Raw genomic sequence first — 52,399 nt, 5'->3', positions numbered from 1 at the left:
AAGAAAACGAGGGGGGGCGCGGCGGGAGCCTGGGGAGGATTCTCGCCATCGAGGAGAGGAACATCGAGCGGCTGCTTGGAACGGAGGAATAAAATAAATCACCAGGCAGGCCGAGCCGGGGCGGCCCGCCCACCGGGAAGGAAGGCGACAGCCCCTTGGGAGGAGGCGCGCCCCCGCGGCGATTATCCGTCACCGACGGCATCGCGCCGGGGCGGCCCCCGCCGGGAACGGAGGGGATAACACCCACAAATTCCATAACAGGGAAATGGCAATGCGGGAACCGTGCAACAATGTGATCCGGGGGTTCAGGAGCGGCGCCGTCGTTTTTGCTGCCGTCCTCCTGCTCTTCGCCTGTGGGGAGCAGCCGCAACTGTTGCCGCTTCACCAGGACGCTACCATTCTGGCCTTCGGGGACAGTCTCACGTACGGCACCGGTGCCGCTCCCGAGGAGAGCTACCCCGCGGTTCTGGGTCGGCTCATCGGCCGACGCGTCGTCAATGCCGGCGCCCCCGGCGAATTGAGTCACGAAGGCTTGAAGCGCCTGCCCAACCTCCTCGAACAGCATCAACCCGTCCTGCTACTGCTTTGCCACGGTGGCAACGACCTGCTGCGAAAACAGGATGGTGATCGGCTCGCCGACAACCTGCGTGAGATGATTGAAATCGCCCGGGCCAGGGGTATTGAAGTCGTACTCCTGGGCGTCCCCGGGCCGAAGCTGTTCCTGATGAAGAGTGAACCGCTGTACAGCGACATCGCCACGACCATGCAGGTGCCGTTGGAGCCGGATATCATCCCTGCTGTGGAATCGGATGAGGAGCTGAAATCCGATCGTATCCACCCGAATGCCGCGGGCTACCGTCTTGTGGCCGAAGCGGTGGCCGAGCTGTTGCATGAAGCGGGGGCAATTACGAGATAACCACGGTCGCCACGGAGTTTCATCAGCTGCGGGCTCTCGCTGCCCACTCTCATCAACCCTGTAGTAATCTTCAGGCGGGTTTGCGAACGACCTGGTCCCGAAGGTAGACGGGAAGCGCCTTTTCGGCCGGGAGGCCTTCGCCCCGCTCGATCATCGGTATCGCCAGCGCCGCAATGTCTCGTGCCCTGGGAAGCCGCTCGCCATCGTGGAGAATATCCCTGCCCGGATGCCGGGCAAGGACCTTAGGGTAGGTGTTCCAGCCGGAGCCGGCTCCGAACCAGTCGCTCCCGGTCGGAAGCGGCACCGCCTCGGGCCTGAACACACCCTCTTCGCCCGCAGGTTCCAGGAGGCCGGAAGGGCCCTCCGTGAAGGCACCCCAGTAGACCTCCCCCATACGGGCGTCGATGGCGGCCAGCACCCGGCCGTGTCCCTGTTCACGGAATGCCCCCTGCGCCAATGCTTGCAGGGTGGAAACCGGCACCACCGGCAGATCGGCACCAAAAGCAAGTCCCTGAATTACACCGACAGCGATTCGCACACCGGTAAAGGCGCCCGGCCCCCGGCCAAAGGCCAGGGCATCCAGCTCCCGGAGCCTCAGGCCCGCCTCGGAGAGGAGTTCGTCGACCATCCCCAGGATCAGGTCGGCATGGCCACGCGGCTGGACGGAGTAGCGCTCAAGCGTTTCACCATCGCTGTAGAGGGCTGCCGAGCAGGCCTCAGTAGCAGTTTCCAAAGCAATCAATTTCATAAACGGTCAACCCGGGCTGCGACGCGCAGTACATTCAGAAACCGTAGGAGATACCAATTCCCACCACCGGATAGCGATCGAACTCATCAAGGTCACTTTCCAGTTCCCTCTCCTCCGCTCGCAAGTCTTCATCGCCCGCGACATTACTCGTAAGCGAGACATCCGGGCTGCCCTGCATGACGACACCCAGGTCGGCCGTAAAGCTCCACCCGGATCGCCCCGCACGACTGTAGCCCACACCGACGAAGGCGCCGCCTCCCATCTCGGCGGTCCCATTGACATAGCCGCCGTCCAATGGATATTCATTGTTGCCGACGGTAACGGTACCGGTTGATTGCGATTTCAGGTCAAGCTCATTATTGCCGAACAGGTAGCCCACACTCATCCGGAAGCCGTTCTCGAACGGATGCCAATCCAGCAGGAGGTTGGCACTGCGGAGACTTAAATCGGCATCATAGGTGATATCACCCTCGGTACGGGTATCGCTATGGCTGAACGTATTGACGCCCGCGCGTGCAGTCAGCTGCGGGGTGAGGAATTTGGTCACCTCGAAGCCGTAACCGAGGCTACTCAGCCTGGTACCTGCGCCCCAGCCGTTCACGGTTTCCGCCATGGTGGGAGCGGCTACCAGCAACCCGGCCCCCGCGACGACTGAAATCAGCTTGCGCATGAAATTCTCCTGTAATCTTTTGTCGGGGTGCGGCCGCGGGTGTATCAAGCGGGACTCGGCTGATGTTGAATGCTGAAAAAGCGCTCCACCACTTCCAGTTTCCTGGTTCGGGTCATGGGCGGCAGTGCATCGAGAAACACACGGCCATAACTGCGGCTGCCCAGTCTGGGGTCGCAAAGTACCAGAACGCCGTAATCGGTAGCGTCGCGAATCAGGCGTCCCACCCCCTGCTTGAGGCTAATCACCGCTTGCGGCAGCTGATGGTCACGAAACGGATTACCGCCCTGATCGCGCATGATGTCGATCCGCGCCTGCAGCACCGGATCACCCGGCGAGGAGAAGGGAAGTTTATCAATGATCACGCAGGAGAGTGCCTCCCCACGCACATCCACCCCCTCCCAGAAGCTTCCGGTGCCCAGCAGCACCGCATTACCGAGTTCCCGAAAGCGCTCCAGCAATTTGCCTCGTGGCGCATCGCCCTGGATCAAAATCGGGTAATCAAAACGCCCTTCGAGCAGCTCCGCTGCCTCGCGCAGTGCGCGGTGGCTGGTGAACAGCATGAACGTCCGTCCCCCGGCCGCTTCGATGACCGGCAGTGCGTTCTCCACCACCGCCGCCGTGTACTCTGCAGCCGGTGGCTCCGGGATGCCCGGCGGCACGTAAAGAACCGCCTGCCGGGCAAAGTCATAGGGGCTCTCCCAGCGGCGGGTCACGGCATTACCAATCCCGAGCCGCTGGGTAAAATGGCTGAAATCCTCTCGCACCGCCAGCGTGGCGGAGGTCATGATCCAGGCCTGGGGGAACCGTTCGAGCTGTTCGCGGAAGACCTGATCCACCTCCATCGGCGTCAGGTTGACCCCAAACGAGCGCTTATGGGTCTCATACCAGTGGATGTAGCCTTCGACCGGCGTATCAGAAACCAACTGATCGAAACGTTCCGAGAGCTCCGTCACGCGACGGGCGCACGCCTCCAGTCCCTTGCCTCGCTCTGACAGCTGCTCCAGGGCATCGCTCAGCTCCCCCAGGTGGGCTGCAGTACGTTTCGCGACCGGCATCACCTGCTCCAGCACTTCACCCCAGGGGCCACGCCGTAACGGCTCTCCGAATGCCAGGCGCAGGTCGCGAACAGACTTTTCGAGTGGCTCGGCACTTTCGCGGACACTCCGACTGTCCCCCGCCTCACGCAACTCCTCGGTAATGCTGTCACGGGCCAGCTCCAGCAACTGGTTGCCGGTAATGCTGGTACCGAAAAAGTGGGAAGCCGTCTCCGGAAGTTGATGCGCCTCGTCCAGGATGAAGGCACTGGCCCCGGGCAACAATTCACCGAACCCGCTCTCCTTGAGCGCCATATCGGCGAACAGCAGGTGGTGATTGACTACCAGGATATCCGCCTCCTGCGCCGCCCGACGCGCCTTCATCAGGAAGCAGTCATTGAAGTGATCGCACTCCCCACCGAGGCAGTTGTCGGCGGTCGAGGTGACCATCGGCCAAACCGGGGAATCCTCGGGCAGTGCCGTCAATTCGGCAACATCACCGGCGGCAGTAATGGCTGCCCAGCGCTTGACGGTCTGGACCTCCGCAGCGATTCGCCGGCTGGCAAATCGCCCCTCCTCGATGGCCGAGTCCAGGCGGGGAAGGCAGAGGTAATTGGCCCTACCCTTGAGCAGTGCGACCTCGATGGGCAACGCCAGGGCATCCCGGACCAGCGGCAGGTCCTTGGTGAAGAGCTGGTCTTGGAGATTGCGGGTTCCCGTGGAGATGATCACCTTTTCGCCGGACAGCAGGGCCGGCACAAGATAGGCAAAGGTCTTACCGGTGCCGGTTCCGGCCTCTGCGACCAGTACCTCTCGGCCTGCGATAGCCTCGGCAACGGCGTCGGCCATCTCCTGCTGCTGCAGGCGCGGCGCAAAACCGGACAGTAGCCGGGCCAAGGGCCCGTCCGGCCCCAGGATGTCACTGGGTGTCTGCAATGTAGGTTCTAGGTTTCAGGTTTTACGGGTGCCGAACTCCCTGCCCGTTTAACGGGGCCCCATCCGGGCCTGATCCAGTGTATCGTACAATCAGTGGGGTTTGGGACAAGCGTGTATTTTGCATGGACTTGGAAGCGGAAGACAAGCAACAGGCCGGGCGGGTTCGAGCCCTGGCGGATTCCTGCCGGGCCACTTGGCCGGACGGAGCCGTACGTATCATCGAAACCCACATTTCCCGTGTTCTGCTCGCCGGGCGCTACGCCTACAAATTCAAGCGTCCGCTGAACCTCGGGTTTGTCGACTACTCGACCCTCGAACGGCGGCAGTATTTCTGCGACGAAGAGCTGCGCCTTAATCGGCGAACGGCTCCCGACCTCTATCTGGAGAGGGTGAGCGTCGCCGAGACGACGGAGGGACTCGCCTTTGGGGCTACGCCGGCTGTGGAGTTCGCCGTAAAGATGCTGCGTTTCTCCGAAGATGAACTCATGAGCCGCATGCATACCCACGGGCGACTGCAACCGGAGCATATCGATGCCCTGGCACGCTCAATCGCCGCTTTCCATCTCAGCCTGACCGGCACCACCGCCTACGGCGATGCGGAATCGGTGTTGGCCCCGATGGAGGAGAACTTTTGGCAGATCCGCCAGTTTTCGGCCGAGCCGCCGACCGAACTCAACAAACTTGAGCAATGGACGGACGCACATTACCGGCAACACAGGGCACTATTGGGCGAACGCCACCAGGGCGGCTTTATCCGCGAATGCCATGGCGATCTGCACCTCAACAATATCGTCTTCCATAACGGCCGACCCCAGGCATTTGACGGTATCGAATTCAACCCGCAACTTCGCTTCATCGACACTGTTAGCGAAATCGCCTTTCTGACCATGGACCTTTTCGACCGGAATGCCGGGTCGCTGGCCTGGCGTTTTCTCAACCGCTACCTGGAGTGGACCGGTGATTTTGTCGGCCTGAGGCTGCTGCGCTTTTATCAGGTCTACCGGGCCATCGTACGGGCGAAGGTCGCAGCCATCCGCCTCTCCCAGATTGCCCACGACCGGCAAAGCCGTTCGGAACTGGATTCCTATCTGGCCCTGGCTTGCCGCTTCACCGAAAAGTCCCGGCCATTCCTGCTGCTGACTTGCGGCCTCTCCGGCTCTGGTAAAACGACCTTGAGCCAACCGCTCATCGAACGGCTCGGGGCGGTCCGCGTACGCTCCGATGTCGAACGCAAACGCCTGTTCGATTTGGCCCCGGACGCCAATTCCGCATCCACCCTCGATAGCGGCATCTATACTCCCGAAGCGACCCGACGTACCTACGACCGATTGGAGTCGATCGCCGATCAACTCCTGACCGGCGGTACACCTGCGCTGGTGGATGCCACCTTTTTAAAGCGGGAGGAACGGGACCGGTTCGCTCTGCTGGCGCAGCGTCACGCTGTTCCGTTCCTGATCCTGCAGTGCCAGGCCCCGGAGTCGGTGCTGCGCGAGCGAGTCGCAAGGCGCCATGCCGAAGACTCCGACGCATCGGAAGCGGATCTCACGGTGCTCGTACAGCAACTGGCCCACGCACGGAAACCGGCCCCCGAGGAACCCGTGATCACCATCGATACCTCTCAACCACTGGTCACGAGCCGAATCATCGAGCAGGTTAAAAGCGGGCTGGGCATGACAGATCGACAGGCAGACACCTAACGAGACCCACGCTTTTTCACACCGGCGGTTGGCTTGGCGGCACAGGGATCATTTGGCCAGGGGTGCTTCGGGTAGCGGCCTTTCAGCTCCTTTTTGACCTCGGGATAGGTACGTTGCCAGAAGCCGGACAGATCCCGGGTGACCTGAATCGGCCGGCCCGCCGGCGAAAGCAGATGAAGGGTCAGAGGCACCCGGCCCCAGGCTACCGAGGGCGTTCGGGCGAGTCCAAACAGCTCCTGCAGTTTGATCGCCAGCACCGCGTCGCTACCGCGGTAATCGACAGGCCGCCGGTGGCCACTCGGTACATCTATTCGCTCCGGTGCGCCCTCCTCCAGCCTTCGCAGCGCACTCCAATCCAGCGTCGTCCGTAGTGCGGCCGACAAATCGACTTTCCGCAATCCGGCACGGCTGGAGTGTCCGATCAGAAAGGGCCCGAGCCACTCCTCCAGGCTATCCATCAGTATGGAATCCGACAGGTCGGGCCAGGCGCCGCCCCGGTCGACGCAGCGAAGGAACTCTACCCGGGCCTGGAAACGCCGCAAGGAGTGCGACCAGGGCAGGACCTCGATACCCATCTGCCGGATCCCGGCAATCAGGGCCTGCAATACGCGTTCAGGGTCCGGCTCATCCAGGCATGAACTCTTCAGTTCGATGGCCCCGAACCGGGTTACCCGCCGGGCCACGACACGCTCCTCCTGTACTTCCCACTGCACGGCCTCCTCCCCATCAATCCGGTCCCCGAGGCACTCCTCAATGATGCTTCCGGTTACGGGTGCCGCCAGACGGATGCGGCCTTCGCGTCCCTTTCCGTCTATAGAGGCCACCGCCAGATAATCGGCCTCGGCAAGAGGATCCGAGACATCCAGCCATCCACCCCGACCGCCGGACAGGACAAAACGGGCTTCACGGCCGCTACGCCGCTGCGCCAGCCGCTCGGGATAGGCGAGCAGCAGCAAGCGGCCCACCTCCCGAGTATCACCATCGACGGTTTTCCCGGCACCCAATGTTCGTCGCCACTGCCCCGCTATCCGGTCCACCACCCGGCACGCCCCAGGGTCGGCATCCCGAAGCCGGGCAGCGGCACCACCATCATGACGATACGCCACGAGGGCCTCCAGCCGCGCAGTGAGGTCACTGGATCCTCGCCCTGCGGCCCCCCGCAAAAGGTCCCGTTCCGATAGCAGGGCGGCCAGATCACAGGCGAGGGCCGCCCGACCCTCCACTTTGGCGATGAGCATCATGCGCGACAGACGGGGATGCACCGGCAGTCCCACCATTTCGCGGCCCAGGGGCGTTATCCGCCCTTCCCGGTCGAGGGCACCCAGTTCGCCGAGCAGATCGCGGGCCTGTTGGAGCGCAGCCGCTGGCGGGCTGTCGACCCAGGGCAGGTCCGTCGTTTGCCGCACACCCCACGCGGCCAGTTCCAGGGCAAGCGGAGCCAAATCGGCCACGACGATCTCGGGCGGGTGAAAAGCCGGCATCCCCTGCAGGGTCCGCTCACTGTAAAGGCGGTAGCAGGTTCCCGGCCCCAGGCGCCCGGCCCGGCCGGCGCGTTGGGTCGCCGAGGCGGCGGAGATGCGAACCGTCTCCAGCCGCGTCAGCCCACTACGCGGATCGAACCGCGATGTCCGCGCCCAGCCGCTATCAATGACGGTGGTAACCCCTTCGATGGTCAGGCTGGTTTCCGCTATATTGGTTGCGATCACCACCTTGCGTCGGCCCTCCGGGCTTGGCCGGATGGCCCGCTCCTGTATCTCCGGAGGGAGATCGCCAAACAGTGGATGGATCTCCACCTCCGGCTCCCCTCCAAGCCCCTCGGCGCAGCGGCGGATCTCTCCCGCTCCCGGCAGGAACACCAGTACATCCCCGCTCTGCTGCTCAGTGAGGACCCGACGGATGGCATTGGCCGCGGTCACCCACAGCGGACCTTCCGGATCCCGGGCCGTATGGTGAAGGTCCACCGGATAGCTGTGGCCACGACTGACCAGACGTACGGCATCCAGGGTTTCGGCGAGCGCGACACCGTCGAGCGTGGCGGACATCACCAGAATCCTCAGCTCCTCTCTCACGCCGCTCTGGATATCCCGACAGAGTGCCAGGCCCAGATCGCCCTGCAGCTGGCGCTCGTGGAATTCATCAAAGATCACCAAACCCACGCCCTTCAGTTCCGGGTCCGACTGCAGCCGGCGGGTAAGGATCCCCTCGGTGACCACCTCGATTCGGGTTTGAGCGGATACCCGACTGTCCAGGCGCACCCGGTATCCGACCCGACGCCCTAGCGGCTCTCCAAGGAGTTCCGAGATACGGCTCGCAGCCGCCCGCGCTGCCAGTCGCCGCGGCTCCAGCATGACAATGGTCTGCCCCGCCAACCAGGGAGTGTCCAGCAGGGAGGGAGGAATGCGGGTGGTCTTGCCGGCCCCGGGCGGGGCCTCCAATACGACGCGGCGGTGGAGTGCCAGGGCGGCATCCAGGTCTGAAAGAACCGCATCGACGGGATATTGGCTCACGGCAAAGCTATACTCTTACGTAAATTCGAATGATAAAGGAGTTCTCCATGACCGAGGCATGGGTTTTGGTCGCCAATGGCAGCGAGGCACGACTGTTTCGTCATGAAGGCAAACACCTCACCCTGATCGAAGAGTTTGCTCACCCTGACAGCCGCCGCAAGGACCGGGAAATCACCTCCGATCACTCCAGCCACAGGGAAACCCGTACCGATGGCACCGCCAGCCAAAAAGCCTACGGCAGTTTCCCGGAACCGACCGATCCGCATGACTTCGAAGTCGATCGCTTTGCGCGGGAGCTGGCCCATACGCTGGATACCCACCGTGCAAAAAATGCATTCAGTGAACTCATTGTGGTGGCTCCGCCCCGTTTTCATGGCCGATTCAATCAGCACATGACGAACGAGTTGACCCGTTGCGTCAAAGGAAATCTCGAGAAGGACTACACCAAGGTGCCGGAACAGGAGCTATTTGACCGACTGGCATCTCAGCTGGGCTAGAAGCCTGTCAATTTGTGACAGGTCTCACGCCGGTTTTGCAAACACCGACTGCATGCCGATACGCCCTGAGCGCTAGAGTGCGCTATCTTGCGATAGAACGGGCCGGGAAAACCCTTTATGCTGCTTATGCTGCGCCTTTTGGCCATTGCCCTAATCTTCTATTCGGCAGCCAAAGGGAAGCTGCCAACGACCGATATCCTGGGTATCACTCCGGAAACGCTGGCTGCTGTCGTTATTGCCCTGCTCCTGGCTCCCACTGTACGGCGGATGATGGAGTAGCCGAATAAGGCTCTCCCGGTCGGGCAGCGGTATGCTTGTCGCGCTCTATTTCACCGCCTTGTCGATGCCCTCGGTCATGACCTTCGCCAAAAAATGGATCTGTTCGGGGGTAATGACATAGGGCGGCATCATATAGCTGACGTTCCCCAGCGGCCGCAACAGTGCCCCTCGACTCAAGGCGTGTTGATAGACCCGCAGTCCGCGGCGCTCCTTCCAGTCAAACGGCTCCCTGGTAGCCTTGTCTTTCACCATCTCCACCGCGAGTATCATTCCCGTCTGCCGCATATCGGCGACATTGGGGTGGTCGTTGAGATGTTCGGTAGCCTGCCGCATCACTTCGGCCAGTTCGAGGTTGCGGGCGAGCACGTCATCCTCCTCGAAAATATCCAGCGTGGCCAGTGCGGTCCGGCAGGCCAGTGGATTCCCGGTATAGGAGTGCGAGTGCAGGAAGGCCGTAAGGTTTTCATACTCGTCGTAGAAGGCCCGGTAGACCGTCTCGTTGGTCAGCACCACTGCCATGGGCAGATAACCGGCGGTCAGCCCCTTGGAGGTAGTCATGAAATCGGGGCTGATATCGGCCTGCTCGCAGGCAAACATGGTTCCGGTGCGGCCGAAGCCGACTGCGATTTCATCGGCGATCAGGTGCACACCATGCCGATCACAGGCCTCGCGCAACAGGCGCAGGTATTCCGGGTCATACATTCGCATGGTGCCGGCACACTGCACCAGCGGCTCTACGATGACGGCCGCTGATTCGTGAGCGTGGCGCTCCAGCGCTCGCTCCATATGCACGAACATGCGCCGCGCTACGTCCGCACAGCTTTCCCCCGGTTCGCGGTCGTAGCAGTCAGGAGCGGGGACGGTAATGGCCTCCATGAGCAGAGGCTCGTAGGTTTTTTTATAGAGTGCCACATCCCCGATGGCGAGGGTGGCGAGGGTCTCGCCGTGGTAGCTATTGGAGAGGGTGATGAATTTGGTCTTGTTGGTCCTGCCGCTGTTGCGCCAGTAATGAAAGCTCATCTTCAGCGCCACTTCCACGGCGGCCGAGCCGTTGTCGGTGTAGAAACAGTGGTTCAGACCGGGCGGCGCGATCTTCACCAGCCGCTCAGAGAGCTCTACCACCGGCTCGTGGGAGAAGCCGGCGAGAATCACGTGTTCCAGCGTATCGAGCTGCTCCTTGACTGCCGCGTTGATGCGCGGATTGGCGTGTCCGAACAGGTTCACCCACCAGGAGCTGATGGCATCGATATAGCGATTGCCGTCGAAGTCCTCAAGCCAGACGCCCTCTCCCCGCCGGATCGGCACCAGGGGCAGGCTTTCGTGATCCTTCATCTGGGTGCAGGGATGCCAGACGACGGAGAGGTCTCGATCGATAATGTCGGAATTTTTCAAAAGGTAAGACCTCACTGATTCACCGCAAAGACGCCAAGAGCGCAAAGACTAAAAAATCGGTTTTCTTCGCGTGCTTGGCGTCTTTGCGGTGAGCTTTTCATTTCACAGGAACGGCTGTGCCGCTCAGCGGACGAGGTAATCGACGGCGATGCCGGAAAAGATGCACATGCCGAAATAGTGATTATTCAGAAATGCCTGAAAACTCAGCTTCGGGTCCCGGTCGCGGATCAGATATTGTTCATAAACTCCGAATCCGGTAGCCGCAATCAGGCCCGTGTAAAAAACCAGTCCCAATCCGAAGTGAATCCCCGCCACGGCGAGCAGCCCCAGGGTCATCACCTGCATCAGGCCGATACCCAACCGGTCGAAACGTCCCATCAGGATTGCTGCCGATTTCACGCCGATTTTCAGGTCGTCCTCACGATCGGTGATGGCATACATGGTGTCGTAGGCAAGTGCCCAGAAGATGTTGGCGGCAAAAAGGAGCCACGCTTCAGCCGGTACCGTGCCGGTTTGCGCACCGAAGGCCATGGGAATGGCCCAACCGAAGGCGGCACCCAAATAGGCCTGGGGGAGATGGGTGTAGCGTTTCATGAACGGGTAACTGGCAGCCAGAAAGACCCCCACCACGGACAGCAGTATGGTCAGCCGATTCAACAACAGCACCAGTCCGAAAGCGACCAGGCTCAGCACAGCGAATACCGTCACCGCCTCTCCGGCATCAATCGCACCCCGCGCCAGCGGCCGCTGCCGGGTCCGGCGCACATGACCATCGATTTTTCGGTCGGCAAAATCGTTAATGGCGCAGCCTGCCGAACGCATCAGTATGGTACCCGCTACGAACACCACAAAAACGAGCCAATCCGGCTCTCCATTCGAAGCAAGCCACAGCGCCCACAGCATCGGCCACAACACCAGATAAATCCCGATGGGCCGGTCCAGCCGGGTCAGGTAAACGTACTCTTTCAAGCGCGCCCCAATCGCGTGCAATGCGTGCTCCCACTCTTTTCCGTCAGGATGCAAAGTGTACCGGTTTTTGCGTATGCCCCCAAACCGGCCCTGTGTTACTTTTAAGATACGCCGTTGGCTTTTAAGTTGGACTCCAATTCGACGTTGGGCGTCGGCCGAAAACCGAAAAGGCGACAACCATTCACCAACAACCAATCGCCATGGCCAACCAACGCTCTTCACCAGCCGCAGCGGAAGCCCCCCAACTTACGTGGCATGCAATGGCCACCGGAGAGGTGATTGGCCGGCTGGAAAGCCAATACGAGGGTCTCGAATCCGATGAGGTCCATGCCAGACTGGAGCAGTATGGTGCCAACCGTCTGCCCCCGCCCCAGCGTCTTGGCGCATTCAAGCGCTTCCTATTGCATTTCCACAACATTCTGATTTACGTCCTTTTGGCCGCCGCCGGGATCACCGCCGGCCTCGGCCACTTTGCCGATACAGCGGTAATTATCGGGGTGGTAGTCATCAACGCACTGATCGGTTTCGTGCAGGAGGGGAAAGCCGAAAAAGCACTGGATGCCATACGCGGTCTGCTTTCCCAGCAGGCGACGGTGCTGCGTGCGGGTCGGCGGCAAGTCATTGCTGCCGAAGAACTGGTCCCGGGTGATGTCGTTTTCCTGCAATCGGGGGACAAGGTGCCCGCCGACCTCCGCCTTTTCCGAACCCGTAACCTACGCATCGAAGAGGCGGCGCTCACCGGCGAATCCCTGCCGGTGGAAAAGGGCACCGATCCCGTGGCCAGGGAGGCCCCGATCGGCGACCGCACAGGAATAGCCTTCTCCTCCACGCTGGTCACCTTCGGCCAAGGCAGCGGCCTGGTGGTGGCGACCGGCAGCAATACAGAGATTGGGCGCATCAACGCCATGCTATCCAGCGTTCGGGCCCTCACCACTCCGCTGCTGCGACAAATCGACCAATTTGGCCGCACGCTCACTCTCTGGATTGCCGGGCTTGCGCTTTTGACGTTTGGCTTTGGCTATCTGGCGCGCGATTACAGCGCCGAAGAGATGTTCCTTGCAGCCGTGAGTCTGGCAGTGGCAGCGATTCCCGAAGGTCTGCCCGCGATCATCACCATCACTCTGGCGATCGGCGTACAGCGGATGGCTTCGTGCCACGCGATTATCCGGCGCCTTCCCGCCGTGGAAACCCTGGGCTCGGTTTCCGTCATCTGCAGCGACAAGACCGGGACCCTGACCCGAAACGAAATGACGGCCCAAAGCGTCGCCACCGCCGAGGCAAATTACGACATCACAGGCATTGGCTATGACCCACACGGCGGTTTTCTGCAGGATGGCGCAAAGCTGGATTCGCCCGAAAAGCCGTTGATTCTGCAAACCTGCAGTGACAAAGGCGGAAACGAATGCCAGCCGCTGCTACTGGAAGTGTGTCGCGCCGCGCTGCTGTGCAACGACGGCGATATCCGGCAGCACGACGGCCACTGGACGATAGAGGGTGATCCCACCGAAGGTGCTCTACTGGCACTCGCCCTCAAGGCGGGTTACGACCGGACTCTGATAAGGGAAGAGTATCCACGCACCGACGTCATCCCCTTCGAGTCGGAACACCGCTTCATGGCCACCCTCCACCACGACCATGCGGGCCACGGTTTTGTGATCGTCAAGGGCGCTCCGGAGCGCCTTATGGAGATGTGTGCCTATGAGCGGTTTGCCGGTGACGACAGACCGCTCGATCCGAAACGCTGGCACGCCCGAATCGAAGAGCTTGCGTCCCGGGGACAGCGGCTGTTGGCCATCGCCTTTCGGACCGCACCCTCCGAGCAATACAGCCTCGAGTTCCATGACGTAGAGGGCGGGCTTACCTTGCTTGGCATCGTCGGGCTGATCGATCCGCCCCGACAGGAAGCCATCGATGCGGTTGCCGCCTGCCAGTCCGCCGGCATCCGCGTCAAGATGATTACCGGCGACCACGCCCTCACGGCCGGGGCCATCGGCACCGAAATGGGGATTGGCGACGGTGAGCGGGTGATGACCGGACGGGATCTGGACGAATTGGATGAAGCCACTCTGCGCTCTGCCGTACTGGAAACCGATGTATTCGCGCGGGCAAGCCCTGAAAACAAATTACGTCTGGTGGAGGCGTTTCAGGCCGAGGGGATCGTTGTTGCGATGACCGGCGATGGCGTGAATGACGCCCCGGCTCTGAAGCGCGCCGATGTGGGAGTGGCGATGGGAATCAACGGCACCGAAGTCGCCAAGGAGGCAGCGGAGATGGTGCTTACTGATGATAACTTCGCCTCCATCGGCCGAGCGGTCGAAGAGGGCCGTACGGTCTACGACAACATAAAAAAATCGGTAATGTTCATACTGCCGACCAACGGCGGCCAGGCTCTGATGATCCTTGGCGCGATCCTGCTGGGTGCGGTCCTCCCCATCACACCGCTGCAGATCCTGTGGGTCAACATGATTACCGCAGTCACCCTGGCACTCTCACTCTCCTTCGAACCACCGGAAAGTGACGTGATGCGGCGCCCGCCACGAGATTCCGGAGAACGGCTACTGACACCGTTTCTGCTATGGCGCATTGCCTTCGTTTCGCTGATCCTGGTCTCCGGCACCTTCGGACTGTTTCTCTGGGAGACGGAGATCAACGGCACCGCTGTTATCGAGGCGCGCACCATTGCCGTCAATACCCTCGTTATGTTCGAGGTATTTTATCTTTTCAGTACCCGTTATATGTTCAATTCGGTACTGAATGTCCGGGGGCTCTTCGGCAGCCGCTATGTACTGATCGCGGTGGCACTGGTCATCGGTTTTCAACTGCTCTTTACCTACGCGCCGTTCATGCAGACGCTGTTTCATACGGCACCTGTCGGCACCGACGCATGGACTCGGATTGTCGCAATCACGTTCACGGTCCTGCTGCTGGTCGAGTGGGAAAAACTCATCATCCGCCGCTGGCGGTTGTCAGCCACGCGGCGGACGTAGTGCCAGCCAGACGATACCAACCACGATCGCCAGAATGATCAATTCAATAAAAACCACGTAAAACCTCTCCAATGCAGGGCTGGAGTATAACCCGTCTCTGCAAAACATCTCGAAGAGTTGCCAGTGAACGCCGATGGGGGGAAACAGCTGTTTCGCAGGAGGCGGAAACCACCACCGGATATCAAAAACCCTCCTAAACAATTTTTGTATTTGCCGCTCATCGACTACATTTAGCCCGTAGCCGAGTCCATCGAGGTGCAGGTAAAAATCCTGATGGGCACGCACACAAAATCCATCCTGATATTGCTATTATCGAATAGGTCAACAAGGAGGTCGTGCCAATGGCAAATCCGTGGCTACATCGTAAAACATCCTCTAATCCGATGCTCTCGGAGGAGGCTTTGCGAAAACAACTTGCCTACTGCAAGGCGCGCCTGACCGATATTGACAATGCCCCGCACCACTCGCGGCATCGCCAGGACCGCGACCGTGTCATCAAACGAATTTCCAGGTTCGAAGCGATACTGGAACGTATCCGCCAGTCTCGATCGCACACGCGTGTCTATCGTTCCTGAGCCTTCCCTGGACTCTGGTGCCAGGGCAACCGCATACTTTGAAGCGAGCGGTGTAAGTCCTTGATGGCAGTGCCGGCACTCTCGGGTAATGGCAATGGTTCACGCACTTTCGCGAAATATCGTAACGCGAAGCCAAAGGCGGTCCCGGGAATCGGTGACCGGGTTGCTGCGGCCGATGAGTTCACGACCATCGACACTCCGCATCTGAAAATCGGTGAAGCTATCGCTCGGTGGTTCGGCAGAAAGAGCGGCACCCCGCTCTTTCAATAGCCGTTGCAAATCATTGCCCACGCTCTCTTCCTCCACCAGTCCTAGTGCATCCGCCGCCGCTGAGGAAATACCCAGTATTCGCCACGCCGGATCCGTAAGGACCACCATTCCCTCCAGAAAGTCCAGGCTCCCCCGACTTTCCGCTTTCACCAGCGACAGGCTCGATCGCAGACGGGCCAGCAGTTCTTTTTTATCGAAGGGTTTGGTGATGAAGTCGGTGGCACCGGATTCGATGCCCTTGATGCGTTCCTCGGGCATGGACAGCGCAGTGACCATAATCACGGGCAGCGTGGCAAATTCCGGGTCAGAGCGTACTGCCCGGCAAACTTCATATCCGCTCATGCCGGGCATGCGCACGTCGAGGATCATCGCCGCCGGGATTTCAGCGCGGAGCTTGTCCATCGCCTCGCGGCCGCTGAACGCCTCGACCACTCGATAACCGGCATCCTTGAGGATCAGCCGTAGCAGCTTGACATTTTGTGGCGCATCATCCACGACCAGTATTTTTTCACCAACAGCCTCACTCATCGCTCTCCCCGTCCCCAGGATTCTGCTTATGGATAAGTAAAGACCACAAAGCACCCAAGGTGCCGGCTTTGACTGGCCGACCAGCGCCGTCATATACCGGTACTTCGGAGGGCACCAACCTGGAGAACTACACTGGTTAATTAGACCCTTCACCAACCTGTAGGAAGTGTTTCTTTGACAGGCAGGGCCGACACCTTGCGTTACCGGCACACCCTGCTCACTTTTGTGGGCGTGCTTACGGCGTTTCTGCTCATGGGGGACGCTTTGCTGGTCGCGCAGCAACGGAAGGAGTTCCTCAATGCCGCTCGCATCTATGCCGTTCACGAGCTGAGGCTGTTGGGGACGTGGACCGCTACCGCCGATGATGTCTCGACCATACGCCCCGCGCTGCACGATTGGGCACGTCAAAATCCAGCGATTGTGAGCTTCAGTATTCGCGATGAAGAAACCGAGCTACTGGCCTACAGCCGCAAACGACCGGCCCGTTACACCTTTGAGGTGGAACACACAATGACCGTCTCCGCCGGCCAAACCCTGCAAATGACCATGAATCGGGACTTCACCCGTATCGAGGAGATTATCGATAAGGTCCGCCTTCAACTTATCGCCGGGTCGACGATCTTTATTGCGGTGCTGGGCACCTTTCTCTGGAGCACGGTCCGCCGAATGGCTCTGCTCCCCATGCGGCAGTATGAGGATGAGCTTCACATGCACCGCTATCGGCTCGAGCGACTGGTCCAGGAGAGGACCGCTGAGCTCACCGCCACCAATCGCAACCTGCAGAACGAGGTAGAAGAGAGGAGGCAGGCGGAAAACCGGTTGCGTCTATCGACTGAACGGCTGAAGGTGCTTCGAGAGGTGGACCAGGCGATTCTTGCCGCCCAATCGCTGCCCGAAATCGCCGAAGGTGCCCTTTCCCACATCGGCGATTTATTGCCATGCAATCGCATCATTATTACCCTCTTCGACCTGAAAAAAGCGGAAGCCGAAATCCTGGCCCTACGCACGGATGAACTTACGCGGCTGCGCATCGGAGATCGTCTGCCCATTGATGTAAAAAGGATCCCCGACTCCATCCGGAATGGTGAGCCGTTCGTAGTGGCGGAGTTGAAGAGCCTGGAACAGCTTTCGGTCATGGAGCAAGTCCTTGCGGATGAGGGGGCCCGGGCTTATGCCATCGTCCCTATCACCTATCGCGAAGAACTGCTTGGCGCACTGCACCTTGCGGCTCCTGATGCGGGAGTCTGCAACGGCGAATCGCTGGATGTTGCCGTCGAAGCCGCCAATGTACTGGCACTGGCCATAGAGCAGGTTCGGCTCAATGAGCAGGTCCAGCGGCACGCGGAGGAGATGGAGTATCGCGTTCAGGAACGTACCAGGGAACTGCGGGAAGCCCAAAACGAGATCGAGGCCTTCACCTATTCCGTCTCCCATGACCTGCGAGGTCACCTCTGGACCGTGCAGGGATTCGCCGACCTTCTCGTTGAGAAATATGGTGATCGCCTCAATGAGGAGGGTACCGACTACCTCCATAGCATCCGCGATGCAGCGCGTATCATGACCGTGCTGATCCAGGACCTACTGACTTACAGCCATATCAATCGCATCGAAATGCAGCTGATACCGGTCAGCCTCGACCGTGCGGTAACCGATACGTTATCGGCGTTGAAACGGCGGCTCCGGAACAAAGGGGCAAAAGTTACCGTGGACACTCCTTTGGGTGAGGCCAGGGGACACTATCCGACTCTGGTTCAGGTACTCTCCAATCTCCTGGATAACGCCATTACCTACGTCGAGAAAGGCATTTCTCCGCGGGTACGAATCTTCAGCGAACGGCGGGGCGACCGGGTTCGGCTCTGGATAGAGGACAATGGTGTGGGAATCCCTGCCGAGCAGCGTGAGCGGATCTTCCAAGTCTTCAAGCGGCTACACCCGGAAGAGGCCTATCCCGGCACCGGCCTCGGGCTGGCTATCGTGCAGCGCGGCGTATTCCGCATGGGCGGTACGGTTGGCGTCGAAGAGCGCGAAGGGGGTGGCAGCCGATTCTGGATCGAACTACCGGCATAAGGCCCCGCTTCCGCAGAGACCGGTGCAATTTTCACTCTTTCTTGCTGACCAGGTTCTCGCGCATCATATTCATGAACAGCTCGCCTTGCTCCCGGGCATCATCCAGGGCCACGTGAGTATGGGCCTGCGGCGAAAACCAGCGTTTGGGGAGATAATTCTTTCCGGCATGGCGAAAATCTTTTTTGCGCATCCCCATCGCATAGGAGCGCATATCAATGCCGTGTTCGGAAAAGGTGCGTTTACCGGTAAAGTGAATCAGGTACCAGTAGATCCACATGAAATCCCACGTTGCCGGCCAAGCGACGAAGATCGGCGTACCCGGCAATCCCTCCACCCAGTCAGCAAACTCTTCCATCACCTCTTTCGGCGGGCGCGGCTCCCGCCGCGCCTCGGCCCATGCCTCGGGGAAGCCTTTCCACCACTCTTCGGTCGGCGGATACGGTACAGCACCCGGCAGTGTCTTCAGGTTGGCGCTGTACTCGCCCGCATCCTTACCCGCCTCGTCGTAGGCCACCGCACCAATGCTGAGCATGGAATGCGGACCCGGGATCGGTCCATCCGCCTCGATATCCACACTGACGTAAATCTCGGGTCTCTTAGCCATGCCTTCACTGCTTCCGTAAAAGGCCGCACAGTTAAACAGCCGATTGAAACCGAATCAAGCCGGCTACCGGTAAGTACAGGATATAGGGCACTTCGATTAATCCAACCCGGTTCTGGTCGCGGCAGGGTAAACGCATACTCACATTTTTGATGTCGGCGAGCGATATAAGTCCTTGATAGCAGGTACGCTGTGAATACATCCGTGTACGCTCGACGGCAGCATCCCTGCTGCCGACGACCTGCTATCAAGGACTTACACCGCTCGCTTCAAAGTATGCGGTTGCCCTGCTGGTCGCGGCTGTTTTGTCGCCGGCAAGGTGCAGCGAGTGATATGTGGTTATTTCACATGAGCGAGCTGCAACCCAGTCCAGCGGTCAAAACGGCCCCAAGCCCGAGGAGTCGGGGCCAAAGTCGCCGATCCCGGCGTTACGCCGCTTGACAAGGGAGCCATCCTTGCCTGCGCAGCACGCTTCAGGCACCCTCGCCTCCCCGACAGTGGACTACCCTTTGCTTTTAATTGCAGGATTTCCACCCTTTGCCGGGAAATTGGATCATGGCGTATAAAAGCCAGATTGTCGCCGGAGTGCTGCTGGTCGTTCTGACGATACCAGCCGTCGTGGCACAGACCGTCGAAAGTCAATCGGGTCCGATTCGGGTCGAAACGCTTGCCGAGGGCCTTGAACATCCCTGGGGTCTCGCCTTTCTGCCGGACCAGCGCATGCTGGTCACAGAACGGCCTGGACGGCTACGCATCGTGTCGCCCGCAGGAGACATCTCGGAGCCGGTTACCGGTATCCCGGAGGTGTTCGCACGGGGACAGGGGGGACTACTGGACGTTGCGCTGGATCCGGAATTCACATCCAATAAACTGGTCTACCTCAGTTTCGCTGAACCCGGGGAAGGGGGCGCTTCCACAGCCGTAGCACGCGGGCAGCTCGAGGATGTTGCGTTGAAAAACGTTGAGGTCGTCTTTCGCCAGCAACCGAAGGTCGAGGGCGGCAATCACTTCGGTTCGCGCCTCGCCTTTTCGACCGACGACAAGCTGTTCATCACCATGGGCGAGCGGTTTAAATTTGATCCGGCCCAGGATCTCTCCAACCACCTCGGAACCATTGCCCGCATCCACCCCGATGGTTCGGTGCCGGAAGACAATCCCTTCGTGGATCGGCAAGGAGCAGAGCCCGAGATTTGGTCCTACGGCCATCGCAACATCCAGGCCGCGGCCATCCATCCCGAAACCGGTCAACTCTGGGAGATCGAGCATGGACCGAAGGGCGGCGATGAGCTCAATATTGCCGAGGCCGGTCGCAACTACGGCTGGCCCCTGGTCAGTTGGGGCCGTCACTACGATGACCGCGATATCCCCAACCCGCCGACGCAGCCGAAACTGGCGCAGTCCATCTATCAATGGACGCCGGTGATCGCTCCCTCGGGCATGACATTCTACACCGGCGATCAGTTTCCCGAATGGCGGGGCAATATCCTCGTCGGCGGCCTGGTGGCCCAGGCTATCGTTCGTCTCAGTCAGGACGGTGAGGAGATCACCGAGGAGGAACGCATCAAACTGGGCGCCCGCATCCGGGATGTAGTTCAGGGAGCGGAGGGGGCCGTGTATGCCCTGACCAATCAGACCAACGGGAAAATCCTGCGACTCACACCGGAGGACTATCGTGACCGATAGGCATCAGCACCAAGGATCAACTCTGCGTCTCTGCGGTGAAGGCTTTTAATCGGTTCGGCACTCAGGCAGCACCCGGCGCCAACTTATCTCCGAGTCGGCCCGGCACACTCATAGCGGTTCGCTGAGTTCGACGTTCTGCGCGGCATCACCCTGCAACTCGACACGGTCGCCCATCGCGGGGTTCATGTAGATGGTACCCGCATCGTCGACCAGCATGACATAGCGGATACCCATCTGTTTTGCAATGCGGTGCCACTCCTTCGGCCCGGCGACGATCAGGGCAGTGGCAGCGGCGTCGGCTTCTGCCCCGTTATCGTGAATCACTGTTACCGAGGTGACATCCTCAACCGGCATGCCGGTACGCGGGTCGAGAATGTGCTGATAATTCACCCCTTGATACTCCCGATAGCGTTCATAGTTCCCTGAGGTGAAGACACTCTCGTCACCACCGATCTCGATGGCCGCCATCACGCCACCCCCTTGCGGGTGACGAACCCCGACCCGCCATGGCTTTTCGCCTTTGCTGCCGATGGCACGCAAATCACCGCCGGCGTTCACGATGGCGTTTTCGATGCCCCTATCGCGCAGGTGCCGAATGGCAAGGTCGACGGCGTAGCCCTTGGCGAAGGCACCGAAATCGAGCTGCACGGCGGGATTGTCGGAAGTGAGCACATGGCCGCTCAGGTGAACATCCTCCATGGACGGCGCCTGCTCCACCCATTCGGCGATTGCCTCATCAGCCGGCGGCGGACCACTTGGTGGCTTATCACTCTGAAAACCCCAAAGGGAGAGCAGGCCGCCGATCGCCGGGTTGAACAGACCCTCGCTACGCGACTCGAGCACTTTGGACTGTTCGATAATGGGCACCAGAGAGGGGATCACCTCCGTCGATTCACCACGGGCAATGGCCCGGTTAATGTCCACCAGCGGCCCCGGTTTCCAGGCATGCCAATCGTGGTGCATGCGCTGAAAGGCTTCATTGAGCTCGGTGATCGCAGCCTCGCCCTCTTCAGGCTGTACCTCCCAAAGGGTGACATTCACCAGGGTGCCGAAGACGTAGAGCTCATACTCCAGGGTCTCGGTTTCGGTACGCGAGCACGCGGTCAGGAGCACGGCTACCAGCAGGAAAAAGGCAGCCATTCTCAGGGGCGGCCGATTCAAATTCTGCACAGGGATTCTCTCGGAGTGAACAGTGGTGGCAAGTTAACGTCAAGACGGAGGAAAGTCGAGAGCGGACAGCCGCGATGGCCCTTTTTCACGGCTCACGCCGAGGCTCGGCGAACCACGCGGCGATCCGGGATAGTAAAGGAGAAAGTGGCACCTTCTCCTTGCCTTCCAGTGGCCCAAATTCTTCCACCGTGCCGCAGTACCACCCGCGATACCGTGGCCAGTCCAATGCCGGTACCCTCGTATTGCTGTGCGCCCTCCAGGCGCCGGAAAGGCTTGAAGAGTTCGTCCGCCTCGGACATATCGAACCCGCTGCCATTATCCCGCACAAAGAAGAATGTCTGCCCATTCTCTACTGAACGACCCACTTCGATCCGTGCAGGTTCCCGTTTCGCGGTGAATTTCCATGCATTATGGAGAAGATTCTGCATGAGCAGACGCAGGAGCGCCGGATCGCCGGTGACCCGAAGCCCCGGTTCGATATGAAGCTCGACCCTGCGCTTCGGATCCGCCGAAAGCAGCTCGTCCAGCAACTCCTCGGCCAGAGCACTCAGATCCACCGACTCCCGCCTGATCTCCCGGCGCGCTACTCGGGAGAGAGTGAGCATGCCATCGATCATCTGCGACATGCGTTCACTGGCGCAGCGGATACGCTCCAGATAACCTCGACCGTCCTCATCCAGCCGCTCCCGATAATCCTCCATGAGCATCTGACTGAATCCATTGAGGGCGCGAAGCGGCGCGCGCAAATCATGGGAAATGGAATAGCTGAACGACTCCAGCTCCTGATTGACTGCGCTCAACTCCGCGGTCCGCTCTGTGACGAGCCGCTCAAGGTTGTCGCGGTACTGACGAAGCTCCTCCTCCATCTCCTTGCGTTCGGCGATATTCTGGATCACGAATACGGTACCGGCTTGACCGTCTTCCCCCTTCAGCGAAGCCGCCGAAGCCACCACTGGCACCCACTCACCGTCCCCGGCCTTTAAAGAACACTCCCGATAGGCATAAGTGGAAGTCGCCTCGAAAACGGACCGGCACTCTGCCGATCCGTTGAGCAACTCATCGATGGATCGTCCAATGAGCCCATCTTCCTCGAAACCGAAGCTGTCTCGTATGGCCCGGTTGGTGAGCCGGATGCGCCGTTGCGCATCGGTGACCAGCAGGGTTTCATGGAGGCTGTGGATAATGGCGCCAAGATAGTCTTTCGATACGGTCGTCGCCCTGAGACTCGCCTGCATGGCGGCAAGGGCCCTGGCGAGGTCACCGACTTCGTCCCCGCGATCCACATCGATCGTGGCCGGCTGCGCCTGCCCGATGCGTTTCGCCGTAGCGGCCAGTCTGAGAATGGGATCCGTCAGGCGCCTGCCCAGTTGCACCGCCACCAGTACACCGCCGACCAGCAGTGCCGAAGTAATAAGGGCGATGGCAATCAATTCTTCCCGCAAGGTCTCCAGACGTAACGCAGTAAGCTGGTCCCTCATCTCCGACAGGCGAGCGGTCATCATTTTCTTGGAAAAGCCGATCCAGAGCCCGCCGAGGAGCTCCCTCCCCCCGGCATTCTGCCCCACAGCGGTTGTTACCACGGGTACGGCTACATCGATGGTTCCGTTGCGGTGGCGAACGATCGGCTCGCGATCCTCAAGGACCCCGAGGGCGAACGACTCGGGCAGAGGCTCGCCAAACGATGGCGCATTCTGTCGTAACCCATCCAGGACGGCCCGTCCCCGCTCATCGAACAGAACCAGGTACTCGACGCTGTAATGTTGACGGGCGTCCTGCAGCACCTCGTGCATGCGTTCAATGCTCTGGCGTGAATAGGGGCTGGCCACGTTTCCGGCGACCAGGTGCGCAAACTCCAGGCCGTGGTTACGTAACTGGGACTCCCCCAATTCGCTGAGTGTCTGCATTCCAGCCCGGGACAGATTCTCCAAGGCCTGCCGGAAGTGCCACATCAACCCGCTGGAGAGGACCAGTACGACGACGATAATGAGGCACGAAGTGGAAACGGCATACCGGGTACGCAGGCCTGGTCTCACCGTGTCTCCCCCCGCACTGACAACGGCTTTCCACTAGCCAAACACACTCCCCCTTCCTTGCGTCACATTTATTGGTTTGTTATCCCGTTCTTGCCAACATGGCGCGGCAAAACTCAAGCGTACCCTTAAGTCTAGACCGCACTGCGGCTTCTGCTAACCGGCGCCATCAGTCTGCACTTCCGAACGCTCCTCCCGCATCAACTGGACCAACTCCTCTGGCAAGAGTCCAATCACACGCCATCCCGCATCCGGCTCGGGCTCCCTGGTCTCGGTGAACACCCGTAACCGACCGGCCGGATCAATCGCAAACAGGGCTATGGCCCGTCCCCGGTAGAACTTTCGATACTCCGTCATCGAAAAATTTTCCGTCAAGGGCGTGGTGTGAATTTCACCACCCTGAGCCAACAGACTACTCAGCATCGGGAGCGTCACCTTTTCACGGAACAGCGTCGGGCAGGCGTAACGGGAGGCAGGCTCGCGCTTGTCCTTATCCTCGCCCTCCTCCGGCATGCGCAGGGCATACACGCGATTGGCTCCGAACTCACTCTTGAAGCGCAGACACGTCAATGCATTGAAGTCCGGACGGTGGCTCATGACCATCAGACGCCCGACCCCCACCAGATCAAGATGCCGGTCGGCATGTGCCGATATCGGATTACCGAAATAAGTCGGCAGACCTTCCATGCGAGCCTTGCCAATATCCTCCCAGTTGGCATCGGCCAGGATGACCGGAAACCCGTTCTCTTGCAGGGAGCTGCCCATGGCGCGGGCGACCCGGTGCGCCCCCACGATGAGGACCCCTTTGGGCTCCGGTTCTGAAACACCCAACAGATTGGCCACGGGACGGGCGGTAAGCCCCTGCAGCACTACGGTACCGATGATCACCATAAAAGCGAGCGGGGCCAGGAGTTCGGCACCGGGATAGCCGTCACTCTCCAGACGGAGCGCGAACGCAGCAGAAACGGCTGCCGCAACGATCCCTCTGGGAGCCACCCAGGCCAATACGGCCCTCTCCCGCCAGTTCAGCTTCGATCGCCAAGTGGACACCGCCACGGCCACCGGACGGGCAACGAAGAGCACAGCGGCAAGAAGCGCAAGGGCGGGATAGACAAAGTCCAGCAGCGGAGTCAGATCGAGACGGGCAGCCAAAAGGATGAAGAGCACCGATATCAGTACGACACTGAGACTCTCCTTGAAGTCGAGAATCTCCTCGGCAGGCACATCCCGCATGTTGGCGATGAAGGCTCCCATTACCGTTACCGCCAGCAGCCCGGTCTCTGCCTGCAACGAATTGGCCCCGGTAAAGACGGCCAGAACGAAAGCCAGCGTACCGACGTTGATCAAATAACCGGGAAACAGGTGGCGCCGCAGGACAAATCCCAGCAGTGCGGCACCCAGAAGCCCGGCCCCCAGACCAGCCCCTGCGCTGAGGGCGAAGGTGGTCAGGGGATCGGCGCTACGCCCCGAAATGATGTACTTGAAGACCAGAATCGCAAGGATTGCCCCGAACGGATCGATGATGATTCCTTCCCAGCGCAGCACCCGGGAAATATTGGCGTTGGGACGCATGGTTCTCAACAGCGGAATGATTACCGTCGGCCCGGTAACGGTCACAACAGCGCCGAAGAGAAGCGAAAGTGGCCAGTCGAAACCCATAAATGTGTAGGCAGCTGCCGACATGATGAGCCAATTGAACAACGCACCGACGCTGACCAGATTACGCACCACCGAGCCGAGGCCACCGGTAACCTCGTGAAGCTTGAGACGGAGCGCGCCCTCGAAAAGGATGATTGCCACCGAAAGAGAGGCCAGGGGGAACAGCAGGTCGCCGAGCAGGGCATCGGGGTCGACAATTCCGGTGACCGGCCCGAGTAGAATCCCTGCCAAAAGGAGAAGGAGAATGGCGGGCAGTTTCAGGTGCCACGCCGCCCATTGGCAAAGCACCCCCGTCACAACGACCCCGACCAGGATTACAGCGGATTCTTCAGCCATGCCGTGCCATCTCCCGATCGCTCGTAACTAACAAAAGGTACGCCGTGGAACGATGTCCCCCTACATCAACGCGACACTCTTGATTCGCGCATATACTCGCCTGCCTTCGCTCAGTCCAAGCACATCGGCAGAACGGCGGGTAATTCGTGCGATAATCGGCGGCGCCTGTTCATCATCAGGCTGCAGCAGGCGAACCAGCACCTGACCGGGAGCGGCATCTCCAACGGAACCCACCCGCGCGCTCCAGACATTGAGAATACTGCTGGCCCGATCCGGCACCAGGCCGATACTGATATCCCTGGCTGGCAGACGCACCCGCACCCGGCGCCCCATGGCAGCATTTATCTGTTTAACCCAAAGCCGGCCCCATGGGCTATCGAGACCGGTCAGGTGATACGGATAATCATGCTCCGCCACCACGGTATCAATAACGACACCGGCCTCCTCCGCCTCCGATGCTTCCAAATCGAATCGGGACAACACCTCGGCCAGCGGCCCCTGCGCGCTGATGCGGCCCTGCTCCATCCAGACCATGTAATCGGCGAGCCGGGCGACCTCCGTCAGGGAATGGCTGACGTAGACCACGGGAAGCGACAATTCACCATGGAGCCGCTCCAGATAGGGCAGGATCTCCTGCTTGCTACGCTCATCCAGAGCCGAGAGAGGCTCGTCCATCAGCAACAGCCTGGGGCTGGTCAGCAGTGCGCGGGCGATGGCGACCCGCTGGCGTTCACCACCGGATAGACTGACGGGATCTCGCGGCAGCAGCGGTTCAATACCAAGCAGTTCGACCGCCTGATCAAAGGCCACCCGCCGTTCCCTTCGGGCGATGCGCCTCCAGCCGAATTCCAGATTGCGTCGGACCGACAGATGGGGAAAAAGACTCGATTCCTGAAAGACATAACCGAGAGCCCGGCGATGTACGGGAAGGAAAACCTTACGGTCCTGCCACACCTCACCATTGACCTCCAGGCGCCCTTCCGCCCTTTCCAAGCCTGCGATACAGCGCAGCAGCGTCGTTTTACCCGATCCGGAGTGGCCAAACAGGGCCGTGATTCCGACACCCGGCCCCTCGAAGGCTGCCTCAAGGTTGAAGCCACCCAGGCGGGTTGCGAAACTCGCTTTCAGTCCACTCACGAGCGCCGTCTCCCAAGCCGCTGGTTGGCAAGATACAGCAGGTAGAGGACCACGAAAGCAAAACCGACCATGCCGGCCGACAGAGCGTGCGCCTTGCCGTATTCGAGCATCTCCACGTGGTCGTAAATGGCAACCGACAGGACTCTGGTCTCACCCGGTATATTGCCGCCAATCATCAACACCACCCCGAACTCCCCGACCGTATGGGCAAACCCCAGCACCGCCGCGGTCAGAAAACCGGGGCGGGCCAACGGCACGGCCACCGTCATGAAACGATCCCACGGCGAGGCTCGCAGGGTGGCAGCGACTTCCAGCGGTCGCTCACCCAGCGCTTCGAAGGCATTTTGCAGCGGCTGTACCACAAACGGCAGTGAATAGAACACCGAGGCCACTACCAGCCCCGCAAAGGTAAACGGCAGCGTTCCCAGGCCCAGGGCCCGGGTCAACTCCCCCACCGGTCCATCAGGCCCCAGCAATAACAATAAATAGAAGCCCAATACCGTCGGCGGCAGCACCAGCGGCAGTGCTACCACGGCCCCAATCGGCTGTTTCAACCAGGAGCCGGTCCGCGCCAACCACCAGGCAATAGGCGTTCCCACGACTAATAGAATCAGCGTCGTCGCCGAAGCCAACTGCAACGTCAGCCAAACAGGGGTCCAGTCGAAATCCACCTTTTACCTAATCTGAAAAACTGCGCAAGGGCCGCGCACTATCGTAGCCCAGGCCCTCAATGATTTTGCGGACTTCGTCGCTCTTGATGTAAGCAATAAAGGCTTGAACCGCCGGGTCACTTTTACCGCGTTCGAGAAGAACCGCCTGCTGTCGGATGGGCTGGTAGAGTTCCGGGCCGATATCCCACCAGGAACCCCTCTCCGCCTCGGGCAGTGCCAACACCTGAGATCGGGCGACAAAGCCCAACTGGGCATTTCGCGTGGCCACAAACTGGAACGTCTGGGCGATGCTGTCGCCGCGAACAACCTTACTTCGAAGTCCTTCCCAGAGGTCCAGATTTTCAAGCACCTGCCGGGCAGCCAGCCCATAGGGTGCCGTTGCCGGGTTGGCTAGCGCCAGTTTACGGAAATCGCTGGATCCGAGAACATTTCCCCGAGGGTCCACCCTGTCTTCATCAGGACTCCACAGGACCAGTCTCCCCCCCGCGTAGGTGAAACGACTCCCTTTGACGGCCACCCCCTCCTTTTCCAGGCGCGCCGGGCGGACACTATCGGCGGCGAGAAAGACTTCAAAAGGGGCACCGTTGACAATTTGTGCATAAAGCTTGCCGGTGGAGCCGAAACTGGCTTTCACCCGATGCCCGGTGGCAGCCTCAAACTCTGCGGCGATGATCCGGGAGGCACCGGTAAAGTTGGCAGCTACCGCTACCGAGACCTCGCCCGCTCGGGCAGTGCCGAAGACGGCACAGAGTAAAGCAATGCCAAACCAACAGAGTTTGGCTTTCTTTCCGGTTTCTCTCAGAGCTTTTGCATTCATATTAGGATAGGGGATAGGAACTGAAGACCGGGTTAAGGGCCAGGCTGTATGGCCATTGCACCCTATTGTGCCATTTTCAGCTTCGGGGCGGAAAAAAACCGGAATACCGGCAAGAGATCATGGTCTACCGGTAAGTCAGCAAAGCTTGACCGGAAGCCTATGTGAATCACCGAGTGGTCCTGTAGGTCGGTTTCAACCCGACGGCATGATCGGCTGAAGCTCGACCATACCTTCCAACTACCCGATCACCGTCTGTAGTTCGACCTTCCGGCCGACGCCGTCTCGGGCTAAAGCCCAACCTATATAGAGGGTTGCGCATTGTGTATCGACCGGAGTGTGGGACTAGTGTCCTAATTTAACGAAAATGAGCGAGAAATCCGGCCAATTCAGGGCTTGGCCGCACGACTCCATGGATGGAGGAGTTAGAGCAAAGCACCGCCAGTAGAGAATGTCTGGAACGTATTCTGAGGAGCTCGATCCGAGCAGGTCAGTCTATTCTCCGACAGGCTTAGTAGACGGGATCCAGGTGCCTCCGCCCTTTCGAGACGACGACCAGATCGGAGGCTTGATCGATGTAATAATTGGCCTCATCGGCCTTCCTATCAAACCCGATTCGAGTGTTTTCATCAATGATGTTGTAGCGATCGACGATCACGTTTCTAAGACGGCTACCCCTTTTAATCATCACATAATCCATAATGATGCAACCCTCCAGTTCGACATCATCCTCGATGACCACTTCCCGACGCACAATGCTGTTTTTGATACTTCCACCATAAACAATGGCTCCTGCACCAATGCTACTGTCTTCCACTCGGCCCTTGATGATCCTGGCGGTAGGCCCGTCGTAATGGCTGGAGCGGATGGGCCAGAACGGATTGAAGAGATCGAATCGCGGTTGCGAACCCAACAGATCCTGATGGGCGTGCCAGTAGGCGCGTATGCTCCCCACGTCTCGCCAATAAGCGCGCTCTTCGTACTCCTTGACGCCGGGAACCCGATTGCTGGAAAAGTCATATGCATAGACCTTTTTATCGCCGAGCAGACGCGGAATAACATCTCTTCCAAAGTCTTTTTCCCCCCTCCTGTGTGCCTCCTCGAGGGCCTGCACGAGGGCATCACGACTGAAGAGATAGTTACCCATGGACGCGAATGCACGGTTTTTATCGCCGGGCATGGGCCTGGCGGTCTTGGGCTTTTCCTGAAACCTGCTAATCCGGCTCTTCTCGTCCGTTTCGATGATTCCAAAGGCACTCACCTCGGTGAGGGGTACCGGCAATGCGGCGACGCTCACATCGGCGCACATTTCCTGGTGAAAATGAACCATCGGCCGCAGATCCATTCGGTAGATGTGATCGGCACCAAACACCGCAACCAGATCGGGACGGTGCTTGTGGATCAGATTGAGGTTCTGGTACACCGCATCCGAGGTGCCCTGGAACCAATCGGCACCACCACGCATCTGCGGCGGGACGATGGTCACGAAGTGACCGGTAATCTGCGGTGATAACCCCCAACCCTTACGCACATGTTCTATCAGCGACTGGGACTTGTACTGCACCAGGAGGTAGATGGAGTAGATGTGTGAATTGATGAAATTACTGAGAACAAAATCAACGATTCGGTAGCGTCCGCCAAAGGGGACCGATGGCTTCGATCGTTCCTGCGTCAGCGGACTTAGGCGTGTACCCTCCCCGCCGGCGAGAACGATGGCCAGAACCTTGGCCGTCGTGCTCATGCCACCTCCTGTGACTCACGCCTTTCGTCGTTTCAATGATGGATACGCTTATGAATTCCCATCAGGACCCGAATGCCGTCGGCCACCCGTTTATCATCGCGTTCCACAAACAAACCTATGCCATCGTCGCTTCGGTGTACGACCAGAGCCTCAAAACGATAGGTCCGTTTTCCGCCAAGGCTCCGGTACTCCAGTTCGACATGGTCATCCCGGTCAAGATTGGGGGTGTTGGTCTGTAAAAACAGACCGTCGAGGCTGACGTTCCTGACCTTGCCACTTCCGGCCGGCACACCTTGCCGGTAGAGGAGCAGCTCAGCATCAGCTCCCATTCGGCGGCTTTCCCGATCATCCCACATAGGCAACTCCTCTACCGAGCAAGATAGACTTGGGGCTTCGGGTGTCAACGCCCCTTCAGCCGATCTGTCGAAGCTTACACTGGAAGTAACCCTCACAATTCTCGGAGTCGAGCTTATGGACATTCTCGTGATCAATGCCGGAAGCACTTCGGTAAAGCTGACTCGCTTCACAAATCACCAGCGAGTGCTTGAAGAGAAGTTCCCCGCCGATGCTCCCGCTGATAGAACTCTGCGCGCCTTTTGCGACAGCCAAATCCCGGAAGTTGTGGCGCATCGAGTGGTTCATGGCGGAGCCGACCTGTCGGAAACGGTCTTCATCAACGACTCCATCGCCGCTCAGATCGACCGGCTATCCAAACTTGCGCCTCTGCATAACCCGTTCGCCAGCCGCTGGATCGCCGCCTCTCGAAGGCTTTGGAAATCCGTTCCGGGGGCAGCAGTATTTGATACCGGATTTTTTGCAGACCTGCCCCCGGTAGCGGCGCACTATGCCCTCCCTCGCGATCTCAGCGAGCGTTACGGGATTCGGCGTTACGGGTTTCAGGGCATTGCTCACCAGGCGATGTGGCAGTCGTGGTGCGAAATTCATCCCGAGCTCGAGCGTGGCGGTCGTCTGATATCGCTCCAGCTCGGAGGCGGGGCTTCTGCGGCCGCCATCGATCAGGGACGCCCGATTGACACTTCGATGGGTTTCTCACCGCTAGAAGGATTAATCATGGCGACGCGAAGCGGCGATCTCGATCCGGGGATTATCCTGTTTTTGGTACGTAAGCTGGGTGATGGCGCCGCGGATATCGATACGGTTGAAAAAATACTGAACCGGGAGTCGGGGCTTTTGGGCCTTTCGGGAGGCCGCACTGCTGACATGAAGGAACTGCTGAGCCACCCTTCCGTCCTCGCCCGAGAGGCGGTTTCCGCTTACTGCTATCGGGCCAAAAAGTACGTCGGGGCCTACCTCGCTGCATTGGGCGGCGCGGACGGAATAGTGTTTGGTGGTGGAGTGGGTGAAAACGCAGCATGGGTTCGAAGCCGCATACTGGAGGGACTGGAGCCGTTCGGGATCCATCTCGACACCAATCGAAACGACACCCACTCGGACTCCCCGGTTCAAATCTCCACAACACGGAGTCCGATTGGCGTGTGGGTTCTGCCGGTCGACGAGGCCCTGGTAATCGCCCGAGAGGTGGAGGCACTGGCCGCAACCCGGTAAACGTAACGGAAATGCCCGTAGTCACAGCGCGTTCCATTCACTATTACTCATAAAGAGCGAACAACACATGGACAGGAGGCTCTGTATGGAAAAGAAACACCTTTCACTAATCATCGGGACGATTATGGGAATTTCCGTGGCCGCATCCGGTTCGGTTCTTGCCGCGGAAACGGATACCGAAAGCCCCTCCGAAACCGGCATGCAACCGGCTGCCCCGATGGAAAGCGATCAGCAGGCGGCAGGCGGGCAAGCCGATGCCCTGATGCAAATGCAGGTCAGCGAACTCAAAGGCAAACCGCTGGCTAGCCCCGATGGAACCAACCTCGGTGAAATCAGCGATATCGTCCAAAGTACTGAGGACCAAAGCCTGCACGCAGTGGTCGCGGTTGGCGGAATGCTCGGAGTCGGCCAAAACAGGGTCACCTATCCGGTGGAAGACCTCCAGCTGCGCGACGGTGAAATCGTTACCGCGACCCAAATGACCGAGGAGGACCTTGATCAGCGTACCGCCTATAACGCGGATGACTATGAATCCGTCAATGACAACCAGCGACTCGCCGAGGTGAGCGGTGAAGGGCCCTCCCCGGGTGCCGAAATTGCATCATTTGAAGAGATCGACCAGGATGGTGACGGCTACATCAGCCGTGAGGAGGCCCAGGAACAGGCCGATCTTGTCAACGCCTGGCAGAACGTGGACGTTGACTCGGATGACCAAATCAACGAAGCCGAATTCAGTGCCTTCGAAGCCGGATGGGAAGCAGCCAATCCGGAAACTCGACAGGAATCGGATACCGGCATGGATTCAGGTATGGGCGAGGACACCGGAATAACCGGTGACGAGTCCCCTCCGGAACAGCCTGAATAACCCGAGTACCCGGCCCGGATGCCCCGACCGGCAGTTCTGCCGGCCGGGTGCGCTTGCGCAGCTTCTAAAGATTCATTGAGGTAGTCTCGGCCGGCAGCTAGCTTTTTCCATAAACGCCTGTTCAGGGAGATATCCGTCATGACCTCCGCAGAAGAACTTCACCAGACCATGGCCGCTTTGGTACGTCCCGGAAAGGGTATCCTTGCGGCCGATGAGAGCACCCCCACGATCACCAAGCGTTTCAAGGCTGCGGGGATTGAGTCCACAGAGGAGACACGGCGGGCCTACCGCTCCCTGCTCCTGACCACCGCCGGCGTGGGTGACTACATTTCCGGCGTTATTCTTTTTGAAGAGACACTCGGACAGACGGACGGCTCCGGGCGTCCACTTCCCGAAGTGGCCATCAAACAGGGGATTGTTCCGGGTATCAAGGTGGACAAAGGCACCACCGGGTTGCCCGGTGCAGAGGGCGACAAAATCACCCAGGGCCTGGATGGGCTGAGAGAGCGGCTGGTCGGTTACAAGCAGCAAGGCGCACGATTTGCCAAGTGGCGCGAGGTGTACGGCATCACGCCGCAGAATCCGACCGCACTTGGCATCGAAGCCAATGCCGAAGTGCTGGCCCGCTACGCTGCGGTATGTCAGGCCGAAGGCATTGTGCCCATCGTCGAGCCCGAGGTATTGCTTGATGGCGACCACGACATCGAACGCTGTGCCGAGGTCAGCGAAGCGGTCCTGCACGAGGTATTCCATGCGCTGCAGCGACACCGGGTTGGTCTGGAATTGATGCTCCTCAAGCCGAGCATGGTCTTGCCGGGCAAATCAAGCACCCGGCAGGCCGAGCCGCACGAGGTGGCTGAATGGACCATAAAGGTTCTGCGGCGAACAGTCCCGGCGGCAGTACAAAGTATCAACTTTCTTTCCGGTGGCCAGACCCCGGCTCAGGCGACAGCCAATCTCAATGCCATGAACCGGGATTTCACCGGTCAGCCGTGGGCATTGAGCTTTTCATTCGCCCGCGCGCTTCAAGAACCGGCCATGGCATCCTGGGGCGGTCGGCCGGATACCGTCGCAGATGCGCAACAGGCATTCTATGACCGGGCCCGACTGGCCGCGGATGCCTCACGCGGCGAATACGATCCAGCCATGGATGCCTGACCCGCGGACGATTCACTGCAATGGCCAGGGCAACCGCATACTTTGAAGCGAGCGGTGTAAGCCCTTGATAGCAGGTCGTCGGCAGCACGCCGCCAGGGATGGCGGTGTTAGACAATGCAGGAGCACACTTGTCGAGGGATGCTGCCCTCGAGCGTACACGGATGAAAGATGATTGCTCCTGCATTTCACTTCCTACATCCCTGTAGGTCGTATTCACAGCGTACCTGCTATCACGGACTTAGTTCGCTCGCCGGCATCAAAAAGGAGTATGCGTTTACCCTGCTGCAATGGCGTGGAGAGAGTGGAAATGAGCACATTGACTTTCACTACATGAGCGCAGAGGAAGAGAATCAACTGATGGATCCTTCCTCTGCGTACTCCGCGCCTCTGCTGTGGGTGGTTTTCCCGGCACCCGGGTCCGGCCGACCCGAACGATCGGGGTTGAATTTCATCTGTTCAGGTACCTAAGGAGAACGCCCTTATGAATCCGCTACGGCAACTGCACGACTACGGGCAGAGCTATTGGCTCGATAACCTGACCCGCGCCATGATCAATACTGGCCAACTGGAACGGCGGGTGCGTGAGGATGGACTGCGGGGGGTCACGTCAAATCCGGCGATATTCCATAAGGCGATCAGTGGGCATGAAGGAGGCTACGACGACCAAATCCGGGATCTGGCCCGCTCCGGGTTTTCGACCAGCGAGATCTATGAGCGTGTGGTCACACGGGACATTCGCGACGCCTGCGACATTTTGCGTCCGGTTTACGATCGCAGCAGTGAACGCGAAGGGTTTGTGAGCCTCGAGGTTTCACCGCATCTGGCTAATGAAACCCGGGCTTCCATCGAAGACGCACGCCGACTCCATGCTACCGTGGATCGACCCAACCTGATGATCAAGATCCCGGGTACGCAAGCGGGGCTCGGCGCCATAGAGGAACTCCTGTTCGAGGGCATCGACATCAATGTCACCCTGCTGTTTTCGATTAGCACCTATGAAAAGGTAGCCGAGACGTACTTGCGGGCCCTCGAGCGACGTATGGAAGCGGGCCGCTCTGTTCATGATGTCAATTCAGTGGCCAGTTTCTTCCTGAGCCGGATCGATACCCTGGTCGACAAGCAGCTCGAATCCCTCATCGATCCGGAGGTGCCTGGCCAAACCGCCGATCCACGTCCTGTCGACCTGCTGGGCAGGACCGCCATCGCCAACGCCAAGCTGGCTTACCGCCGGTTTCAGTCACTACTGGAAACCGGGCGCTGGCAGGCGCTGGCCCAAAAAGGTGCTCATCCCCAGAAAATGCTCTGGGCCAGCACCAGCACCAAGAACCCGCACTATAGCGATGTCATGTACGTAGAGCCGCTGATCGGGCCATACACCATCAACACCATGCCCAACGAGACGATTGCAGCCTTCGCCGACCACGGACGTGTTGAAAACAGGATCGAAAGCGATAGGGAAGAGGCTGAACAGGTCCTGAAGGAGCTCGAAAAACTGGGCATCGACTTCGACGCCGTTACCCACCAGCTGCTGGACGAAGGCATTCGCAAGTTCGTCGATCCATTCGATGCCCTGATGGAGCTCATTGACGAGAAGAGCCGGGCGCTGGCCTCTTAACAGACCCGGACCCCTGAACTATCCGGGTTAATACATGCGGTGCCGGAACAGCCAGCCGGCCAGCGCCATGCTGGTCAGCCCGATTACGGCCATGGGCCAGAACTGGGGAATCAGCGCCTCGAAGGAAGCACCTTCCAGAAAGGTGCTGCGTAGTATTACCATGAAGTAACGCAGCGGATTGACCAGGGTGACCGCCTGCACCGCCTGGGGCATGTTAGCGATGGGGGTTGCGAACCCGGAGAGGATGATGGCGGGCACCATGAACAGAAAAGCACCCAGCAGCCCCTGCTGCTGCGTGACCGAGAGCGAAGAGATCATCAGTCCGACGCCTACCGCCGAGAGAAGGAATAGCACAAGACCGGTGTACAGCGTAAGAACGGTACTTCGAAACGGTACCTCGAACCACAGAAGCGCCACGCTGATCACCACCGCGGCCTCACTCAGCCCGATGAGAAAGCCCGGCGTCGCCTTCCCGATGAGGATCTCCACCGGACGCAGGGGTGTCACCAGCAACTGATCAAACGTCCCCTGTTCCCGCTCACGGGCAACCGAAAGGGCCGTCACCAGCAGGGTGACCACCAGCGTCAGCAGGCCCACGATCCCCGGAACGATGAACCAGCGGCTCTCCAGATTAGGGTTGTACCATGCGCGAACGATCAGCTCCGCCGGCGCACCCGCGGCCCCCCGCTCCGCCAATACCCGGTCATTGAAGTCGCGGATGATGGTGCGGGCATAATTGAGGGCAATCATCGCCGTATTCGAGTTGCGGCCATCGATAATCACCTGCACCTTGGCCGGTTCCCCCTTCAACAGCTCATCAGTGAAGCGGGGACCGATACGCAGCACCAGTAATACCTCTCGCGACTCGACCCGCGGTGCGATCTCCCGATCGGCATTCAGTACCGCCACTTTGTTGAAAGTCGGCGAACCATCAAAAGCCGACACCAGATCGCGGGAGTAGCTGCCGCGATCCTGGTTATAGACGGCAAACGAGACATCGTTGAGATCGAAAGTGGCGGCATAGCCGAATACCACCAGCTGAATCAAAGGCGGACCGATGACGACGAAACGGCTCTTGGGGTCCTTGAGAATCGCCAGGAATTCCTTTCGGACCAACGCCAGAATCCGCAGCCAGGAGAGCATCACTCCAACCTCTTTCGGGAGCGACTCCGGCTCAAACCCAGAAACAATACGGCCATGCCCATCAGCGCCAGCGCGTTGGGAACGATGACCGACCAGATATCGCCAGCCAGGAAAACGCTCTGCAGGATCGCCACGAAATAACGGGCGGCAATGGCATAGGTGAGCCCTTCGATAAACCAGGGCATGCTGTTGATGTCGAAGATAAACCCCGAGAGAATGAATGCCGGCAGAAACGTGGTAAGGATCGCCACCTGCCCGGCGACGAACTGGGTCCTCGCGGTAATCGAAATCAGCAGTCCCATTCCCAACGCTACCAACAGGAAGAGCGAAGCGGCGGCGAAAAGGACGCCGAAAGAGCCACGCAGAGGCACTTCGAAGAGCCAGACCGCCATGGCCACCGACAACAACATACCGCCGGTCCCGAGGATGAAGTAGGGAATCAACTTTCCCAGCAGGATCTCGGTCATGGAGACAGGCGTGACAAGGAGTGCCTCCATGGTGCCCCTCTCCCATTCGCGCGCCATCACCAGCGCGGTGAGCAGTGCACCGATAAGGGTCATGATGATCGCTACCAGCCCGGGCACCAAAAAGTTGCGACTCCTCACCTCGGGATTGAACCAGATCCGCTGCTCCACTTCGACGGGTATGTCCAGTTGCTGCCCCGCCTGTTCGGCCCTGTGCTGAAGCCAGTTCAGCCAGCTGCCCTGCACATACCCGGAGACCAGCTCTGCCGTATTGGCATCGACCCCGTTGAGGATGAGCTGGATGGGTGCCGGCCCCGGACTGCCGATCCTCTCGGCAAAATCGGCCTGCATGCGGATGATGCCATCCACCTCACGGGCCCGAAGCGCTGTCACGGCCTCTCGCATATCGACGTATTCCCGGGCATCGAAATAGCGCGAGTGACGGAATTCTGCCGCAAAGCTGACCGCCTCACCGCCGAATGCCTCCATCACCACGGCGATCGGGACCTCCTCGGCGTCGAGCGAAACCCCATAGCCAAACAGCAGCAGCAAAAACACCGGCATCACGAAGGCGATAGAGATGCTGCTGGGGTCGCGGACGATTTGCAGGAACTCCTTGCGCATCAGTCCACGCAGCCGCATGACGCCTCCGCCCCTCACCTCTCCGTATCCTGATGTTCGATGAGCGCGATAAAGGCCTCCTCCAGCGACGGTTCACGACCCTGCGGAGCCACACTGCCCTTGATCTCGTCCGGCGTACCCAACTCGAGAATCTCGCCCGCCGCCATAATGGCGAGCCGGTCGCAGTACTCCGCCTCTTCCATAAAGTGCGTAGTGACCATCACCGTGACATTGGCCTCCGCCAGCGCATTGATACGAAGCCAGAATTCACGACGCGCCAGCGGATCCACACCCGAAGTGGGCTCGTCCAGAAACAGAATATCCGGTTCGTGCATCAGGGCGCAGGCCATTGCCAGCCGCTGCTTGTGACCCAGCGACAGGTCGTCACTCGATGAGCCACGCAGCGCCTCCAACTCGAACTGCTCCAGTGCCCAGCGGATCCGCTCATCACGACGTTTACGGCGCAGGCCGTAACTGCGGGCGAAAAAATCCAGATTCTGTTCGACGCTCAGGATGCCGTAGAGTGAAAATTTCTGGGACATGTAACCGATTCGGGCCCGCGCCTCGGCTGCGGCATGGCGCAGGTCGACACCGGCCACCCGCAGTGTTCCCCCACTGGGGGGCAGCAGGCCGCACAGCATCCGGAACGTGGTCGACTTGCCGGCCCCGTTGGCGCCTAACAGACCAAACACCTCACCACGGTGCACAGAGAACGAGAGTCCCTTGACGGCATAGAAATCGCCGAAGCGCCGGGTCAAATCCCGCACCGTAATCACTGCATCGTCACCGCGCACCTCTATCGTGTGCTGCTGCATGTCGGGAAGCGAGGGTGCGCCACGGCGCTCCCGCAGCAGGGCAACAAAACTGTCCTCAAACCGCGGTGGCACTGGCTGAAAAACGCCCTCCTCCCTCAACCCCCGGGGGTCACTGCCGGATTCGAGCACCAGCCGTACCTGACCACCGGCGACCACCACGTCGGTGACCTCCGCCCGCCCCTGCAGGCGTGACTGGACCTGCCTGCCCGGCTCCCCGCTCTGCAGCCGGTAGGTCCGCCCCCGCAGCTGACTACTGAAGGAATCCGGGCTGCCCTCTCCCAACACTTCACCTTCGTGTAGCAACACCACCCGGCTGCAGCGTTCCGCCTCATCCAGATAGGCGGTGCTAAGCAACACGGTGAGCCCCTCATCCCGCACCAGCCGGTCAATAATGGCCCACAGTTCACGCCGTGAGACCGGGTCGACGCCAACGGTGGGCTCATCCAGGATCAGCGCGCGAGGCGAACGCACCAGCGTGCACGCCAGCCCCAGCTTCTGCTTCATACCGCCGGAAAGCCGACCGGCCAGGCGCGCGGTGAATTCACCAAGGCCGGTCATGCGCATCAGTTCCCGGTAACTCCCCTCCCGCTGGTCCGCCGGAACGCCCTGGAGGTCCGCATAGAGGTCGAGGTTTTCCTGGACCGTGAGGTCTTCATAGAGACCAAATCGCTGCGGCATGTAACCCAGTGCCGCCTGTACGGCCAGAGCATCCCCTGTGGCGTTCATCTCCAGCACGTGAATCTCGCCCCGATCGGGTGCCAGCAAGCCGGCGGCGAGACGCATCAGCGTCGTCTTGCCCGCTCCATCCGGTCCTACCAGACCGGTAACGCTCCCGCTCTCGGCGGCAAAGCTGACGCCGTTCAGGGCCTTGGTCTCTTTACCGCGCGCGGCGAAGCTCTTGTGTACCTCGGAAAACCGCACTGCCGGAACGGCTCTGGCGGAGGTCACCGGCTTTCACCGCACTCATGGGGGCCCTGGGGCGAATTCCCCGAGAGCGGAATATGCACCTCCGCCGGCATCCCCAGCCGCAACTCCCCCTCGGGAGTGCAAACGATAATGCGCACCTGGTAAACCAGACGGGTGCGCACCTCTTCGGTCTGTACCGATTTGGGAGTGAACTGGGCAGTGGGCGAGATGTAGCCGACCCAGCCGCGGTAACGCTTGCCGGGGAAAGTATCGGTGACGACCCAGGCGCCCATCCCGGTCTGCACAAGCCCCAGGTGCGGCTCCGGCAGATAGGCACGGACCCACAACGGGCTATCTATCGCCACCGTATAGACGGGTCGTTGGGGGAAGGCCATCTCCCCCGCCTCCAGAATACGGTCCCGGACCACGCCTGCAACCGGTGACTCCAAGGTGGCCTCCGCCAGGTCGAGTTCGGCCAGCGCGACTTCCGCCTCCAATGCCCCTAGCGTGGCCCGAGCCGCCTCGATGTCCTCCTCTCGCGGACCCTTCTCGGCCAGCTGCAACGATTCCCGAGCGGCACGCAGTTGTGCCTCGGCCGCGTCCCGGGCGGTTTTCGCCTCATCCACCTGCTCCTCTGAGGTCAGGTTGCGCTCAAGCAGGTTTTGCAGGCGAGAATAGGTACGTCGTGCGTTATCCGCCCGAGCCTGCGCCGCCTCGACCTCTGCGCGTGCCCGCCGAATCTCTTCCGGTCGCGTCCCCGCCTCCAGCGCGGCAAGCTGCGCCTGCTGGGACGTCATCCGCGCATCGGCACGCTTGAGCAAGCGCTCAAGGCGAACCATCTCCAGGGACCCTAACAATTGACCCACCTCAACGCGATCGCCTTCTTCCACATGCAGGGCGGCGATACGCTCGCTGCTTTTGAAAGCCACCGTCACCTCGCGGATATCGATATTGCCGTAGAGGGTCAGACGTTCACCCGGACCCTCCCCCTGGTCGGATCCGTGCCACACAACCATCACCGCGATCACAACCGTGATCCCGATTAGTGCGATCAGGAGCGCCTTGCGCATGACTCTATTCCTCCTGCCGACAGCGGGATTCGGCAGAATGCGTGGAGGGAATACTCTACCAGCCCCCAAACAGATCGGGTACGCTGCATGCGCATGCGCACAGAACGGGCAAATGGATGCCTGAAGAGGCTACCGAAGCCCGGCAGGACCGTGCATGACCGATTCATTGGAGTTTTTCCTTCCGTGCCTGCGTGGGTTTCTTCTCTATGCTTAGTTTTTGAAATATTCTTCCTAACGGTAGGAGACCTTTCATGTTGCTGCACGGGACCCGAAACGTCATTGCTGTGGAAAGCCTTTACCAGGATCCGGAGCTGAGCTATCCCGGTTACCGGCTTCTGGAGTCGGGCGCCGATGTGCTCGTCCCGGAAAACGGCGAGGAGCGCTGAGGCAGCGGCAAATGGGTACCCTTGCACCCCTGTTCAAGTCCATAGAAGCGATCGGCGATCAACCCGCACTTGTGACTTTCGACAGCGGTAAAAAGGAGGTTCTGTCGGGCCACGAATTCACGCGCGCAATCGAATCCGAAGCGACCCGCCTCATCAGTAATCACGGTGCCGGCCCCGACCGGCGTTTTGGGGTTTTCGCGGCGCCATCGGCACGTTCGGTGATCGCCAGCCTGGCCGTTCTGCGCAGTGGTGCCACTCTGGTACCGGTCGACACACAGTTCACCGATGCAACACTGACGTCTGTTCTGGACGATGCCGATTTGACTGGCGCCTGGTGCGACGCCCGTCGCTGTTCACGCCTGGAGGCATTACGGCCGGCCATGAGCCGATTGCCGGTGGAGGCGCTCGGATCCGAGGCTGGTGGTGACTTCCCTGCCCGCACACCGGAAAATCCCGCTGCGCTTTTCTATACCTCGGGCACGACAGGCGCCCCCAAAGGGGTTCCCCTGTCGGAGCGTAACCTTGCTTACCAGTTCGAGGTCTTAAGGAATTCCGGCCTGGTCGGCCCCGGTGACCGCCTCCTGCTGCCGCTACCCCTGCACCATGTCTATCCTTTGGTGATCGGTGTTCTGGCACCTCTGGCGCTGGGTCTGAGTGTGATCCTTCCGCGCTCCCTCACCGGGCGCGAGGTGCTACACGCCGCAGCAGAGGGCGAAGCTACGGTGATGATTGGCGTCCCGCGGCTCTACCGGGCCCTTCTTGAGGGCCTGGAGCGACGTGGAGGTGTGTTGTTCAGGGTGGCTGGCGAAATCTGCTACCGCATTCGTTCGACCACCGGCATTTCTGCCGGTCGCCTGTTATTGGCGCCGGTGCATCGCCGTGTGGGTCCTCAACTCAGACTATTCGCCAGCGGTGGGGCTCCCTTGAGCCCTGAAACCGCTCTGCGCCTGGAGGGCCTGGGGTGGGAAGTCGCGATCGGGTATGGGCTCACGGAGACCTCCCCTCTGGTCACCATCAATCCCGGGCGTTCGCCTCACCCCGAGAGTGTCGGGTTCGCCCTGCCCGAGACCGAGCTGCGGGTCATCGAGGACGAACTGCAGGTTCGGGGGCCGGGCGTGTTTGCAGGCTACCGCCACCTCCCCGACAAAACCCGGGAAGCCTTCGCCGCAGGAGGGTGGTTCCGGACCGGTGACCTGGCCTATATGGATGAGGAGGGATACGTCTACATCACCGGCCGGGCCTCTACAGTACTGGTCACCGAGGGCGGGAAGAATGTCCAGCCGGACGAGGTGGAGGCTGCCTACGAAAGCCACCCGGCCATTCGGGAGATTGCCGTTCTCCAGGAGGAGAATCGGCTCGTTGCAGTCGTGGTTCCCGAGACCGCTGCGCTTTATGATGGCGGCGACAGCGAAGAGGTGCTGCGTGGAGCAATCAACCGCATTTCAGGTCAGCTTCCCTCCTACCAGCGTATTGCAGACTTCGCCATCACCCGTGAGCCCCTGCCCCGTACCCGCCTGGGCAAACTGCGTCGGCACTTGCTGCAGGAGCTTTACCGGCAGGCGCGTGAGGGCCTGGCGGAACCCGTAGCCCGGCCGATGACGCCTGAAGAAATGCCGGAACCCGATCTGGCGCTGCTGGAGAATGATGAGGCACGGCAGGTCTGGGAGCTTCTGGCCGAGCGCTATCCCGATCGCCGGCTCACGCCGGATTCCAATCTCCAGCTCGAGCTGGGCATCGACTCCATGGAGTGGCTGGATTTTGGTCTTGAGCTCAGCCGGCGCACCGGCATTGAACTTGATGAATCACAGACGTCGGCACTGGAAAGCGTCCGCGATCTGATGGAGCTTATGGCAGAATCCGAGCCCTCCACACAGGGACGCGAACGGCCATCGACCACGCAACGGGTCCTGACCCGTCGTGACCAGCGCTGGCTGCGACCGCTATCCCCTCCCGGGGCAATACTGGCCACATTCCTGCACCGTATCGATCGCATGGTGGCCGACCGCTGGTTCGACCTCTCGGTCGAGGGCACGCCGCCCCCGCCCGATGTCCAGGTCCTGTTTGCGCCCAACCACATCAGCCTTCTGGATCCCTTCATCCTCGCGGCGGCACTCAAGCCGGAGCAGATGCGCCGCACCTTCTGGGCCGGCTGGACCGGTGCGGCGTTCAGGAACCCGTTTCTACGAGCGTTCGCCCGGCTGGGTCAGGCGATTCCCGTCGATCAGCACAGTCCACGGGCCAGTCTGGCCCTCGCCGAAGCGGCCCTCAAGCGTGGCTACAATCTGGTCTGGTTCCCGGAAGGGGCACGTTCCCGGAATGGCCGGATCCAGCCTTTCCGCAAGGGGGTGGGGCATTTGCTCGATCATTCCCCTGTCACCGTTTTACCGGTGGTATTGCGAGGCACCTACGAGGCCATGCCTCCGGGTCGCAAACTGCCCCGACACCATCCCGTGCAGCTGCGCTTCGGTTCCCCGATCGAGACAGAACAGCTCGACCGGGAAGGTTCGGGCGACCAGCGACCGGAGCGCATCACCCGGGCCCTTCAGCAACGGATGGAGACGCTTCTGCGGGAAGCGTAACCGTGGCGAGCAGCGGCAGGTGATCGGATGCCACTCGCGACAGGGGGGATTGATGCGGCGTAATCGCATCAAGACATTCGCGGGGCCGAAACCAGATGCGGTCCAGCGCCAGAATAGGGAACCCGGAGGGAAACGTCGCCGGCGATGGGGGTCGACCGAAGTGGCCGTGCAGCCAGCGCAGGGGCCGACCCCAGGAAAACCATTCGTTGATGTCCCCCAACAGGGCTGCCGGACTCCGATCTTCCAGGGCCAAAAGCTCCAGAATCTGCTGAATCTGGAAACGTCGCTCAAGAGGCCAGAGGCCCAGATGGGTGGCCAATATCTCCACCGGGGTCTCATCCCACTCCAGAACCACCTGAAGGGCCCCCCGCGGCTCACGCTCCAGCAAACTCAGGTCGATGCGGCGAACTGCGTTGACTCGCGCGCGGGTCAGTATGGCATTGCCGTAACGGTAGTATTTGTGGCGAAGTGTCGGCCCGGGTATCACCCGCATGCCGGTTTTGGTGCCGAGCCGGGCCAGAAAATCGCGGTCACCGCCCGGGTAGGTCTCCACTTCCTGCAGGGCGATCACATCCGCGTCGAATTCATTGAGGACCTGGATGATGCGGTCGGGATCCCGACGACCATCACGGCCGATGCAGCGGTGGATATTATAGGAAGCGAAGGTCAGTTGCATTTTAAACCCGGTCAGTCCTGGCTTCCGTTTCCTGTCGCGCCGCCCGGCGCTGCAGCACCCAGCGACGCAACAGCATGGCAACGCCAACCAGGGCAACGATGACCACGATGGCGATGGCGAAATTGGAGAAACCGGGTTCCCGAATGGCCGCGATCAGACGATCTATAAAGATCACCATGCCGGCGATGCCGGGAGCCATACCCAACAAGGTTCCCAATAGGTAGGTCTTGAAGCGGATGTGGGAGACACCGGCAACGAGATTGACCACCGTAAATGGCGCCACCGGCAGAACACGCACGGTGATCACGGCCAACAGCCCTCGTTCGGCAAGACGTTGGCTCAGGCGATTCAGGCGGCTCCCTGCCACCCTACGAATGGTGTTGCGGCCCATGAAGTGGCCGATACCGAACGTAACCGTGGCACTCAACAGCGAGCCCAAAAGGCCGTAGATGAATCCCCAGAGCGGACCAAACCCGATCGCCGTAACGGCCACCATAAAGGTGATGGGAATCACCAGAATCCCACCGATCACGTAAGCAGCCAAGACCAGAGCAGGAGCCCACGGATGCTCTTGAATGGCGCCCAACGTCCCGATCATCCTCTCCAGATCGAGCCACTCACCCAGTGGCGTCCAGCGCCAGGCCGCGGCGAGCCCAAATAGCACCACCAGGCTGACAATGACAGACCACAACCCCCGGCTCGCGGGACGCCCCTGCTCTTCCGGAAGCACCCGCTCCGCCAGCTCTTGTGGCTCCACCGGCGCTTCGGGGTCGACCAGATCGATGCTGTTGACGAGCGCCTCCAACTCCGGGTCGAGATGAGATTGGTCATTGAGTTCTTTTAGCGTTCGCTTTTTCCCGGAGAGTGTGTCGACCGTCGCCAGCAGTGAACCGGTCGTGGTGAACCGGGCCTGTACTTCGTCCGGGCCCACGCCGAGGTGCTCCGCGAGCAAACGGTTACGCAATTCCACAATGCCCTTCGAATGGTGCGGTTCGCCATCGGCGGCGATCGCCAGATCACACTCGGAGTCGAGGCCCATGGATCGATTATTGAGATTGGAGGAGCCGATGCGCAGGAAGACGTCGTCGACAATCATCAGTTTGGAGTGGACGCTGATGTGGTCCGGGGCCAGCCCGGGCACATCGGGATAGACGATGCGCAAACGTCCATAACGGTCCGCCTGGCGCAAATGCGCAATCAATGCGCGACGACGAACGTCCATCGTATTCTGTTCCAACCATCCCCCGGTTTTTAACGGCACCACGATAACCATTTCGGGGCCATCCGGCTCCTGTAGCCGAGCAGCCAGGGCATCGCGGATCACCTTTGCGGTGAGATACTGGTTCTCGATGTACAGGTACCGCTTGGCCGCGGCAATGACGTCGAGATAGAGCCGTTCGACTTCACGAACCTGCGACCGATCCCGGTAGCGTGGTTCGGTGCGGGCGATGCCGACATCCACTTCCAACCAATCGGGGATCACCGATTCGGGCCATGGGTCGCCTTTCGGCTCCGGTCCCGGCAGCGACTGCCCGGTGGCACGCTCCCAGCGCCGGCGCGCCAGCTGCCCCAAGGCAGCGGCCGCGGGACCATCAACGACCATTTGCAGATCGTGGTAGGGCAAATAGCGATTACCCACCGCATCGACGCGGCGGGGATCGTCCGGACGATGCTCGGAGGTGTCCCAGCGCCACTTGCCCAGGTCCATTCCGCCCGCGAATGCGACCGCGTCATCGATCACCACAATCTTCTGGTGGTGGGACCCTCCCAGCGGATGTTCATCATCGAGGTGGAAATGCAGCCGCCGATGGGTTTTCCAGCCAAGCCGGTAGACGGGAAGCCACTCGCGCTCAATGGCATAGATCATGGCGAAGTCCCAGATCAGGATATGCGCCTCGAGTTCGGGACGGCTTGATACAACATCGTTCAGAAACTCACCAAGCGGACCCCCATCGCCATGTTCGCCCCGAATCAGCCGAAGGTTGGAATCGATATCCCAGCCGAGAATCAGGATGCGATGCCGGGCGTGCTGAACCGCCTCGCGAAAAGCCGCAAAGTATTCCGCGCCTTCGACCAGATAGGCGGCACGGTGCGCCCGATCGACCCGCCAGCAATTGCTGCCGGGGATCAAAATCTTTTCAATTCCCATGAAAACAACCGGGTGGGCTTGCCATCTCTGAAGGGTAGCAAACCTGCCTTTTACAGCCCTTTGCACAAACAGCGCAGTAAAAGTCAGCGGCTATAATTACGGCAAAACGAGGCTGGCTATCCGCGGTCACATCGACCCTGAGGGAACAGACTTCATCATGGAAAAGCCGAACAGGCCGCAGCGCGGACCCGGTGCCGACGGGAGGCGCAATTTCTACTGGCGCTATCTCCTCTGGATCCTGGTGGTTTCCGGACTGTTTCTCTACTGGGCGAACACCACCACCGGACCCTTGGTCACCGAGTCCCTGGCCTATACCGAATTCAAGCAGGCAGTGCGTGAAGGGCGCGTCGCCGAAGTCACCATCGAAGGCCAGGAAATCCGTGGCCGCTATGTGCAGCCCGAACAGCCGACGGACCAGGATCTGGAACCGGCGCCCCGGCCGGAGGAGCCTCAGGGGTTTACCACCACCCTACCTTCGATCGAAGATCCCGATCTGATCCCGCTTCTGGAACAAAACAACGTAACCGTTCACGCCGAGAGCGCCGAGACCCCCTGGTGGGCGTCGGCCCTCATCGGAATACTGCCCTGGATCCTGATCATCGCCCTTTTCTGGTGGGCCTGGAGCCGAATGCAGGAACGCATGGGAGGGGCCGGTGGCCGCGACGGCATGTTCAGCTTCGGCAAGTCCAAGGCCCGCCGGTTCCGCGAAGGCACGACGAACGTGCGCTTCAACGATGTGGCGGGACTCGAAAACGCCAAGATGGATCTACGTGAAATCATCGAGTATCTGCGGGATCCCACGCGCTATCGTCGCCTTGGGGCAAAGATCCCCAAAGGGATTCTGTTGATGGGTCCCCCAGGTACCGGCAAGACCCTGTTGGCCAAAGCCGTTGCCGGTGAGGCTGGGGCACCATTTTACAGTATAAGCGCCTCGGAATTCATCGAGATGTTCGTCGGGGTCGGTGCCGCCCGCGTGCGTGACATGTTCAAGGATGCCAAACAGGAAGCACCCTCCATCATTTTCATCGACGAACTCGATTCCGTGGGCCGTTCCCGTGGCACCGGTGTAGGCGGCGGGCATGATGAGCGCGAACAGACCCTGAACCAAATCCTGGCCGAGATGGATGGCTTTCAGCCCCATGAACAGGTGGTGGTGCTGGCAGCCACCAATCGCCCCGATGTCCTGGACCGGGCTCTGCTGCGCCCCGGCCGTTTCGATCGCAAGGTAGTCCTCGATCTGCCACGCAAAGAGGCGCGAAAGCAGGTCCTCAGCGTGCACACCCGAAAAATGCCGCTCGATGAGGATGTCGACCTCGAATTGATTGCACAGCGCACGGTGGGTTTTTCCGGGGCCGACCTTGAGAACCTGGTCAATGAAGCCGCCCTGCTCGCCGGGCGTGACGGAAATGACACCGTGTCGATGGCCCATATCAATCGTGCTCGCGACAAGATCATACTGGGCGAGGAGCGCGAAGGGTTGCTCAACGAGGATGAGCGCAAACTGGTCGCCTATCACGAGGCCGGCCACGCGGTGCTCGCTTGGGAGTTACCCCAAGCCGACCCGCTGGACAAGGTGACCATCATTCCCCGCGGACGGGCGCTGGGCGCCACGGAACAGCTACCCGAGGAAGAGCGCCACAACGTCAAGTTCAGTTACCTGAAGGACCGTGTCGCCGTAATGCTGGGAGGCCGGGTGGCAGAAAAAACCGTCTTCGGGGAGGTGACTTCAGGCGCCGAAGCGGACCTCGCCCAGGCCACCCGTCTGGTGCGCCGCATGATCTCCCAGTGGGGCATGAGCGAGGTCATCGGCCCGGCTTCGTTTCCGAGAGGCGAGGAGCACGTCTTTCTCGGACGCGAGATGGCACAGCCACCCGACTTCTCGGAACAGACCGCGCAGATCATCGACAAGGAAATCCGCAAGACCCTGGAAGCATTCGAGAATTATGCATTGGATACGCTGAAGAAAAACCGCCACAAGCTCGACGTCCTTGCCCAGGCGTTACTCGAACATGAAACCCTTGGAGCACCTCAAGTAAACCAACTATTCAAAGACGCAGAGAAAGCGGCCTGACAGGGCCACGCGAGAACGATTTTCTCTCGCAGAGGCGCCAAGGATGCAAACCTCGTAACGTCGTCGTGAAAGCTGATCCCCCCGAGCTCACCGTCATTACGGGGGGAACGTACGAAGCGCACGCCCTTCGTGGTCAGTTCCACTTTGGCACGAAAAATGCTCTGTCCATTTGGACCTGCCTTGGTTGGCAGATACCGATGCGGGTCACGAACTTTTGATTGAGTACAGCGTCCAAAAGCTTGCCTTCCCCCGCGATATCCGTATACCTACTGGATGTTCGGGCGCAAATGGATTGGAGTCCCCCACTTGCTGTCAAAGCTCAACCACATCAGGGGTCGCCCGGTTCGTCCGAGCGAACCGGTTCTGGCACTGCTGGCGTTGGTAATTGCTGTCTTCATTGGCAGCATGCTCCATGCTGGCTGCCATTTGTGGCAGGAAGCAGCCGCACCCCAAGCCGCAGTCGAACTGGTACGGGAGCTCCGCCTTACCGACCTGTGCCTGTTCACCGAGGCGCGCTACACCCGCCATCCCTCGCAGGCCGATCTGCACACGCCGTTTCAGGACCACCCTCTCGCTCTGGAACATTTTCCCTCCGGCTCACTGGTCGGGCCACCCAGGCACCTGACTGATCATGCACTGGTTCGCTAAACAACGTTACCTGATTGACTACACCGTCGCTGCGATGCTGCGGCGTCGGGCCAAGAACGTGGGCCTGCTCGCGGTCTATACCACCATTGTATTCCTGCTTGCTTCGGTGATGCTCTACAGCAACGCCCTGAAGCAGGAAGCCTCAGTGCTGCTCAAGGAGGCACCGGAGCTGGTGGTGCAGCGGATGGTGGCTGGTCGTCATGACCTCATCCCTGCCGACTATTTGGAGCCGCTGCGCGGGATCCGTGGCGTACGCCGGCTGGAGGGGCGGCTTTGGGGCTACTTCTATGATTCGACCGTCAACGCCAACTACACCTTCATGGTGCCGCCCGAGCGGGATATTGATCCCGGATCCATTGTCATAGGTGACGCGATCGCCCGCGCCCGCGGCTCCGAGACAGGCGATGTGCTCGCTTTCCGCGGTGCCGGCGAAACTCTCTATCCCTTCCGCGTAGCGGAGGTGCTGCCACACGAATCCGCTATTGTCGCTGCAGACCTTGTGCTGCTCTCGGAAGCCGATTTCCGTGGTTTCTTCGGAATCCCACCCGGAAAATTTACGGACATTACGCTCACCGTGGCTAATCCCAAAGAGGTGCGGACCGTAGCAGAGAAGGTGGTCAGCGCACTGCCCGATACGCGGCCAATCCTGCGTGAAGAGATGCAGCGTACCTATGCATCGCTGTTCGACTGGCGCGAGGGGATGGTTTTGGTGTTGCTGGCCGGGGCACTGCTTGCCTTCGCCATTCTCGCCTGGGAGAAGGCCTCGGGCCTTTCGGCGGACGAACGCCGGGAGATCGGTATTCTGAAAGCCGTGGGTTGGGGGACGGGTGACGTGCTCAAGATGAAATTGTGGGAGGGGGGGCTGCTCTCCATGCTGGCGTTCCTGCTCGGCTTCACCCTCGCCTACTGGCACGTATTCGGAACCTCGGCCGCGCTCCTGGCCCCGGCCCTGAAAGGTTGGGCGGTGCTCTACCCGAACTTTGAACTGACCCCTGCGGTAGACGGACTTCAGCTCACCAGCCTGTTCGTGATTACGGTGTTTCCCTATACCGCCTCCACCCTGGTGCCCGTCTGGCGAGCGGCGGTGACCCATCCGGACGTGGTGATGCGATGAGTGCCATTGAGCTTTATGCGGTGCGCAAGGCCTTCAACGAGGGGCGGCCCAACGAATTTCTCGCGGTGGACGGGGTGGACCTGGAGATCGAACCGGGGCGAATCACGGTGCTGACCGGACCGAGCGGCTCCGGAAAAACCACTTTACTGACCCTCATCGGCTGCCTGGCACGCCCTACCGAGGGGCGGGTACACCTGGGGGGGGAGAGTGTATCGGGTCTGCCGGAGCGGTTCCTGACCGAGCTGCGCCGACGCACCTTCGGTTTCGTTTTTCAGCAGTTCAACCTGATCCGTGGACTCTCCGTGCTGGAGAACGTGATGCTCCCGGCCTATCCGCTCGGGCCGCACTATTCCACCCTGCACGGGCGCGCCATGGAACTGCTTACGCACCTGCGCCTTGGACACCGGGCGGAGGCACGGGTGGAGTGGCTCTCGGGGGGTGAGGCCCAGCGCGCCGCCATTGCGCGTGCCCTGATCAATGACCCATCCGTGGTGATTGCCGACGAGCCCACCGCCAACCTCGACTCTCATCTCTCCGCCGCCTTCCTCGATATTGTCGCCGAGTTACGGAGCCAGGGCCGTACGGTACTGCTGACCAGCCACGACCCTCTGATCACCGGAGCTGGAGTGGTCGACCGGGTGGTAGCCATGCGCGACGGCCGGGTGGTCTGACGTGCTGTTTCAACCGGCGATTATCGCACTGCTGTTGGCCGATGGTCTGAGCCTGCTGCTTCTGGTGCCTGCAGGTCTCTTCGCTATTCGGATACTGCGCCGCTGGGACCTTCAAAGTGGCAGCGCGCAGCAGATCCGGTTGGAAGAGCACACCTATCTGGTGACCACCGGGCTCGCCCTGGTGTTCATTGCGCAAATCCTGACACTGCTGCTATTCGTCTTCACCACCGATCACCTTGCCGTGCAGTTCGTCGGAGCGATGTGCGCAGTCGGCACGCTCAATGCCAACGCCTGGGGTTTTTCTGCGCTCCTGCTGCGCATGGGACTGTTTCTCCTTGCCGGGACCTGGCTGGTGATGAACTACATCGACAGCCGCGCCTACGACTATCCGCTGATTCGGGTGAAGTACGCACTGGTGCTGCTGATCGTGCCGTTGGCTCTGGCTGCGGCCGGGGCACAGCTCGCCTTCTTCACCGGCCTTGACGCCGATGTGATCACTTCCTGCTGCGGCAGCCTGTTCAGTGCGGGGGAACCGGCGGTAACCGCCGACCTGGCCGGACTGCCGCCACTACCTGCCATGGGCACCTTCTATACAGTGCTCGGTCTGACGATTTTGGCGGGTGCCTGGTACGCCCTGCGAGGCCGTGGCGCCCTGCTGTTCGCCGGACTGAGCGCGATCGCATTTCCCGTCTCCATTGCGGCGGTGATCGCCTTCATCTCGCTCTACGTCTATGAACACCCGCATCATCACTGCCCCTTCTGTCTGTTGAAATCCGAGTATGGCTATCTCGGGTACGGGCTCTATCTGCCGCTGTTCACCGCCACTACGCTGGCAGTCGGACTCGGCATTACCAGCGCCTTTGCGAAGGCCGCCAGCGTGCGTGCAGTGCTGGCCGGGGTAGCGCCACGGCTCGCCTGGACAGCAACTCTTCTGTTCACCCTCTTCATGCTCCAGGCGATATGGTTCACCTGGCGCTCCAACCTGATCCTGCTGGGGGAATAATGGTGAGACGATTCTGGATCCTTCTGTCGATGGTTGCCGTCGCGCTCCTCATCGCGGGCTGCAACGGTGAGCGTCCGCTGGTGCCCAATGGCAAGCCGGCCCCCGGCTTTGAGTTGGCACATCTGGATGGTGGACGAGTGCGTCTGGCGGACCTGCGCGGGGAGGTAGTCGCTATTCGCTTCTGGGCCGATTGGTGCCGCTTCTGCAAAAAGGAGATGCGCGAACTCGAACCTGAATACCAGCGCCTGGCGCCACGCGGCTTGCGCCTGCTGGCGATCAATGTGGAGCAGGAACGCGACCGGGTTGCACGTACCGCCGAGCAGATCGGGTACTCGTATGACACTCTGCTCGACAGCGACGGTGTGGTATCCCGCGACTACGGAGTAATTGCCCTACCGGTGACGTTCCTGGTCGACAGGAAAGGCCTGGTGCGCGGAAAGATCATCGGCGAGTCGGATGCGGTCACGTTTTCTCAGATGGTAGAGCCGCTGCTGTAGAGGAAAAGGTTATCCGCAGCCCCATACGACTACCTTTTTTCTAATCCTCTCATTACAGAGAGGTCATGCACTCGAGGAGAGCGAAGATGAAACGACGTAACCTGTTGCAGAGTATGGCTGGTGTCGGCGCCCTGCTGGCGATCGGCATCCCCGCCACGTCTACGGCTGCCCCAACGGACGGAACGCCTCTGCAGTTCACTCCGAAAACGCCCAAGGATCCCAACCCCCGGGAAAACGAACTGCAGAAATATCCCAAGTGCCCCTATTGCGGAATGGACCGAACCATGTTCAGCCACACGCGCCACCTGGTCCACTATGAAGATGACCTCGTGGATGGCACTTGCTCACTTCACTGTGCCGCGATCAGTTTGAGCCTCAACATCGACAGGGGCCCAAAGGCGATATATGCGGGTGACTACGCTGGCAGCGATGAGATTAAACCGTTGGTAAACGTGGAAGAGGCTACCT

At 60.3% G+C, this 52,399-nt stretch carries 44 protein-coding genes (1 of these 44 running past the window's edge); 21 read left to right on the top strand and 23 right to left on the bottom strand.

Annotated features, from left to right (window positions below; translation table 11 throughout):
- The first annotated feature begins 271 nt into the window (after positions 1 to 271).
- Positions 272 to 916 carry an arylesterase gene (locus tag Q7L05_RS00500; RefSeq protein ID WP_303900856.1) on the top strand — a complete coding sequence of 215 codons (645 nt, stop codon included), beginning with the start codon at positions 272 to 274 and terminating at the stop codon, positions 914 to 916.
- Between the two features lie 70 nt (positions 917 to 986).
- Here Q7L05_RS00500 and tsaB read toward each other — a convergent pair whose 3' ends face one another.
- Genes tsaB through Q7L05_RS00485 form a run of 3 tightly spaced genes read right to left on the bottom strand, consistent with a single transcriptional unit; the run spans position 987 to position 4,304 of the window.
- Positions 987 to 1,664 (bottom strand): tRNA (adenosine(37)-N6)-threonylcarbamoyltransferase complex dimerization subunit type 1 TsaB, encoded by a 678-nt coding sequence (gene tsaB / locus Q7L05_RS00495; protein WP_303900855.1) that lies wholly within the window; start codon positions 1,662 to 1,664, stop codon positions 987 to 989.
- A 34-nt stretch (positions 1,665 to 1,698) separates the two neighbouring features.
- Positions 1,699 to 2,334 carry a hypothetical protein gene (locus Q7L05_RS00490; RefSeq protein ID WP_303900854.1) on the bottom strand — a complete coding sequence of 212 codons (636 nt, stop codon included), beginning with the start codon at positions 2,332 to 2,334 and terminating at the stop codon, positions 1,699 to 1,701.
- Positions 2,335 to 2,378: 44 nt separating this feature from the next.
- Positions 2,379 to 4,304, bottom strand: a complete 1,926-nt coding sequence (locus tag Q7L05_RS00485; protein WP_303900853.1) for an ATP-dependent DNA helicase — start codon at positions 4,302 to 4,304, stop codon at positions 2,379 to 2,381.
- 122 nt (positions 4,305 to 4,426) lie between these two features.
- On the opposite strand from Q7L05_RS00485, the gene Q7L05_RS00480 reads away from it, so the two are divergent.
- Positions 4,427 to 6,001 (top strand): bifunctional aminoglycoside phosphotransferase/ATP-binding protein, encoded by a 1,575-nt coding sequence (locus Q7L05_RS00480; protein ID WP_303900852.1) that lies wholly within the window; start codon positions 4,427 to 4,429, stop codon positions 5,999 to 6,001.
- Here the strand turns inward: Q7L05_RS00480 and hrpB are convergent.
- Positions 5,998 to 8,508 (bottom strand): ATP-dependent helicase HrpB, encoded by a 2,511-nt coding sequence (gene hrpB / locus Q7L05_RS00475; RefSeq protein WP_303900851.1) that lies wholly within the window; start codon positions 8,506 to 8,508, stop codon positions 5,998 to 6,000. The two genes, Q7L05_RS00480 and hrpB, sit on opposite strands and share 4 nt — an antisense overlap.
- Before the next feature lie 47 nt (positions 8,509 to 8,555).
- Here hrpB and Q7L05_RS00470 point away from each other — a divergent pair, with 47 nt between their 5' ends.
- Together Q7L05_RS00470 and Q7L05_RS00465 are read left to right on the top strand one after the other, a co-directional pair.
- A complete protein-coding gene (locus tag Q7L05_RS00470) occupies positions 8,556 to 9,005 on the top strand; it encodes a host attachment protein (protein WP_303900850.1) in 450 nt (149 codons plus the stop codon).
- 117 nt (positions 9,006 to 9,122) lie between these two features.
- The gene (locus Q7L05_RS00465; RefSeq protein ID WP_303900849.1) at positions 9,123 to 9,284 is read left to right on the top strand and encodes a hypothetical protein; all 162 of its coding nucleotides are present in this window, start codon (positions 9,123 to 9,125) and stop codon (positions 9,282 to 9,284) included.
- 45 nt (positions 9,285 to 9,329) lie between these two features.
- Here the strand turns inward: Q7L05_RS00465 and Q7L05_RS00460 are convergent, their stop codons facing one another.
- Together Q7L05_RS00460 and ubiA are read right to left on the bottom strand one after the other, a co-directional pair.
- Positions 9,330 to 10,676, bottom strand: coding sequence for an adenosylmethionine--8-amino-7-oxononanoate transaminase (locus Q7L05_RS00460; RefSeq protein ID WP_303900848.1), 1,347 nt, complete (start codon positions 10,674 to 10,676; stop codon positions 9,330 to 9,332).
- Positions 10,677 to 10,799: 123 nt separating this feature from the next.
- Entirely contained in the window at positions 10,800 to 11,666 is an 867-nt protein-coding gene (gene ubiA / locus Q7L05_RS00455; protein WP_303900847.1) for a 4-hydroxybenzoate octaprenyltransferase, read from the bottom strand.
- 239 nt (positions 11,667 to 11,905) lie between these two features.
- Between ubiA and Q7L05_RS00450 the strand changes: the two genes are divergently transcribed.
- Positions 11,906 to 14,632, top strand: a complete 2,727-nt coding sequence (locus Q7L05_RS00450; RefSeq protein ID WP_303900846.1) for a cation-transporting P-type ATPase — start codon at positions 11,906 to 11,908, stop codon at positions 14,630 to 14,632.
- On the opposite strand, the gene Q7L05_RS00445 is transcribed toward Q7L05_RS00450, so the two are convergent.
- Positions 14,612 to 14,917, bottom strand: a complete 306-nt coding sequence (locus Q7L05_RS00445; protein ID WP_303900845.1) for a hypothetical protein — start codon at positions 14,915 to 14,917, stop codon at positions 14,612 to 14,614. The two genes, Q7L05_RS00450 and Q7L05_RS00445, sit on opposite strands and share 21 nt — an antisense overlap.
- A 56-nt stretch (positions 14,918 to 14,973) precedes the next feature.
- On the opposite strand from Q7L05_RS00445, the gene Q7L05_RS00440 reads away from it, so the two are divergent.
- The gene (locus tag Q7L05_RS00440) at positions 14,974 to 15,207 is read left to right on the top strand and encodes a hypothetical protein (protein ID WP_303900844.1); all 234 of its coding nucleotides are present in this window, start codon (positions 14,974 to 14,976) and stop codon (positions 15,205 to 15,207) included.
- A 99-nt stretch (positions 15,208 to 15,306) separates the two neighbouring features.
- Here Q7L05_RS00440 and Q7L05_RS00435 read toward each other — a convergent pair whose 3' ends face one another.
- Positions 15,307 to 16,005, bottom strand: coding sequence for a response regulator (locus Q7L05_RS00435; RefSeq protein WP_303900843.1), 699 nt, complete (start codon positions 16,003 to 16,005; stop codon positions 15,307 to 15,309).
- A gap of 174 nt (positions 16,006 to 16,179) precedes the next feature.
- Here Q7L05_RS00435 and Q7L05_RS00430 point away from each other — a divergent pair, with 174 nt between their 5' ends.
- The gene (locus Q7L05_RS00430; protein WP_303900842.1) at positions 16,180 to 18,072 is read left to right on the top strand and encodes a sensor histidine kinase; all 1,893 of its coding nucleotides are present in this window, start codon (positions 16,180 to 16,182) and stop codon (positions 18,070 to 18,072) included.
- Positions 18,073 to 18,103: 31 nt separating this feature from the next.
- On the opposite strand, the gene Q7L05_RS00425 is transcribed toward Q7L05_RS00430, so the two are convergent.
- Positions 18,104 to 18,676, bottom strand: coding sequence for an exonuclease (locus Q7L05_RS00425; protein ID WP_303900841.1), 573 nt, complete (start codon positions 18,674 to 18,676; stop codon positions 18,104 to 18,106).
- 552 nt (positions 18,677 to 19,228) lie between these two features.
- Here Q7L05_RS00425 and Q7L05_RS00420 point away from each other — a divergent pair.
- Positions 19,229 to 20,356, top strand: a complete 1,128-nt coding sequence (locus Q7L05_RS00420; protein ID WP_303900840.1) for a PQQ-dependent sugar dehydrogenase — start codon at positions 19,229 to 19,231, stop codon at positions 20,354 to 20,356.
- Between the two features lie 108 nt (positions 20,357 to 20,464).
- Here the strand turns inward: Q7L05_RS00420 and Q7L05_RS00415 are convergent, their stop codons facing one another.
- From Q7L05_RS00415 to Q7L05_RS00380, 8 genes are all read right to left on the bottom strand, one after another.
- Positions 20,465 to 21,526, bottom strand: a complete 1,062-nt coding sequence (locus Q7L05_RS00415; RefSeq protein ID WP_303900839.1) for an FAD:protein FMN transferase — start codon at positions 21,524 to 21,526, stop codon at positions 20,465 to 20,467.
- Between the two features lie 92 nt (positions 21,527 to 21,618).
- A complete protein-coding gene (locus Q7L05_RS00410) occupies positions 21,619 to 23,559 on the bottom strand; it encodes a sensor histidine kinase (RefSeq protein ID WP_303900838.1) in 1,941 nt (646 codons plus the stop codon).
- A 153-nt stretch (positions 23,560 to 23,712) separates the two neighbouring features.
- The gene (locus Q7L05_RS00405) at positions 23,713 to 25,551 is read right to left on the bottom strand and encodes a cation:proton antiporter (protein ID WP_303900837.1); all 1,839 of its coding nucleotides are present in this window, start codon (positions 25,549 to 25,551) and stop codon (positions 23,713 to 23,715) included.
- A 60-nt stretch (positions 25,552 to 25,611) separates the two neighbouring features.
- Positions 25,612 to 26,688, bottom strand: coding sequence for a molybdenum ABC transporter ATP-binding protein (gene modC, locus Q7L05_RS00400; protein ID WP_303900836.1), 1,077 nt, complete (start codon positions 26,686 to 26,688; stop codon positions 25,612 to 25,614).
- Positions 26,685 to 27,359 carry a molybdate ABC transporter permease subunit gene (gene modB, locus Q7L05_RS00395; protein WP_303900835.1) on the bottom strand — a complete coding sequence of 225 codons (675 nt, stop codon included), beginning with the start codon at positions 27,357 to 27,359 and terminating at the stop codon, positions 26,685 to 26,687. The genes modC and modB overlap by 4 nt, the downstream gene beginning before the upstream one ends.
- A gap of 7 nt (positions 27,360 to 27,366) precedes the next feature.
- Positions 27,367 to 28,176: a molybdate ABC transporter substrate-binding protein gene (modA, locus tag Q7L05_RS00390; protein ID WP_303900834.1), complete on the bottom strand. Its 810-nt coding sequence runs from the start codon at positions 28,174 to 28,176 to the stop codon at positions 27,367 to 27,369.
- A 508-nt stretch (positions 28,177 to 28,684) separates the two neighbouring features.
- Positions 28,685 to 29,914, bottom strand: coding sequence for a glucose-1-phosphate adenylyltransferase (locus Q7L05_RS00385; RefSeq protein WP_303900833.1), 1,230 nt, complete (start codon positions 29,912 to 29,914; stop codon positions 28,685 to 28,687).
- 32 nt (positions 29,915 to 29,946) lie between these two features.
- A complete protein-coding gene (locus Q7L05_RS00380) occupies positions 29,947 to 30,270 on the bottom strand; it encodes a PilZ domain-containing protein (RefSeq protein WP_303900832.1) in 324 nt (107 codons plus the stop codon).
- 115 nt (positions 30,271 to 30,385) lie between these two features.
- On the opposite strand from Q7L05_RS00380, the gene Q7L05_RS00375 reads away from it, so the two are divergent.
- The 4 genes from Q7L05_RS00375 (at position 30,386) to tal (ending at position 35,118) form a co-directional block, all read left to right on the top strand.
- Positions 30,386 to 31,480 (top strand): acetate/propionate family kinase, encoded by a 1,095-nt coding sequence (locus Q7L05_RS00375; protein WP_303900831.1) that lies wholly within the window; start codon positions 30,386 to 30,388, stop codon positions 31,478 to 31,480.
- Positions 31,481 to 31,565: 85 nt separating this feature from the next.
- Positions 31,566 to 32,345, top strand: coding sequence for a PRC-barrel domain-containing protein (locus Q7L05_RS00370; RefSeq protein ID WP_303900830.1), 780 nt, complete (start codon positions 31,566 to 31,568; stop codon positions 32,343 to 32,345).
- Between the two features lie 138 nt (positions 32,346 to 32,483).
- Positions 32,484 to 33,503: a class I fructose-bisphosphate aldolase gene (locus Q7L05_RS00365; protein WP_303900829.1), complete on the top strand. Its 1,020-nt coding sequence runs from the start codon at positions 32,484 to 32,486 to the stop codon at positions 33,501 to 33,503.
- A gap of 481 nt (positions 33,504 to 33,984) precedes the next feature.
- Positions 33,985 to 35,118 carry a transaldolase gene (gene tal / locus Q7L05_RS00360; RefSeq protein WP_303900828.1) on the top strand — a complete coding sequence of 378 codons (1,134 nt, stop codon included), beginning with the start codon at positions 33,985 to 33,987 and terminating at the stop codon, positions 35,116 to 35,118.
- 27 nt (positions 35,119 to 35,145) lie between these two features.
- Here tal and Q7L05_RS00355 read toward each other — a convergent pair whose 3' ends face one another.
- The 4 genes from Q7L05_RS00355 to Q7L05_RS00340 are packed head-to-tail and all read right to left on the bottom strand — an operon-like array spanning position 35,146 to position 40,137.
- Entirely contained in the window at positions 35,146 to 36,261 is a 1,116-nt protein-coding gene (locus Q7L05_RS00355) for an ABC transporter permease (protein ID WP_303900827.1), read from the bottom strand.
- Positions 36,261 to 37,367 (bottom strand): ABC transporter permease, encoded by a 1,107-nt coding sequence (locus Q7L05_RS00350; protein WP_303900826.1) that lies wholly within the window; start codon positions 37,365 to 37,367, stop codon positions 36,261 to 36,263. Before Q7L05_RS00350 ends, Q7L05_RS00355 begins: the two co-directional genes overlap by 1 nt.
- Positions 37,368 to 37,381: 14 nt before the next feature.
- On the bottom strand, positions 37,382 to 39,109 hold the full coding sequence (locus Q7L05_RS00345) for an ATP-binding cassette domain-containing protein (RefSeq protein ID WP_303900825.1): 1,728 nt from the start codon (positions 39,107 to 39,109) through the stop codon (positions 37,382 to 37,384).
- The gene (locus Q7L05_RS00340) at positions 39,106 to 40,137 is read right to left on the bottom strand and encodes an efflux RND transporter periplasmic adaptor subunit (protein ID WP_303900824.1); all 1,032 of its coding nucleotides are present in this window, start codon (positions 40,135 to 40,137) and stop codon (positions 39,106 to 39,108) included. The genes Q7L05_RS00345 and Q7L05_RS00340 overlap by 4 nt, the downstream gene beginning before the upstream one ends.
- Positions 40,138 to 40,388: 251 nt before the next feature.
- Between Q7L05_RS00340 and Q7L05_RS00335 the strand changes: the two genes are divergently transcribed.
- On the top strand, positions 40,389 to 40,523 hold the full coding sequence (locus Q7L05_RS00335; RefSeq protein ID WP_303900823.1) for a hypothetical protein: 135 nt from the start codon (positions 40,389 to 40,391) through the stop codon (positions 40,521 to 40,523).
- 11 nt (positions 40,524 to 40,534) lie between these two features.
- A complete protein-coding gene (locus tag Q7L05_RS00330) occupies positions 40,535 to 43,102 on the top strand; it encodes an AMP-binding protein (RefSeq protein ID WP_303900822.1) in 2,568 nt (855 codons plus the stop codon).
- Here the strand turns inward: Q7L05_RS00330 and Q7L05_RS00325 are convergent.
- Positions 43,053 to 43,778 carry an endonuclease/exonuclease/phosphatase family protein gene (locus tag Q7L05_RS00325; protein WP_303900821.1) on the bottom strand — a complete coding sequence of 242 codons (726 nt, stop codon included), beginning with the start codon at positions 43,776 to 43,778 and terminating at the stop codon, positions 43,053 to 43,055. The genes Q7L05_RS00330 and Q7L05_RS00325 overlap by 50 nt on opposite strands.
- A gap of 1 nt (position 43,779) precedes the next feature.
- Positions 43,780 to 45,927, bottom strand: a complete 2,148-nt coding sequence (locus Q7L05_RS00320) for a VTT domain-containing protein (protein ID WP_303900820.1) — start codon at positions 45,925 to 45,927, stop codon at positions 43,780 to 43,782.
- 157 nt (positions 45,928 to 46,084) lie between these two features.
- On the opposite strand from Q7L05_RS00320, the gene ftsH reads away from it, so the two are divergent.
- The 7 genes from ftsH to Q7L05_RS00285 all read left to right on the top strand — a co-directional run.
- Positions 46,085 to 47,998 carry an ATP-dependent zinc metalloprotease FtsH gene (gene ftsH / locus Q7L05_RS00315; protein ID WP_303900819.1) on the top strand — a complete coding sequence of 638 codons (1,914 nt, stop codon included), beginning with the start codon at positions 46,085 to 46,087 and terminating at the stop codon, positions 47,996 to 47,998.
- A 384-nt stretch (positions 47,999 to 48,382) separates the two neighbouring features.
- Positions 48,383 to 48,646, top strand: coding sequence for a hypothetical protein (locus Q7L05_RS17375; protein WP_411293302.1), 264 nt, complete (start codon positions 48,383 to 48,385; stop codon positions 48,644 to 48,646).
- Positions 48,627 to 49,760, top strand: a complete 1,134-nt coding sequence (locus tag Q7L05_RS00305; protein WP_411293301.1) for an ABC transporter permease — start codon at positions 48,627 to 48,629, stop codon at positions 49,758 to 49,760. The genes Q7L05_RS17375 and Q7L05_RS00305 overlap by 20 nt, the downstream gene beginning before the upstream one ends.
- Entirely contained in the window at positions 49,757 to 50,431 is a 675-nt protein-coding gene (locus tag Q7L05_RS00300) for an ABC transporter ATP-binding protein (RefSeq protein ID WP_303900816.1), read from the top strand. The genes Q7L05_RS00305 and Q7L05_RS00300 overlap by 4 nt, the downstream gene beginning before the upstream one ends.
- A gap of 1 nt (position 50,432) precedes the next feature.
- Positions 50,433 to 51,434, top strand: coding sequence for a hypothetical protein (locus Q7L05_RS00295; protein ID WP_303900815.1), 1,002 nt, complete (start codon positions 50,433 to 50,435; stop codon positions 51,432 to 51,434).
- Positions 51,434 to 51,931 carry a TlpA family protein disulfide reductase gene (locus tag Q7L05_RS00290; protein ID WP_303900814.1) on the top strand — a complete coding sequence of 166 codons (498 nt, stop codon included), beginning with the start codon at positions 51,434 to 51,436 and terminating at the stop codon, positions 51,929 to 51,931. The genes Q7L05_RS00295 and Q7L05_RS00290 overlap by 1 nt, the downstream gene beginning before the upstream one ends.
- Positions 51,932 to 52,017: 86 nt before the next feature.
- Positions 52,018 to 52,399, top strand: the 5' portion of a protein-coding gene (locus Q7L05_RS00285; RefSeq protein WP_303900813.1) for a nitrous oxide reductase accessory protein NosL. It continues 215 nt past the right edge of the window; the window shows 382 of its 597 coding nt (coding positions 1-382); its start codon is at positions 52,018 to 52,020; its stop codon lies beyond the right edge, outside the window.

Source organism: Thiohalomonas denitrificans, from assembly GCF_016841685.1.
GTDB lineage: Bacteria > Pseudomonadota > Gammaproteobacteria > Thiohalomonadales > Thiohalomonadaceae > Thiohalomonas > Thiohalomonas denitrificans_A.
This window is presented reverse-complemented; position numbering and strand designations above follow the sequence as displayed.

Coding starts and splice junctions, on each gene's coding strand:
- Q7L05_RS00470 (WP_303900850.1), top strand. CDS start 8,556: ATGACCGAGGCATGGGTTTTGGTCGCCAATGGCAGCGAGGCACGACTG.
- Q7L05_RS00380 (WP_303900832.1), bottom strand. CDS start 30,270: ATGTGGGATGATCGGGAAAGCCGCCGAATGGGAGCTGATGCTGAGCTG.
- modA (WP_303900834.1), bottom strand. CDS start 28,176: ATGAATGCAAAAGCTCTGAGAGAAACCGGAAAGAAAGCCAAACTCTGT.
- Q7L05_RS00375 (WP_303900831.1), top strand. CDS start 30,386: ATGGACATTCTCGTGATCAATGCCGGAAGCACTTCGGTAAAGCTGACT.
- tsaB (WP_303900855.1), bottom strand. CDS start 1,664: ATGAAATTGATTGCTTTGGAAACTGCTACTGAGGCCTGCTCGGCAGCC.
- Q7L05_RS00335 (WP_303900823.1), top strand. CDS start 40,389: ATGTTGCTGCACGGGACCCGAAACGTCATTGCTGTGGAAAGCCTTTAC.
- Q7L05_RS00325 (WP_303900821.1), bottom strand. CDS start 43,778: ATGCAACTGACCTTCGCTTCCTATAATATCCACCGCTGCATCGGCCGT.
- Q7L05_RS00420 (WP_303900840.1), top strand. CDS start 19,229: ATGGCGTATAAAAGCCAGATTGTCGCCGGAGTGCTGCTGGTCGTTCTG.
- Q7L05_RS00340 (WP_303900824.1), bottom strand. CDS start 40,137: ATGCGCAAGGCGCTCCTGATCGCACTAATCGGGATCACGGTTGTGATC.
- Q7L05_RS00500 (WP_303900856.1), top strand. CDS start 272: ATGCGGGAACCGTGCAACAATGTGATCCGGGGGTTCAGGAGCGGCGCC.
- Q7L05_RS00385 (WP_303900833.1), bottom strand. CDS start 29,914: ATGAGCACGACGGCCAAGGTTCTGGCCATCGTTCTCGCCGGCGGGGAG.
- Q7L05_RS00320 (WP_303900820.1), bottom strand. CDS start 45,927: ATGGGAATTGAAAAGATTTTGATCCCCGGCAGCAATTGCTGGCGGGTC.
- Q7L05_RS00365 (WP_303900829.1), top strand. CDS start 32,484: ATGACCTCCGCAGAAGAACTTCACCAGACCATGGCCGCTTTGGTACGT.
- Q7L05_RS00440 (WP_303900844.1), top strand. CDS start 14,974: ATGGCAAATCCGTGGCTACATCGTAAAACATCCTCTAATCCGATGCTC.
- Q7L05_RS00490 (WP_303900854.1), bottom strand. CDS start 2,334: ATGCGCAAGCTGATTTCAGTCGTCGCGGGGGCCGGGTTGCTGGTAGCC.
- ftsH (WP_303900819.1), top strand. CDS start 46,085: ATGGAAAAGCCGAACAGGCCGCAGCGCGGACCCGGTGCCGACGGGAGG.
- Q7L05_RS00300 (WP_303900816.1), top strand. CDS start 49,757: ATGAGTGCCATTGAGCTTTATGCGGTGCGCAAGGCCTTCAACGAGGGG.
- Q7L05_RS00405 (WP_303900837.1), bottom strand. CDS start 25,551: ATGGCTGAAGAATCCGCTGTAATCCTGGTCGGGGTCGTTGTGACGGGG.
- Q7L05_RS00425 (WP_303900841.1), bottom strand. CDS start 18,676: ATGGCTAAGAGACCCGAGATTTACGTCAGTGTGGATATCGAGGCGGAT.
- Q7L05_RS00435 (WP_303900843.1), bottom strand. CDS start 16,005: ATGAGTGAGGCTGTTGGTGAAAAAATACTGGTCGTGGATGATGCGCCA.
- Q7L05_RS00480 (WP_303900852.1), top strand. CDS start 4,427: ATGGACTTGGAAGCGGAAGACAAGCAACAGGCCGGGCGGGTTCGAGCC.
- tal (WP_303900828.1), top strand. CDS start 33,985: ATGAATCCGCTACGGCAACTGCACGACTACGGGCAGAGCTATTGGCTC.
- Q7L05_RS00330 (WP_303900822.1), top strand. CDS start 40,535: ATGGGTACCCTTGCACCCCTGTTCAAGTCCATAGAAGCGATCGGCGAT.
- Q7L05_RS00290 (WP_303900814.1), top strand. CDS start 51,434: ATGGTGAGACGATTCTGGATCCTTCTGTCGATGGTTGCCGTCGCGCTC.
- Q7L05_RS00465 (WP_303900849.1), top strand. CDS start 9,123: ATGCTGCTTATGCTGCGCCTTTTGGCCATTGCCCTAATCTTCTATTCG.
- Q7L05_RS00350 (WP_303900826.1), bottom strand. CDS start 37,367: ATGCGGCTGCGTGGACTGATGCGCAAGGAGTTCCTGCAAATCGTCCGC.
- Q7L05_RS00370 (WP_303900830.1), top strand. CDS start 31,566: ATGGAAAAGAAACACCTTTCACTAATCATCGGGACGATTATGGGAATT.
- Q7L05_RS00450 (WP_303900846.1), top strand. CDS start 11,906: ATGGCCACCGGAGAGGTGATTGGCCGGCTGGAAAGCCAATACGAGGGT.
- Q7L05_RS00355 (WP_303900827.1), bottom strand. CDS start 36,261: ATGCTCTCCTGGCTGCGGATTCTGGCGTTGGTCCGAAAGGAATTCCTG.